General features: G+C 30.3%; 63 protein-coding genes and 1 riboswitch (2 of these 64 cut by a window edge). Of the genes, 50 read left to right on the forward strand and 13 right to left on the reverse strand.

Annotated features, from left to right (window positions below; translation table 11 throughout):
- The 10 genes from ACSYT2_RS00305 to ACSYT2_RS00350 all read left to right on the forward strand — a co-directional run.
- Positions 1-282, forward strand: the 3' end of a protein-coding gene (locus tag ACSYT2_RS00305; protein WP_430857540.1) for a cytochrome c biogenesis CcdA family protein. It extends 396 nt beyond the left edge of the window; 282 of the gene's 678 nt are visible here — the last part of the coding sequence; its start codon lies off the left edge, out of view; the stop codon is at positions 280-282.
- Between the two features lie 12 nt (positions 283-294).
- A complete protein-coding gene (locus ACSYT2_RS00310; protein ID WP_430857539.1) occupies positions 295-891 on the forward strand; it encodes a TlpA family protein disulfide reductase in 597 nt (198 codons plus the stop codon).
- A gap of 108 nt (positions 892-999) precedes the next feature.
- Positions 1,000-1,839: a helix-turn-helix domain-containing protein gene (locus ACSYT2_RS00315; protein WP_430857538.1), complete on the forward strand. Its 840-nt coding sequence runs from the start codon at positions 1,000-1,002 to the stop codon at positions 1,837-1,839.
- Between the two features lie 174 nt (positions 1,840-2,013).
- Complete coding sequence (gene pdxS, locus ACSYT2_RS00320; protein WP_430857537.1) at positions 2,014-2,883, forward strand: pyridoxal 5'-phosphate synthase lyase subunit PdxS; 870 nt, start codon at positions 2,014-2,016, stop codon at positions 2,881-2,883.
- Position 2,884: 1 nt separating this feature from the next.
- Entirely contained in the window at positions 2,885-3,460 is a 576-nt protein-coding gene (pdxT, locus tag ACSYT2_RS00325; RefSeq protein ID WP_438382743.1) for a pyridoxal 5'-phosphate synthase glutaminase subunit PdxT, read from the forward strand.
- 142 nt (positions 3,461-3,602) lie between these two features.
- Positions 3,603-3,941 (forward strand): PadR family transcriptional regulator, encoded by a 339-nt coding sequence (locus ACSYT2_RS00330; protein ID WP_438382745.1) that lies wholly within the window; start codon positions 3,603-3,605, stop codon positions 3,939-3,941.
- Positions 3,925-4,473, forward strand: coding sequence for a DUF2812 domain-containing protein (locus ACSYT2_RS00335; RefSeq protein WP_430857534.1), 549 nt, complete (start codon positions 3,925-3,927; stop codon positions 4,471-4,473). Before ACSYT2_RS00330 ends, ACSYT2_RS00335 begins: the two co-directional genes overlap by 17 nt.
- Before the next feature lie 28 nt (positions 4,474-4,501).
- Positions 4,502-4,744 (forward strand): hypothetical protein, encoded by a 243-nt coding sequence (locus ACSYT2_RS00340; RefSeq protein WP_430857533.1) that lies wholly within the window; start codon positions 4,502-4,504, stop codon positions 4,742-4,744.
- A 157-nt stretch (positions 4,745-4,901) separates the two neighbouring features.
- The gene (locus ACSYT2_RS00345) at positions 4,902-5,594 is read left to right on the forward strand and encodes a response regulator transcription factor (protein ID WP_430857532.1); all 693 of its coding nucleotides are present in this window, start codon (positions 4,902-4,904) and stop codon (positions 5,592-5,594) included.
- Complete coding sequence (locus ACSYT2_RS00350; RefSeq protein ID WP_438382747.1) at positions 5,569-7,851, forward strand: histidine kinase dimerization/phospho-acceptor domain-containing protein; 2,283 nt, start codon at positions 5,569-5,571, stop codon at positions 7,849-7,851. Before ACSYT2_RS00345 ends, ACSYT2_RS00350 begins: the two co-directional genes overlap by 26 nt.
- A gap of 113 nt (positions 7,852-7,964) precedes the next feature.
- On the opposite strand, the gene ACSYT2_RS00355 is transcribed toward ACSYT2_RS00350, so the two are convergent.
- Entirely contained in the window at positions 7,965-8,471 is a 507-nt protein-coding gene (locus ACSYT2_RS00355; RefSeq protein ID WP_438382749.1) for a hypothetical protein, read from the reverse strand.
- Positions 8,472-8,573: 102 nt separating this feature from the next.
- On the opposite strand from ACSYT2_RS00355, the gene ACSYT2_RS00360 reads away from it, so the two are divergent.
- From ACSYT2_RS00360 to ACSYT2_RS00410, 11 genes are all read left to right on the forward strand, one after another.
- The gene (locus tag ACSYT2_RS00360) at positions 8,574-9,317 is read left to right on the forward strand and encodes an SDR family NAD(P)-dependent oxidoreductase (RefSeq protein ID WP_430857529.1); all 744 of its coding nucleotides are present in this window, start codon (positions 8,574-8,576) and stop codon (positions 9,315-9,317) included.
- A gap of 82 nt (positions 9,318-9,399) precedes the next feature.
- A complete protein-coding gene (locus tag ACSYT2_RS00365) occupies positions 9,400-10,734 on the forward strand; it encodes an MATE family efflux transporter (RefSeq protein WP_430857528.1) in 1,335 nt (444 codons plus the stop codon).
- 29 nt (positions 10,735-10,763) lie between these two features.
- Positions 10,764-11,039, forward strand: a complete 276-nt coding sequence (locus ACSYT2_RS00370) for a DUF503 domain-containing protein (protein WP_430857599.1) — start codon at positions 10,764-10,766, stop codon at positions 11,037-11,039.
- Positions 11,040-11,048: 9 nt separating this feature from the next.
- On the forward strand, positions 11,049-11,543 hold the full coding sequence (locus ACSYT2_RS00375) for a GNAT family N-acetyltransferase (RefSeq protein ID WP_438382751.1): 495 nt from the start codon (positions 11,049-11,051) through the stop codon (positions 11,541-11,543).
- Positions 11,544-11,633: 90 nt separating this feature from the next.
- A riboswitch (SAM riboswitch) is annotated at positions 11,634-11,761 on the forward strand.
- Positions 11,762-11,873: 112 nt separating this feature from the next.
- Entirely contained in the window at positions 11,874-12,836 is a 963-nt protein-coding gene (locus ACSYT2_RS00380) for a methionine ABC transporter ATP-binding protein (protein ID WP_430857526.1), read from the forward strand.
- Between the two features lies 1 nt (position 12,837).
- Complete coding sequence (locus ACSYT2_RS00385) at positions 12,838-13,476, forward strand: methionine ABC transporter permease (protein WP_430857525.1); 639 nt, start codon at positions 12,838-12,840, stop codon at positions 13,474-13,476.
- A 19-nt stretch (positions 13,477-13,495) separates the two neighbouring features.
- Positions 13,496-14,302 (forward strand): MetQ/NlpA family ABC transporter substrate-binding protein, encoded by an 807-nt coding sequence (locus ACSYT2_RS00390; protein WP_430857524.1) that lies wholly within the window; start codon positions 13,496-13,498, stop codon positions 14,300-14,302.
- Between the two features lie 205 nt (positions 14,303-14,507).
- Positions 14,508-15,611, forward strand: a complete 1,104-nt coding sequence (locus ACSYT2_RS00395; protein ID WP_430857523.1) for an HD-GYP domain-containing protein — start codon at positions 14,508-14,510, stop codon at positions 15,609-15,611.
- Between the two features lie 148 nt (positions 15,612-15,759).
- Positions 15,760-16,863, forward strand: coding sequence for an HD-GYP domain-containing protein (locus ACSYT2_RS00400; RefSeq protein ID WP_430857522.1), 1,104 nt, complete (start codon positions 15,760-15,762; stop codon positions 16,861-16,863).
- Between the two features lie 282 nt (positions 16,864-17,145).
- Positions 17,146-17,634, forward strand: a complete 489-nt coding sequence (locus tag ACSYT2_RS00405) for an RNA polymerase sigma factor (protein ID WP_430857521.1) — start codon at positions 17,146-17,148, stop codon at positions 17,632-17,634.
- A gap of 2 nt (positions 17,635-17,636) precedes the next feature.
- On the forward strand, positions 17,637-18,923 hold the full coding sequence (locus tag ACSYT2_RS00410; RefSeq protein WP_430857520.1) for a DUF4179 domain-containing protein: 1,287 nt from the start codon (positions 17,637-17,639) through the stop codon (positions 18,921-18,923).
- A 58-nt stretch (positions 18,924-18,981) separates the two neighbouring features.
- Here the strand turns inward: ACSYT2_RS00410 and ACSYT2_RS00415 are convergent, their stop codons facing one another.
- The 6 genes from ACSYT2_RS00415 to ACSYT2_RS00440 form a co-directional block, all read right to left on the reverse strand.
- Positions 18,982-19,686: an ABC transporter ATP-binding protein gene (locus ACSYT2_RS00415; RefSeq protein WP_430857519.1), complete on the reverse strand. Its 705-nt coding sequence runs from the start codon at positions 19,684-19,686 to the stop codon at positions 18,982-18,984.
- A gap of 1 nt (position 19,687) precedes the next feature.
- Entirely contained in the window at positions 19,688-20,446 is a 759-nt protein-coding gene (locus ACSYT2_RS00420) for an ABC transporter ATP-binding protein (RefSeq protein ID WP_438382752.1), read from the reverse strand.
- Positions 20,447-20,450: 4 nt separating this feature from the next.
- Positions 20,451-21,428: a branched-chain amino acid ABC transporter permease gene (locus ACSYT2_RS00425; protein WP_438382754.1), complete on the reverse strand. Its 978-nt coding sequence runs from the start codon at positions 21,426-21,428 to the stop codon at positions 20,451-20,453.
- A 9-nt stretch (positions 21,429-21,437) separates the two neighbouring features.
- Positions 21,438-22,313 carry a branched-chain amino acid ABC transporter permease gene (locus ACSYT2_RS00430; protein WP_430857516.1) on the reverse strand — a complete coding sequence of 292 codons (876 nt, stop codon included), beginning with the start codon at positions 22,311-22,313 and terminating at the stop codon, positions 21,438-21,440.
- A gap of 19 nt (positions 22,314-22,332) precedes the next feature.
- On the reverse strand, positions 22,333-23,478 hold the full coding sequence (locus tag ACSYT2_RS00435) for an ABC transporter substrate-binding protein (protein ID WP_430857515.1): 1,146 nt from the start codon (positions 23,476-23,478) through the stop codon (positions 22,333-22,335).
- A 325-nt stretch (positions 23,479-23,803) separates the two neighbouring features.
- Positions 23,804-25,558, reverse strand: coding sequence for an ATP-dependent metallopeptidase FtsH/Yme1/Tma family protein (locus ACSYT2_RS00440; RefSeq protein WP_438382756.1), 1,755 nt, complete (start codon positions 25,556-25,558; stop codon positions 23,804-23,806).
- A 245-nt stretch (positions 25,559-25,803) separates the two neighbouring features.
- Between ACSYT2_RS00440 and ACSYT2_RS00445 the strand changes: the two genes are divergently transcribed.
- The 5 genes from ACSYT2_RS00445 (at position 25,804) to ACSYT2_RS00465 (ending at position 30,489) form a co-directional block, all read left to right on the forward strand.
- Entirely contained in the window at positions 25,804-26,760 is a 957-nt protein-coding gene (locus ACSYT2_RS00445) for a YkvA family protein (protein ID WP_438382758.1), read from the forward strand.
- A 14-nt stretch (positions 26,761-26,774) separates the two neighbouring features.
- Positions 26,775-27,425 carry a ribonuclease H1 domain-containing protein gene (locus ACSYT2_RS00450; protein WP_430857512.1) on the forward strand — a complete coding sequence of 217 codons (651 nt, stop codon included), beginning with the start codon at positions 26,775-26,777 and terminating at the stop codon, positions 27,423-27,425.
- A gap of 72 nt (positions 27,426-27,497) precedes the next feature.
- Positions 27,498-27,671, forward strand: a complete 174-nt coding sequence (locus ACSYT2_RS00455) for a YtxH domain-containing protein (protein WP_430857511.1) — start codon at positions 27,498-27,500, stop codon at positions 27,669-27,671.
- 234 nt (positions 27,672-27,905) lie between these two features.
- Positions 27,906-29,207, forward strand: coding sequence for a helix-turn-helix domain-containing protein (locus tag ACSYT2_RS00460; RefSeq protein WP_430857510.1), 1,302 nt, complete (start codon positions 27,906-27,908; stop codon positions 29,205-29,207).
- Positions 29,208-29,226: 19 nt separating this feature from the next.
- Positions 29,227-30,489, forward strand: a complete 1,263-nt coding sequence (locus ACSYT2_RS00465; protein ID WP_430857509.1) for a transcriptional regulator — start codon at positions 29,227-29,229, stop codon at positions 30,487-30,489.
- 60 nt (positions 30,490-30,549) lie between these two features.
- Here the strand turns inward: ACSYT2_RS00465 and ACSYT2_RS00470 are convergent, their stop codons facing one another.
- On the reverse strand, positions 30,550-32,625 hold the full coding sequence (locus ACSYT2_RS00470) for a helix-turn-helix domain-containing protein (protein WP_430857508.1): 2,076 nt from the start codon (positions 32,623-32,625) through the stop codon (positions 30,550-30,552).
- Positions 32,626-32,797: 172 nt separating this feature from the next.
- Here ACSYT2_RS00470 and clpB point away from each other — a divergent pair, with 172 nt between their 5' ends.
- Together clpB and ACSYT2_RS00480 are read left to right on the forward strand one after the other, a co-directional pair.
- Positions 32,798-35,395 (forward strand): ATP-dependent chaperone ClpB, encoded by a 2,598-nt coding sequence (gene clpB / locus ACSYT2_RS00475; protein WP_438382759.1) that lies wholly within the window; start codon positions 32,798-32,800, stop codon positions 35,393-35,395.
- Positions 35,396-35,509: 114 nt separating this feature from the next.
- Positions 35,510-35,902 (forward strand): hypothetical protein, encoded by a 393-nt coding sequence (locus ACSYT2_RS00480; RefSeq protein WP_430857506.1) that lies wholly within the window; start codon positions 35,510-35,512, stop codon positions 35,900-35,902.
- A gap of 61 nt (positions 35,903-35,963) precedes the next feature.
- Here the strand turns inward: ACSYT2_RS00480 and ACSYT2_RS00485 are convergent, their stop codons facing one another.
- The 4 genes from ACSYT2_RS00485 to ACSYT2_RS00500 all read right to left on the reverse strand — a co-directional run bounded on the left by ACSYT2_RS00485 (position 35,964) and on the right by ACSYT2_RS00500 (position 37,878).
- Positions 35,964-36,146, reverse strand: coding sequence for an alpha/beta-type small acid-soluble spore protein (locus tag ACSYT2_RS00485; protein ID WP_430857505.1), 183 nt, complete (start codon positions 36,144-36,146; stop codon positions 35,964-35,966).
- Positions 36,147-36,395: 249 nt separating this feature from the next.
- Complete coding sequence (locus tag ACSYT2_RS00490) at positions 36,396-36,578, reverse strand: alpha/beta-type small acid-soluble spore protein (protein WP_430857504.1); 183 nt, start codon at positions 36,576-36,578, stop codon at positions 36,396-36,398.
- A gap of 194 nt (positions 36,579-36,772) precedes the next feature.
- Entirely contained in the window at positions 36,773-37,372 is a 600-nt protein-coding gene (locus ACSYT2_RS00495; RefSeq protein ID WP_438382762.1) for an ECF transporter S component, read from the reverse strand.
- Between the two features lie 299 nt (positions 37,373-37,671).
- Positions 37,672-37,878, reverse strand: a complete 207-nt coding sequence (locus tag ACSYT2_RS00500) for a PspC domain-containing protein (protein ID WP_438382763.1) — start codon at positions 37,876-37,878, stop codon at positions 37,672-37,674.
- Between the two features lie 199 nt (positions 37,879-38,077).
- On the opposite strand from ACSYT2_RS00500, the gene ACSYT2_RS00505 reads away from it, so the two are divergent.
- From ACSYT2_RS00505 to ACSYT2_RS00610, 22 genes are all read left to right on the forward strand, one after another.
- Positions 38,078-38,473 (forward strand): GntR family transcriptional regulator, encoded by a 396-nt coding sequence (locus tag ACSYT2_RS00505; RefSeq protein ID WP_430857501.1) that lies wholly within the window; start codon positions 38,078-38,080, stop codon positions 38,471-38,473.
- 1 nt (position 38,474) lies between these two features.
- Positions 38,475-39,620 (forward strand): DUF1648 domain-containing protein, encoded by a 1,146-nt coding sequence (locus tag ACSYT2_RS00510; protein ID WP_438382765.1) that lies wholly within the window; start codon positions 38,475-38,477, stop codon positions 39,618-39,620.
- A 128-nt stretch (positions 39,621-39,748) separates the two neighbouring features.
- Complete coding sequence (locus ACSYT2_RS00515; RefSeq protein ID WP_438382767.1) at positions 39,749-40,696, forward strand: PD-(D/E)XK nuclease family protein; 948 nt, start codon at positions 39,749-39,751, stop codon at positions 40,694-40,696.
- Positions 40,693-41,250: an NUDIX hydrolase gene (locus ACSYT2_RS00520; protein WP_430857498.1), complete on the forward strand. Its 558-nt coding sequence runs from the start codon at positions 40,693-40,695 to the stop codon at positions 41,248-41,250. Before ACSYT2_RS00515 ends, ACSYT2_RS00520 begins: the two co-directional genes overlap by 4 nt.
- Before the next feature lie 228 nt (positions 41,251-41,478).
- Positions 41,479-42,933 carry a threonine synthase gene (gene thrC, locus ACSYT2_RS00525; protein WP_438382769.1) on the forward strand — a complete coding sequence of 485 codons (1,455 nt, stop codon included), beginning with the start codon at positions 41,479-41,481 and terminating at the stop codon, positions 42,931-42,933.
- Between the two features lie 10 nt (positions 42,934-42,943).
- On the forward strand, positions 42,944-43,840 hold the full coding sequence (gene thrB / locus ACSYT2_RS00530; protein WP_430857496.1) for a homoserine kinase: 897 nt from the start codon (positions 42,944-42,946) through the stop codon (positions 43,838-43,840).
- Positions 43,840-44,283: an ACT domain-containing protein gene (locus tag ACSYT2_RS00535; protein ID WP_430857495.1), complete on the forward strand. Its 444-nt coding sequence runs from the start codon at positions 43,840-43,842 to the stop codon at positions 44,281-44,283. The genes thrB and ACSYT2_RS00535 overlap by 1 nt, the downstream gene beginning before the upstream one ends.
- Before the next feature lie 407 nt (positions 44,284-44,690).
- Positions 44,691-45,839: a cysteine desulfurase family protein gene (locus ACSYT2_RS00540; RefSeq protein ID WP_430857598.1), complete on the forward strand. Its 1,149-nt coding sequence runs from the start codon at positions 44,691-44,693 to the stop codon at positions 45,837-45,839.
- On the forward strand, positions 45,836-46,993 hold the full coding sequence (gene thiI, locus ACSYT2_RS00545) for a tRNA uracil 4-sulfurtransferase ThiI (RefSeq protein WP_430857494.1): 1,158 nt from the start codon (positions 45,836-45,838) through the stop codon (positions 46,991-46,993). The genes ACSYT2_RS00540 and thiI overlap by 4 nt, the downstream gene beginning before the upstream one ends.
- Positions 46,994-47,267: 274 nt before the next feature.
- Positions 47,268-47,918, forward strand: a complete 651-nt coding sequence (locus ACSYT2_RS00550; RefSeq protein WP_438382771.1) for a DNA alkylation repair protein — start codon at positions 47,268-47,270, stop codon at positions 47,916-47,918.
- A 69-nt stretch (positions 47,919-47,987) separates the two neighbouring features.
- Complete coding sequence (locus ACSYT2_RS00555; RefSeq protein ID WP_438382773.1) at positions 47,988-48,488, forward strand: GNAT family N-acetyltransferase; 501 nt, start codon at positions 47,988-47,990, stop codon at positions 48,486-48,488.
- Between the two features lie 209 nt (positions 48,489-48,697).
- On the forward strand, positions 48,698-49,840 hold the full coding sequence (gene hisZ, locus ACSYT2_RS00560; protein ID WP_438382775.1) for an ATP phosphoribosyltransferase regulatory subunit: 1,143 nt from the start codon (positions 48,698-48,700) through the stop codon (positions 49,838-49,840).
- Positions 49,837-50,460 (forward strand): ATP phosphoribosyltransferase, encoded by a 624-nt coding sequence (hisG, locus tag ACSYT2_RS00565; RefSeq protein WP_430857487.1) that lies wholly within the window; start codon positions 49,837-49,839, stop codon positions 50,458-50,460. Before hisZ ends, hisG begins: the two co-directional genes overlap by 4 nt.
- Before the next feature lie 41 nt (positions 50,461-50,501).
- On the forward strand, positions 50,502-51,788 hold the full coding sequence (hisD, locus tag ACSYT2_RS00570; protein ID WP_438382776.1) for a histidinol dehydrogenase: 1,287 nt from the start codon (positions 50,502-50,504) through the stop codon (positions 51,786-51,788).
- On the forward strand, positions 51,788-52,861 hold the full coding sequence (gene hisC / locus ACSYT2_RS00575) for a histidinol-phosphate transaminase (protein ID WP_438382778.1): 1,074 nt from the start codon (positions 51,788-51,790) through the stop codon (positions 52,859-52,861). The genes hisD and hisC overlap by 1 nt, the downstream gene beginning before the upstream one ends.
- Complete coding sequence (gene hisB / locus ACSYT2_RS00580) at positions 52,837-53,427, forward strand: imidazoleglycerol-phosphate dehydratase HisB (protein WP_438382779.1); 591 nt, start codon at positions 52,837-52,839, stop codon at positions 53,425-53,427. The genes hisC and hisB overlap by 25 nt, the downstream gene beginning before the upstream one ends.
- 10 nt (positions 53,428-53,437) lie before the next feature.
- Positions 53,438-54,049 (forward strand): imidazole glycerol phosphate synthase subunit HisH, encoded by a 612-nt coding sequence (hisH, locus tag ACSYT2_RS00585; protein ID WP_438382781.1) that lies wholly within the window; start codon positions 53,438-53,440, stop codon positions 54,047-54,049.
- A complete protein-coding gene (hisA, locus tag ACSYT2_RS00590) occupies positions 54,046-54,768 on the forward strand; it encodes a 1-(5-phosphoribosyl)-5-[(5-phosphoribosylamino)methylideneamino]imidazole-4-carboxamide isomerase (RefSeq protein ID WP_430857482.1) in 723 nt (240 codons plus the stop codon). Before hisH ends, hisA begins: the two co-directional genes overlap by 4 nt.
- The gene (gene hisF / locus ACSYT2_RS00595) at positions 54,769-55,530 is read left to right on the forward strand and encodes an imidazole glycerol phosphate synthase subunit HisF (protein ID WP_438382782.1); all 762 of its coding nucleotides are present in this window, start codon (positions 54,769-54,771) and stop codon (positions 55,528-55,530) included.
- Between the two features lie 11 nt (positions 55,531-55,541).
- Positions 55,542-55,877, forward strand: a complete 336-nt coding sequence (gene hisI / locus ACSYT2_RS00600; RefSeq protein ID WP_430857480.1) for a phosphoribosyl-AMP cyclohydrolase — start codon at positions 55,542-55,544, stop codon at positions 55,875-55,877.
- Positions 55,878-55,891: 14 nt separating this feature from the next.
- A complete protein-coding gene (gene hisE / locus ACSYT2_RS00605) occupies positions 55,892-56,218 on the forward strand; it encodes a phosphoribosyl-ATP diphosphatase (RefSeq protein ID WP_430857479.1) in 327 nt (108 codons plus the stop codon).
- 172 nt (positions 56,219-56,390) lie between these two features.
- Positions 56,391-57,113: a hypothetical protein gene (locus ACSYT2_RS00610; protein ID WP_430857478.1), complete on the forward strand. Its 723-nt coding sequence runs from the start codon at positions 56,391-56,393 to the stop codon at positions 57,111-57,113.
- Between the two features lie 19 nt (positions 57,114-57,132).
- Here ACSYT2_RS00610 and ACSYT2_RS00615 read toward each other — a convergent pair whose 3' ends face one another.
- A protein-coding gene (locus ACSYT2_RS00615) for a histidinol phosphate phosphatase (RefSeq protein WP_438382784.1) crosses the window boundary here: on the reverse strand, positions 57,133-57,671 show its 3' portion. The gene runs 232 nt beyond the window's last position; the window shows 539 of its 771 coding nt (coding positions 233-771); its start codon lies off the right edge, out of view — the gene reads right to left on this strand; it ends in the stop codon at positions 57,133-57,135.

Here is a 57,671-nt window from a genome sequence, read left to right on the forward strand (position 1 = left end):
TGGACGCCTTGTGTAGGAACTTTCTTAGGATCTGCACTAATGCTAGCAGCAAATTCAATGCATTGGATGGAGGGAGTATCCATGCTACTAGTTTATAGCTTAGGTCTTGGAATTCCTTTTATTTTATCAGCATTATTAATAGATTCTTTAAAAGATGCTTTTACTTTTATAAAGAAAAATTATAAGATAATTAACACAATATCAGGAGTATTGTTAATAATAATTGGGTTACTTATGATAACTGGGTATTTAAATAAATTGTTATCATTATTAACTTTTTAATTGGAGGGTAATATGAATAGTAAAAAGAGGGCTACCTATATAGGAATAGCTTTAGTTATATTATTAGTTGTTGTGGGAGTAGGATATAAATACCTATCTACAAAATATAATAAAATCTCATCGAATAAATTTGAATCACAGGATAACTTTGTTGATGATAGACCAATTGGTATAACTAAAAAAGAAGCTATAGATTTCACTGTATATAATGAATCAGGAGAAGAAGTAAAACTTTCAGATTATAAAGGTAAAAAGCCTATAGTGGTAAACTTTTGGGCAAGTTGGTGTCCACCATGTAAATATGAAATGCCATTTTTTCAAAATGCAACTGATAAATATAGCAAAGATGATATAGAGATATTAATGGTGAATTTAACAGATGGTCAAAGAGAGACAAAAGAAAAGGCAATGGGGTATATGAGTGAAAATAAGTTCACTATGAATACTGTATTTGATGAAGATCTTAACGCAGCAATGGCATATAGAATAAAAGGAGTACCAAGAACATTATTTATTGACAGAGAAGGTTTTATTATAAATGATCATATGGGGATTGTTGATGAGGAAACTTTAAATACTATAATAGATAATCTTATTAATAATTTGTAGCTATAAATACCATAAAGACTAAGATGCAACCTATAGTTGACATAAAGAAACTATAGGTTGGTTGTTTAATTCCACATATTTCTATATGATTAATCATGAGGTGGTTAAATGAATATAGGTGAAAAACTACAAATCCTACGTAAGAGTAATGGATTCTCCCAAGAAGATTTAGCAGAGAAGCTTGGTGTATCTAGACAAGCAGTTTCTAAGTGGGAATCTGGGCAAACATCTCCAGATATTAATAAAATTATAATGATAAGTGGATTATATAATATTACAATTGATAGTTTGCTTAAGGATGAGTTAGATATAAATTTGAATTTAGATAGTAGGATTGAAAAAGGTATGAACAGTAATGTAAATAATTTAGCTAAAGAGGTTAATATTAAATTACGTTTTGAATCAGGAGCTTTTACCTATGAATATAGAAGTAAGAGGACACTTTTTGGACTACCGCTTGTGCATATTAATATTGGAAGAGGATTAAAAAAAGCAAATGGAATAATTGCAGTAGGTAATTGTGCAGTGGGAGTTATATCTTTTGGAATCTTTTCATTAGGTTTAATAAGTGTTGGAGCTATATCAGCAGGATTAGTAGCTATGGCAGGAATAGCATTAGGATTACTACTAGCTGTTGGCTGCGTGGCAATAGGTACTTTCGCTATAGGTGCAGTAGCAATTGGAATATATTCTTTAGGAGCCTTAGCTATAGGTAAGTATTCAGTAGGTGCAGCTGCTATAGCATCAAATGTGGCAGTAGGAGATTATGCAAATGGAAATGTTGCTATAGGTAGAAATACAGTTGGTAATATTAATATGGTAACCTATGACTTCAATACTAGGGAGCTGTGTGGGGTAAAAGCAATGGAAGTAAAAGAGACAATAAGAAGTGTATATTCAAATATTGGTGATATAGCTTTAAGGTGGCTTACCTTTTTCTTTAAATAATAAAAAATTAATTAAGATAAGATAACTTTAAGTAGTTATCTTATTTTTTATTTTGCCTCCATATACAATCAAAAACTATGTTATCCATATAAAAATAAATGTACCCATACATTTGCAAAGTAGGATTTTAATATATAAAATACATATTATTACAATAAAAAAGGGGGCAAGAAAATGGAAAGAAAAGTAGTAAATAAAAACCTTGCACAAATGTTAAAGGGTGGAGTAATTATGGATGTTACTAATAAGGAGGAAGCAATTATTGCAGAAAAAGCTGGGGCATGTGCAGTAATGGCTCTTGAAAGGGTACCTTCAGATATTAGAAAAGAAGGTGGAGTTGCTAGGATGTCTGATCCAAAAATGATTAAGGAAATTCAAGAAGCTGTATCTATTCCAGTTATGGCTAAAGTAAGGATAGGACATTTTGTTGAGGCACAAATATTAGAAAGTCTAAATATTGACTTTATTGATGAAAGTGAAGTATTAACACCAGCAGATGATAAATATCATATTGATAAAGAAAGTTTTAAGGTTCCTTTTGTCTGTGGTGCAACAAACATAGGTGAAGCATTAAGAAGAATTGCTGAGGGAGCATCTATGATAAGAACTAAGGGTGAGGCTGGAACAGGAGATGTAGTTCAAGCTGTAACCCATATGAGAACTATGAGGGATGAGATAAGGAAAATTCAAAATGCTCCAAAAGAAGAATTAATGACTATAGCAAAGGAACATAATGCACCATATGATTTAGTATTTTATCTTTGGGAAAATGGTAAGTTACCAGTAGTTAATTTTGCTGCTGGGGGAATAGCAACCCCTGCAGATGCAGCATTAATGATGCAATTAGGAAGTGAAGGAGTATTTGTAGGTTCAGGTATCTTTAAATCTGGAGATCCAGAAAAAAGAGCTAGGGCAATAGTTCTTGCTACAACATACTATAACAATCCAGAGAAACTTGCAGAAATATCAACGGATTTAGGGGAAGCCATGAGTGGAGATTCTGCTAAAGATGTGAAAGTAAAATACGCTGAAAGAGGATGGTAGGATGAAAATTGGAGTCCTATCTCTTCAGGGTGGAGTAATAGAACATCTAAAACATATTGAAAAATTAGGTTATGAAGGAGTTCAGGTTAAGGAAGTAAAAGATTTAGATAGAATTAATGGAATTATACTACCAGGAGGGGAGAGTACTACGGTAGGAAAGTTATTAAATATAACTGGACTTATGAATCCATTAAGGAGAAGAATTCAAAATGGGTTACCCACCTGGGGAACTTGTGCAGGAATGATACTTTTAGCAAAAGAATTAAATAATGATAAGAGAAGGCACCTATCCTTAATGAATATAAAAGTTAAGAGAAATGCCTTTGGAAAACAGATAGATAGTTTCAAAACAAATAAGATTATAGAAAAGGTAGGAAGTAAACCACTAGAACTTGTATTTATTAGAGCACCATATATTACTGAAGTTGGAGAGAGTGTAGAAATTCTTTGCAAGGTTAAAGATAAGATTGTTGCAGTAAGAGAAGGAAATTTATTAGCCACATCATTTCATCCAGAACTAACTAATGATACAAGTTTATTAGAGTATTTTATTAGGGAATTTATAGAAAGTAAATAGAAGTATGCTCATAGCTTAATCATTTAAGATTATCTGTGAGCATATTTTTATTTGGGATATATTGACTTATATATCGTAGGGCGATATAATGATATTAAGATATATCAGCTAACGATATAACGTTAGACGTAAGGAGGAAAATATGTCAGAAAGCAATGAAAAGGGAGCGTTAACAGAGGCAGTTTATTATATTTTATTAGCATTAAGTGAGCCATTACATGGTTATGGAATAATGCAATTAGTTAAGGATATGAGCTTTAATAGAGTAGATCTTGGACCGGGAACACTGTATGGAGCATTAAATACAATGGTGAAAAAAGAGTGGATAGAGGTAGTTTCTCAGGGGGGAGATAAAGGTAAGAAAGAATATTTAATTACGGATTTAGGACGATCAGTTGTAAAAAGAGAAATATTAAGGTTACAAGAACTTTTTGAAAATGGAAAAAGGATTTATGGAGGAGATAATGATGGAAATAAGTAAATGGAGGTACTTTGTAAACTGTGAAAATGAAGAAAAGTGGCTAAATGAAATGTCAGCTAAAGGTTATATATTTACTAATTTTGATCATTGTCAATATACATTTAAAAGGGGAGAGCTAGGAAAGTATATTTATAGAATTCAATTTTTAGATGGTAATGAAACAGAAGAAGAGTATGCAGAGGTATTAAAAGATTCTGGAATTGATATAGTCAGTAGAGTTGGGAAATGGGTATATCTTAGACGAGATTCAAAAGAGGGAGAGTTTGAGATATTTACTGATATAGATTCAAAGGTTGCGAACTATCAAAAGATGACGTCATTTACTACTAGATTGGCATATGGCGCATTTATTACCCTTTTATTAAGTATTTTTATTGCTATAAAGTGTGCAAATATTAATAGTTTTTTTAGCGGCTTTGGTACTGGAATGGCATTTGTATTATTACCTATGAATTTATTTTTAGATAGTGCTGCCTTTAAATATAGAAATCATATGAATGAGCTAATTAAAGAGAAAACATTATACGAATAAAATTTTAAATATATAGGGGGAAATAACTATGAATTCTGATATAGAATATTATGATAAAATTATAAAATCCACATGTCTTATTACTGGGGTTAATGTAGTTATACTGAATGTATTAATATTTTTAATGATATTTGTTTTAAAAAGTGGATCGGCATTAAATTTAGTACTTATTGTATTAATATCTATTGAGGCAACAGTAGTAATAATGTTATCCACCAAGATAATTCAATATGTTAAAAAAAGAAAAGAATTACTAGAAAAGAGTGAATAAAAATTTAAGGACTTTAATTCTTTCGAATTTCGTAAGAATTAAAGTCCTTTGTTTGTAATTATTAACCTTTATTATATACACAAAGGATTTATTACTATCAAGGATAAAAGCTATTATGTTAAGATTAAAGAGAATTTTAAAGATTTTGGAGGATAAGATGAAGGGGTACAACGTTTTAGTAGTAGATGACGATAAAGCTATAGTAGAAGCAATTGAGATATATTTAACTACAGAAGGATATAAGGTCTACAAGGCATTTGATGGCTTAGAAGCATTAAAAATAATTAAAGATGAAGAAATACATTTAGTAATAATGGATATAATGATGCCTAACATGGATGGAACAAGGGCAACAATGAAAATAAGAGAAGAAAAAGAAATACCAATAATAATGCTTTCTGCTAAGTCTGAGGATATTGATAAGATACTTGGATTAAATGTAGGGGCAGATGATTATGTAACAAAACCTTTTAATCCTTTAGAACTAATAGCTAGAGTAAACTCGCAGATAAGAAGGTATACAAGATTTTCTCCACTAAAAAAGGAAAAATCAATAATTACTATTGGAGGGTTAGAGATAAATAAAGATAGTAAAGAAGTCACAGTAGATGGAATTCTAGCAAGGCTAACTCCACTAGAATTTAAGATTTTAACTTTACTTATGGAGAATCCAGGGAGAGTATTTTCAATTGAAGAAATATACGAAAGGGTATGGAATGAGGTAGCTTATAATGTTGATACAGTTACTGTGCATATTAGGAGAATAAGAGAGAAGATAGAAATAAATCCAAAAGAACCAAGATATTTAAAGGTGGTGTGGGGTATTGGATACAAAATTGAAAAGCAATAAAAAATATATAAATAATAGACTTTGGATGTTGTCACTTATCATTGTTATATTGCCACTTATACTAGTAATAACATATGCAAACAGTAATAAGCATGATACTAGTAATTCAGTAAAATCCAATTATGTAAATGAAATATATAGCACATTAAATGATTTGACAATGTATGCAGAAGATTTAAAAGGTACTTTAAGGGAAGATTCAATAATCTCTCAAGTTGAGGAAGAAAAGAGATTACTCAAGGAAAATATTGAAAGTACAGAATCAAATATAGAGATAAGGGAAAATAAGATAAAGGATGACTATAATAACAATTATTATGATAAGAATATACCATTAGAACAGCATATTAATAATGATTATGAGTTAATAAATTTAAAAAAAATATTAGATGAAGCAAAAAAAAATTTAGGTAAGTCTGATGAACAAATAAGAAGAATGGTTGTTAATAATTTTAGGGTACAGGTTGATCAAGATATACAAAGATTAAGTAATAACGTTAATGTAGAGTATTTTTTGGGGAATGTTAACCCAGATAAGGCTATAACAAATGTAAATGTAGAGTCTGCAGAAGAGTTTATTGAAGAAACCAAGGATAAATATAAATATTATGTTATGAATTGGGTTGATAATGAAAAAAATCTAAGAAGTGATACTTCTAAAACTATGATGGGAGTATTAAGATACAATGGGAATGAATATAATGAATATGCTAAATTAATAAGGATAAAGGAACCATTAGTTCCAGGAGATACTATTTATGATGTAGTATCTAATAAGGAATTTTCTGATAAGGTTTATAAAATAGGTAGTATAATATTAGCTATATGCTTCGTCCTTGCTACAGCTTTAATCATAAGTATATACAAGAATAGAAAGCTAGATGTGAAAGAGAATGTATTTATTAAACTATATAGTAAACTTTATTTGGAATTTAAAATGGCAGTAATACTTTTAATGGCGGTATCCTTCTATGTGATACTTAATGAATTTAGGTGGATTATAGATAAAAATACAGATAATGATATGTTTGTAATTATATCTATTTTAGGAGCAGTTATTATATTAGTGATAGCAAGTTACTTAGTTCTATCTGATATTTACAAGTTGCTTAAGGGAATAAACAAGAAAAAGGTAATTAATGAAGTAGTTAATAAGACTGTATTATATAAATTCACTAAGTATATATTAAAATTTAAAAATAATTTAAAAGGTGTATTAAAAGATATATGGAAAGTTAGATCAACAGCAGAAAAAACAATCATTACAGTTGGATTATTATTTATTTATGTAATGGTGATTGTAGGAGAAATAGTAGCAATATTATTAGGTTTAATTCAAATAGTTATTATATTATTCATTGTTTCAGTAATACTAACTATCGCAATATTTAAATTTATATTAGGATTAGCACAGAATATAAACTTGATTAAGGATATTACAGGAAGTATAGTACAGGGGAATTACAATAATAAGGTTGATATAAATGGAATAGGCATAATTAAAGATATAGCGGATGATTTATCTAATATTGAAACAGGATTAAATAAAGCTGTAAATAAAGCTGTAAGTAGTGAAAGAACCAAGGGGGAATTAATAACAAATGTTTCTCATGATTTAAAAACACCACTTACCTCAATAATTAATTATGTTGACCTTCTGAGTAAAGATAATGTATCAGAAGAAGATAGAGAAAAGTATATATCTGTACTTAAAGAAAAGTCATTAAGGTTAAAGGGATTAATAGAAGATTTGTTTGAAGTATCCAAGGCGTCTTCAGGATCTATGGAGCTTAATATGGAAAATATTGATCCAGTAGCTTTACTTAGGCAAACAATAGGAGAATTTGAGGATAAGATTGAAGGGTCAGGATTAGAATTTATTAAAAGATTACCAGAGGAAAAGCTATTTGTTTACGCAGATGGAAGAAAGGCCTTTAGGGTATTCCAAAATTTAATTTCTAATATATTAAAGTATTCTCTTAAGGGATCAAGAGTTTATATTGAAGTTGTAGATAGGAAAGAAAGTGTGGAGATAACTTTCAAAAATATTTCACAGCATGAATTAAATTTTAATGAAGAGGAAATCTTAGAAAGGTTTAAAAGAGGGGATGAAGCAAGATCTACAGAAGGATATGGACTTGGTCTTGCAATAGCTAAAAGTTTAGTAGAGCTTCAAGGTGGAGAGTTTGAAATTGTTATTGATGGAGATTTATTTAAGGCAATAGTTATGTTAAAGAAGAAAGTAGATATGAATTAAAGAGATATTAAGGAGAGATAATTTTCAAATAAAAAATTATCTCTCCTTATTGCATATTCTTATATTCTTGAGAATATAAGAATATGCAGGTATAATGCGGGTTTAAATGTAATCTAGGCTGTATAATAAAAAAGATTGGAATAGAACTTCATATCTTCATCATTTTCAAAGAAACAAGGAAATTTCATATTGTAGTTTCCCCATATGGTTATAGGTTTTTTAGTGAAATAAAAAGTAACAAAGAAAATCTCTCTAGTGTTTAGGCGAGTAAGTAATGGAATTAAGTCTTTGGAAAGTAGTTTATAATAAACCCCAGTATGAGTATTATTTTCTATTATGGATTTAAGGAGTTCTTTATCCTTATCACCTGCTAGGTTTATAATATTGTTTTTATCTTCTTGAGAAAGCTTGCTTATATAAAAATCTATAAAGCATTCTCCATCATTTTCATCATAAATATTCTTTATTAGGTCGATAATTTTATCTTCATTAAAATTTAGAGCCTTGAAATCTAAAGTGATATTAGGAAAAGAATTAAAGCCATCAACAATATTTTTAAATGCAACAGAAACGTTGTCATTAAATTCAAAATCTGTCAAATAATTTAAAGAATTTAACATATTTATACACCTCATTATGATATTATAGATATATAGTAATAAAAACTATCAATATTGTCTATTACTAAATATAAAGAGAATTGATGAGAAGGAGAGAAACTTATGAGACTTAAAGACAAGATCATAATAGTGACTGGAGCATCAAGGGGGATAGGCAATGCTGTTGCAGATGCCTTACTATCTGAAGGGGGTAAGGTTATTGTATGTGCATCTAATCAAAAGAATGCAGATAAGGCAGCAGCAGGTTTAAAGGAAAAACATAAGAATAGTGAGATATTGGCAATAGGTGTTGACAATCATAGTACTAAAGAAATAGAAGGAGCAGTTGTAAAAGTAAGAGAAGCCTTTGGAAGGGTAGATGTACTTATTAATAATGCAGGTATTTCTAGTGGGACAAATTTCTTGGAAATGACAGAAGAAGAATTTGGTAATATTATGGAAGTAAACCTAATGGGAGTTTTTAGATGGTGTAAAGCTGTAGTGCCGTTAATGAAAGACAATGGAGGCAGTATAATAAATACTTCATCTATGGTTGGTACTTATGGAACAAAGAGTGGTTGTAGTTATGCTACATCAAAGTTCGCAGTAAATGGATTAAGTAAGTCCCTTGCAAAAGAACTTGGTAAATATAAAATAAGAGTTAATTGTGTAGCCCCTGGAGTTACTGCTACTGATATGGTTGAGGCTTTACCTGATTCAGTTGTAGATAGTCTATCTGCAATGACACCTTTATCAAGGGTAGGAAAACCAGAGGAGTTAGCAGGTGCATATGTATACCTAGCTTCTGATGAATCATCCTTTGTAACAGGTAGTATAATAGCTGTTGATGGGGGCCTTGTTATGTAATATAATATTAAATATGTTATATTGGGTGTTTTAATACGCCCAATATTTTTTTGTGGATAGAAAAAGTAAAGGAAGTGAACAAATGAAAAAATTGGATTTAGGAAAAGAAAAAATATCAAAGTTATTTTTAAAATATGCTATACCAAGTGTTATAAGTAGTATTATTTTCTCGATTTATATTGTAATTGACGGAATATTTGTAGGTCAGGTAGTAGGATCTCAAGGCCTTGCAGCAATAAATATAGCTATGCCCATTTTTAGTACAGCATTAGCTTTAGGAATAATGGTATCTGTTGGTGGTAACACTGTAACAAGTATTGAGCTTGGTGCTGGGAAACAGGAGGAGGCAAGAAAGAGCTTTAGTCTTGGATTTTATTCTTTAATGACCGTTAGTAGTATTATGGGAATTATAATTTTTATCTTCAGAATGCCAATATCCATAGCATTAGGAGCATCAGGAGAGTTGATAAAACCTGTAATTGAATACTTAGTTATATTATGTGTATGTGTTCCTGCATTTACAGGTGGAAGTTATCTTGCAGCAGGAATTAGGACAATGGGAAGACCAAGTTTTTCAATGTTTTGTACAGTTTTGGGATCAGTATTAAATATAATTTTAGATTATGTATTTGTGGTAATGTGGGGATTAGGTGTTGCAGGAGCAGCATTAGCTTCAGGAATAGCCTTCTTTATATCCTTTTTATTAGCTTTATATGGAATAGAAGCTAAGGATTCAATATTGAGGCTTACTAAATGTAAAGTAGATTTTATGAAGATCGGTAGATTCTTTTATAATGGTTCCTCAGAAGCTTTAACAGAAATAGCTTTTGCATTTACAACCTTTATATTTAATATAGTACTTATGAATAGAATTGGTGAGATGGGTGTTTCAGCATTTTCAATTATTCAATATATAGCGGCATTGGTTGTAGCAGTATTTTTAGGTATTGCAAATGGAATAACACCTATTATAAGCTATAACTATGGAGCTAAAAATGGAGATAGAATAAAAAATCTTATTAAACTAGCTTTTAAGGTTATGATTTTTCTTGGTATTATTTGTACAGCAGGATTATTCTTTGGAGGAGAGTCTCTTATATCACTATTTGTAAGTAATGATCCAGATTTACTAGAAACTACAGCTTGGGCATGTAAGATATACTCTTTAGCCTTTTTAGTAAGTGGATTAAATATTTTAGCATCCTCTTATTTTACTGCTTTAGAAGATGCGAAAACTTCTGCAATAGTATCCTTGTTAAGAGGAATAGTCTTTATATCATTAGGTATAATATTATTACCTAGATTTATAGGGGATACAGGTGTATGGGCTACAATGATATTTAGTGAAGTTTTAACATTAGTTGTTGCATTAACTCTGATGAAGAAATCATATATAGGATTAGGAGAGTTATTATAAGGAGTGATTTAATAGTGAAGGTATTGGTAATGGAAATTAGCATACGTGTTAGCTTTGTACATTCATTAAAGGAAAAGAGAATGATTGTAAGAAGTATCACTCAAAGACTTAAGAATAAATTTAATTTATCAGTTGGAGAAACCTCTGAGCAGGATAATCATAAGATTATAGGAATAGGAATAACAGGAGTTTGTGGAAGTGATGCTATAGCAGATTCCACAAAGGAAAAGATAATTGATTTTATTGAAAATAATTGTGATGGAGAGATTATAGATATTTTTGATGAGGTTTTGGATTACAATTAGGAGGGAATAATGGGGCTAAGGCAAGGTAGATTAGAAGATTTAGATTATATAGTTGCAATAAAAAATAAAGCTATAGAATTTTATAAAGATAGTGGGATTAATTGGACAGAAGACTATCCAAATAAAGAAGTATTTAAAAAAGATATAGAAAAATCTGAGCTATTTATCCTAGGTAAGGAAGATATTATAGGAATAGTAGTATTAAATGATGAAGAAGATATTAACTATAAAAAGGTTAAATGGGAAAAGCGAGAAAGAAACTTAGTAATACATAGACTTTTTATTAATCCTGAATATGCTAGAAAAGGTATGGGGAAAAAATTATTAGAGGAAGTTGAATTCTATGCTAGATCAAATAATATTATGTCAATTAAGTTAGATACTAATACAGGAAATAAGGGGGCTCAAAGCCTTTACAGAAGTATGGGATATAAGTTTATTGACGAAATTTGTCTTGAAGGTAAAGAGGGAAAGTTTTATGCTATACAAAAAATATTAGAATAATTTTGAAAAAGTATTGACAAATCCAATAGAAGGTAATATATTATTAAACAAGAAGCAATTGCTTAATAAAAAACAAAATAAAAGATTAATATCTTATCCAGAGTGGTGGAGGGACTGGCCCTATGAAACCCAGCAACCGATATGATGGTTCATTTACCAATTCATAATAACGGTGCTAATTCCTGCAGTGATTTTTTAGAATTGCTGGTAGATAAGAGAATAGATTAGATTAGTGATTTCATGCACTAGAGATTTATTCTCTAGTGCATTTATTTTTATTCAAAATTAGAAAAGACATTATTAAAACTAACAGAAGGAGGGGGACGTAAAATGATAGAAATCAAAGGTTTAAGTAAAAGTTTTGGGGGAACAGAAGTTTTAAAGGACATAGCAATAAGCATAAATGAAGGGGAAATTTACGGTATAATCGGACACAGTGGGGCTGGAAAGTCTACATTGTTAAGATGCATAAATGGATTAGAATCTTATGACGAGGGGCAATTAAAAGTCATGGGAAAGGAAGTCTCAGAGCTAGGGGCTAAAGAGCTTAGAGAATTCAGAAAAGATTTAGGTATGATATTCCAAAACTTTAATTTACTTAAAAGAAAGACAGTATATCAAAATGTTGCTCTTCCACTGGAAGTTTGGGGATATTCTAGAATAGAAATAGATAAAAAGGTGAAAGAACTTTTAAAGTTAGTTGGGTTAGAAGATAAAGTAAATAGCAAGCCGTCATCTCTAAGCGGGGGGCAAAAGCAAAGAGTGGCAATTGCTAGGGCTTTAGCATTAGAGCCAAAGGTACTTTTGTGTGATGAAGCTACATCAGCTTTAGATCCTAAGATAACAAAAGATATCTTAGCTTTAATATCTAAAATTAATAAAGAGTTAGGAATAACAGTAGTTATGGTAACTCACCAAATGGAAGTTATAAAAGATGTATGTGAAAAAGTTGCTTTAATTGATGGGGGCATAATTAAAGCAGAAGGAAGGGCTGAAGAGCTATTCCTAAAACCAGGAGCACCACTTAAGAAGTTCTTAGGGGAAGAGGAAGATACTACACTACCTGTTGATGGAATTAATATAAGAATATTCTTCCCTGCAGATTGTTCAGAGAATGCACTGATTACAAGAATGGCTAGAGAGGCAAATGTTGACTTCTCAATAGTTTGGGGGAAACTTGAGAAGTTCAGAGATAATGTTCTTGGAAGCTTAGTTATTAATGTAGAAGAAAAGGACAAGGATATAGTATTTAGTTATCTAGAAAGTAAAAATATAGAATGGGAGGTAATCTAGTATGTGGGAATTATTAGCACCAGCTATAAAAGAAACAATGATTATGGTTATACCATCAACAATATTTGCTGTAATAATAGGATTTATTTTAGCAATAATTCTTACAGTAACAGATGAAAATGGATTAAAACCAAATAAAGGAATTTATAAAGTCTTAGATTTTATAGTAAATACACTTAGAAGCTTTCCATTTCTAATCCTAATGGTTGCAATAATACCATTTACAAGATTAATAGTAGGTACATCAATAGGAGAAATAGCTACAATAGTACCACTTACAATAGCAGCTGCACCATTTGTAGCTAGGGTTATAGAATCTGCTTTAAAAGAAGTAGATCCAGGAGTTATAGAAGCAGCTAAATCATTTGGGGCATCAGATAGTCAAATAATATTTAAAGTAATGCTGAAAGAAGCAGTACCATCAATATTAGCAGGAATTATACTTACAATTATTAGTTTGATTGGATATTCAGCTATGGCAGGTACAATGGGGGGCGGGGGTCTAGGATCTCTAGCAATAAGATATGGATATCAAAGATTCCAAACAGATGTTATGGTTGCAACAGTTATAGTATTAATTATTATTGTTCAAGGACTACAAAGTTTAGGAAATTATTTTTATAAAAAACTATCAAAGTAAATAAAAGGGGGAATTTAAAATGAAAAAAACAAAATTATTAACAATAGCATTAGCAGGAGTATTAGCTTTAGGTTTAGTAGGGTGTGGTGGATCTAAAGATGACAAAACAATAAAAATTGGGGTATCAGCAGTGCCTCATGAAGAAATAGTAAAAGCAATTCAACCATTAGTTGAAGCAGAAGGATATACTTTAGATATTAAAGTATATGATGAGTATTTAATACAAGATACAGCAGTTAATGATGGAGAGTTAGATGCAAACTACTTCCAACATATTGCATTTTTAAATCAAGCTAATGAATCAAAAGGATATGATCTTGTAAATGCAGCAGAGATTCATATAGAACCAATGGCTTTATACTCTAAGTCTATAAAGAGTTTAGAAGATTTAAAAGATGGAGCTACAATAGCTATTCCAAATGATCCATCTAATGAAGCTAGAGCTTTACAATTACTTCAAAGTGCAGGATTAATTAAAGTTAAGGATGGAGATACAATAACTCCTATAGATATAACTGAAAACAAGAAGAATTTAAAGTTTAAAGAATTAGATGCAGCGCAACTTCCTAGAACATTAGAAGAGGTTGATGGAGCAGTTATAAATGGTAACTATGCATTACAAGCTGATTTAGATGCAACAAAAGATGGGATTTATGTTGAAGATAAGAATGATGAGAAGTTAAAGCAAGCAAGAAATATCTTAGCTGTTAAGAAAGAAAACTTAGATTCTGAAAAGACTAAGGTTCTTAAGAAGGCACTAACTTCAGACGAAGCTAAGAAGTTTATTGAAGAAAAATATCATGGTACTGTAATAGCGGTATTCTAATAAAACAATATAATAATTAATGAAACTTATATGGATTATTTCCTAGGAAATAATCCATATAAGTTTTTTTATTACTATATAAACCTATAAAAAGACAATATATTTGTTGTTTGATTAAAAGTTTTTATATAAATATTGGGAAAATCATATTGTTATGGTAAAATTAAGATTATATAGTGAAAGTTAGCAGAAGAGGAGAGGTAATATGAGATTAATACCTATAGAATGCGTTCGTGAAGAATCCTGTTTAGGAAAGACTATAAATGATAATAGTGGTAGAGTGTTATTAAAAGAGGGTACAAGATTAACTGAATCTATTATTAAGAAAATTCAACTTTTAGGTATAGAATCTATTTATATTGATGATGAGTATAGTAATGAAGAAATTAGTGAAGTTATAAGGCCAGAACTTAGAGAAAAGTCTATATCGGCAGTTAAGGAAACTTTTAAAAGTATTGATAGAATAGCAAAAGAGCAGGAAAAAGGGCCAAGATCTGCAATAGATAAACGAAACAAGGAGTATTTTGGTTCAATATACGGTGTTGCAGAGGAAATTTTAAATAATGTATTTGCAAATAATAATATGTTATTTGGATTAGTTGATATGAAGGGTATGGACAACTTTACTTATGGTCATTCAGTAAATGTTGCTGTAATTTCATTAATTATGGGAATAAGTTTAAAGATGCATAAAGATGACTTAACAGAGTTATGTTTAGGGGCATTATCTCATGATATTGGAAAGATATTTATACCAAAGGAGATAACAAGCAAGACAAGTAATCTTACTGAAGATGAAAGTAATCTATTTAAGGAACACACTGAAAAAGGTTATGAGTATTTAAAAGAAAATTTTAAATTTAAAACTAGGAGTATGCTAGTAGCATTACAACATCATGAGCAGGTTGATGGTAGGGGTTACCCCTATGGAATTACTGGAGAGAGTATTCATATATATTCAAAGATAGTATCAATTGCAAACTGCTTTGATTTACTTACTTCGAAAATAGGAAATAGAAAAGCTCTATCAGTTGCTGATGCATTAGAATACATAATGGCACAAGCTGGTAGAATCTTTGATTTCGAACTTGTAGAGTTATTTTCTAGAATAATTGTTATATATCCAGTTGGGACAGTTGTAGAACTAAGCAATGGTGATACAGCAATGGTACAAGGTACACCAGCTAACTACCCATTAAGACCTACAGTTAGGATTCTTAGAAGTGGTGATAGAAGTAGAAATGGGATGATTATTAATTTGTTAAATGAACTTTCATTAGTTATTAAAGAAGTTAAGTATATAGTGTAGGTAAAAGGTAAGTAGCATAAGTTATTCTATTTTTATTAAACTAAATGAAGCTTAAAGCTATTATTAATTCATTAAACTTAGTATTATAAGAAGTATATATATGATATGGTAGAATTAACTTAACAATATGTAAGAAGAGGTGGGGTTTATGAGACTTATTCCAATAGAATGTGTACGTGAATCTTCTTGCTTAGGAAGAACTATATATGATGATAATGGTAGAATATTGCTTAAAACAGGCACAAAGTTAACAAAAGCTGTTATTAAAAAGATTCAAGAGATGAAAATATATTCCATATATATAGTAGATGAATATAGCAAAGAAGAAGTAGAGGATGTTATACGACCAGAGCTAAGGCAGAAGTCCATAGCAGTAGTAAAGGAGACATTTAATAATATTGAGAGAATTGCTAAAGAAAAAGAACCAGGACCAAAGGCAGCTCTAATAAAAAAGAATAATGAATATTTTAGATCAATATATAGTGTTGCTGAAGAAATGATTAGTAATATTTTATCAAATAATAATATTCTAGTTAGTTTAGTAGACATAAAAAGTATGGATAACTATACATATCAGCATTCAGTAAATGTTGCTGTAATTTCATTAGTTATGGGTATAAGCTTAAAAATGCATAAGAGAGATTTATTAGAATTGTGTTTAGGGGCATTAACTCATGATATAGGTAAGGCTTTCATTCCAAAAGATATTACAACTAAGAATACTGACTTTACAATTGAAGAGAATAGCAAATATAAGGAACATACCCAAAAGGGATATGATTATCTAAGAAGTAATTTCTCTCTTAAGGCAGGAAGTAGGATGGCATCATTACAGCATCATGAGAGAATTGATGGATTAGGCTATCCAGAAGGGATAACTGGGGATAAGATCCATGAATATGCTAAGATAGTATCAATTGCAAATTGTTATGATGTACTTACTTCAGATTGTGCTTATAGAAGATCAATACCTGCAAGTGATGCCTTGGAATATATAATGGCACATGTAAACACATTATTTGATTTTGATTTAGTTAATCTATTCTCTAGGATAATAGTTACCTATCCAGCAGGGACTATTGTAAAACTTAGTAATGGGGATATTGCGTCAGTGCAAAGTACTCCACCTAATTTTCCTTTAAGGCCTACAGTTAAGATTATTAAAAGTATAGATAAAGGTAGAGAAGGACAAGTTATTGACCTACTAAATGAATTATCATTAGTAGTGATAAATGTAGAATATAATATATAGCATATTTAAATAGTAAAAGAACCTAGTAATTATGATATGCTCTCTTTATAGTAGACAGTTAAAATAATAAAACTGTTACTATAGAGGGGCAGTTCATTAAAGTGCTAGGTTCTTATTTTTTTATTTAATTTTAAATTAATACAGATATTTATCAACTTTATCAGAACAATACTTTATATTAAAAAAGTTTTCTATATATTTAAACAAAAAGGGCTTTTCACACGTCTTAATAGTATAGAGAGGAGTAGAGGAGAGATTAGCTTAAGGAGGAAGGGAAATTAGATGACAATTTTTAAAGATAAGAATAAATATTCTATATTAGAAGAATATGTAACATTAAATCAAGAAAAGTTATATAGATTAGCCTATATATATGTTAAGAATCAAGAAGATGCAATGGATATATTGCAAGAGAGTATATTAAAGGCATATAGGAATCTAGAAAAACTAAATGAGATAAAGACTTTAGAAAGGTGGATGAATAAAATCATTATTAATACTTCTCTAGATTTTATAAGGAAGAATTCTAAAATAACCTTAACTAATGATGAAGAATTAAAAAATATAGAAGAAGTAACAGATGGACATGAAGATGTTACTAATTCTGTGGATAACTTAGATACAGAATTAAAAACTGTGATTATTTTAAAATATTTCCATGGATATACAATAAATGAGATTGGAGAAATTTTAGGGTTGCCTATATCAACAGTGAAAAACAGAATACATAAGTCTTTGAATATTTTAAGGAAAGAGTTTAAGGGGGTATAAAGATGGATAAAGATATATTTGAAAAAGAAAAGTTAGAATATGAAAAAATGGAGATACCAGAGAATCTAGATTTTGCAGTTAGAAGCACATTAAAGAGAGCTAAATGGGAAAGAAATAAAATGAGAATTCTAAAGGGAATTGGTGGGTTTGCAGTAGCATGTATATTGTTTGTAGCAATTGTAAATCTATCACCAACAATTGCACAAGCTCTAAGTTCTATACCAGGATTAGATAAATTAGTAAGAATAGCTACTGCTGATTTCGAAGATAAAGGTTTAAGGAATGCTGCAGATAGTGGAATGGCAAAGGAAATTAATTATTATGAATCTAAAGATGGAGTAAACCTAAAAGTATTAACAGTAGCAGGAGACTATAAAAATTTATGGATTAACTATGAAATAAATGATATAAAAAAATATAATATAAAGCCTGAAATTATAGGAGATAATGGAGAAAATATTATGGGGGGGATGTTATTTGATCGTCCTATTACAGAAAAAGATAGTGATGCAATTAATGTTAATTTCAGAGAATTTATTCCTAAATTTAATTTGAAGTTAGAAATTTATGATAAAACTACTTCGGAGGAATATCCTTATGGAAGACTAGTAACTACATTTACAGTTCCTATAGAATTGGATAAAGAAATATTTGATGTACCTATGAAAGAGATAGAATTATCTAATACAAATATAAAAACAGAGGTTGGTAATATAAAAATACATTCATTAGAAAGCTCAAAAACGAGAACAGTAATGAAGTTTAATTTTGAAAGCGAAGATTATAAGTTTATGGATTTTAAAAATCCAAGGTTAATTGATGAAGAGGGAAATGAATATGTTTTACCATCTTGGTGGCATAATGGAGGTAATGATGAATTCAATCAGTTAGAGCTTCAAGGAGAAATTAAAGGCGATGTTAAAAAAATAAGATTTGTATGTGACGGTATATACTATGGACCTAAGGAAGTAGGAAAAATAACACTAGATATTAAGAATAAAAAAGTTGAAGATAATTATTATGGTTTTGAAGTTAAATCATGGGATGAAAATAATAAAGTTGTATTAGAGGCAAAGAATATAGTATCTGCAGAATTTGATTCACTATATGATGAAGATTTTAATCCACTTATCAAGAGTCCGGGGAGTTCATGGTATTTAGATGAAAATGAAGTTAATTCTGTAGCTGTAAATATTGAAATTCTTAATTATAGAGAAGAAAAGGCAGAACTAGAGATATATAGAATTATAAAAGATAAGACAAAACCAATAAATATAGAATTAAAATAAATAATGTATGAATAAAAATAGAGCTAGGGATTAACCCCTAGCTCTATTTTTACTTAAGTTATTCACCTAGGTAAGCACTCTTAATACTATCATCATTCAAAAGATCCTTAGCATTTCCGCTAGTTACAATTCTACCAGTTTCTAATACATAAGCCCTATTTGCAATAGATAAAGCCATATTAGCATTTTGCTCAACTAGAAGTATTGTGGTACCAGCTTTATTTATTTCAACTATAGTATCGAAAATATCCTTAACTACAAGGGGAGCCAAACCCATTGATGGTTCATCAAGAATAAGCATTTCAGGTCTATTCATTAAAGCTCTACCAATAGCTAGCATCTGTTGTTCACCACCAGAAAGAGTACCAGCTTGTTGTTTTTCTCTTTCCTTTAATCTTGGAAATTTAGAGAATACCATTTCCATATCTTTAGATATTTCTTTTTTATCATTTCTTAAATAAGCTCCAAGTTCAAGATTTTCCTTAACTGTTAGATTAGCAAAAATCTTTCTTCCTTCTGGCACATGGGATAGACCAAGTGATACTATCTTATGTGCAGGAACTTTACTAAGTGAAGAGCCTTTATAAGTAATAGTACCAGTTTTAATAGGTTGTAGAGCAGATATAGCTCTTAGGGTAGAAGTTTTACCAGCACCATTAGCACCTATTAATGTTACAATTTCACCTTTTTTGATTTCTATAGAGAGATCTTTTAAGGCATGTATTCCGCCATAATATAAATTAATGTTATCTATTTTAAGCATTTTATGCCTCCTCTCCAAGGTAAGCTTTAATTACCTTAGGGTTATTTTTAATTTCTTCTGGAGTACCTTCTGCAATTTTCTTACCGTAATCAAGTACAGCAATCTTATCACATATTCCCATTACAAGTTTCATATCATGTTCTATTAAAAGAACAGAAATATGAAATTCATCCTTAATCCACCCTATAAGATTAGTAAGCTCAGCTGTTTCTTGAGGATTCATACCAGCAGCAGGCTCATCCAGTAATAACAAGGATGGCTTTGCAGCAAGGGCTCTAACTATTTCAAGCTTTCTTTGTTCACCATAGGAAAGGTTTTTAGCTAGGTCATCCTTTTTATCATAAAGAGAGAAGGCTTTTAATAAATCACAACTTTTCTTTGTGATTTCATCTTCTTCTTTTTTAAATCTAGGAGTTCTAAAAATAGAATCAAATAGATTATAATTAACTCCAAAATTAAAGCTTATTTTTACATTATCAAGAACTGAAAGGCTAGAAAATAGTCTTATATTTTGAAATGTTCTAGCAATCTTTTTCTTTGTAATAGTATAAGGCTTAAGACCTTGAATATCTTCACCAAGGTAGTTTATTGAACCACTTGTTGGATTATAAACTCCTGTTAACATATTAAAAACTGTAGTTTTACCAGCACCATTAGGTCCAATAAGACCAACAACTTGCTTATTATCAATATGAAGGTTAAGCTCTGTAACAGCCTTAAGTCCACCAAATTCAATAGATAAATCTTTAACATCTAACATTTAATCAAGCCTCCTTACCTTTCTCAGAATCTTTTATGGCTATATTAGATTTCTTAAATTTATTAAAAATATTAAAAGATATTTCTTTGTCACCTAATAAGCCTTGTGGTCTAAAGATCATAAGTATGATAAGTGCTAATGGGTATATTATCATTCTATAGTCTTGTAGTCCTCTTAATAATTCTGGTAAGAATGTCAATATTGTAGTAGCAAGAATAGAACCAGAAATAGATCCCATACCACCAAATACAACGAATGTTAAGTAATCAATAGATTTAACAAAATCAAAGGAAGCTGGTTGTATATATCCCATATAGTGGGCATAAAGTCCTCCAGCAAGTCCTGCAAAGAAAGCTCCAACTATAAAGGCCATCATTTTATATTTAAAGGCATTAACCCCCATTGCTTCTGCAGCTATTTCATTTTCACGAATAGATATCATAGATCTTCCTTGTGATGAGTGTATTATATTATAAATTACAACGACAGTTATTATCATAAATAAAAATGCAACAGAGAATGTTGTCTTATTTGGAATACCTGTTAATCCACGAGCACCACCTATTGAGTTTATGTTCATAAGAACAACTCTAATAATTTCGCAAAAAGCTAGTGTAGTTATTGCAAAGTAGTCACCCTTAAGTTTTAAAGTAGGGTATCCAATTAGTGCAGCAAAGAAACATGCAACTATTGCACCAATAAAAATTGATATGACAAAAGGCATATTGGCTTTAATTGTAATTAAAGCTGAAATGTAAGCACCAATTGCCATAAAACCTGCATGTCCTAAACAAAGTTGACCAGTAAATCCAACTATTAGATTAAGGGATACAGCCAAAATAATATTTATCAATGTTAAAATAATAATTCCACCATAATAAGAACTTATAATTCCGGTTTCAAGTAATCCAAATAAAATTAAGTATGATAATAGGATTATACCTAAGGTTAAAAGTGTTTTTTTATTGAAAAATTTATTCATATATATCACCTACACTTTCTCATTGGTCTTTTTACCTAATAGACCAGCTGGTTTTATTAAAAGTATTATTATTAGCACTGCAAAAACAATAGCATCTGAAAAGTTAGTTGATATATAAGCTTTTGATAAAGTTTCTAATACTCCAATTGAAATACCACCAAGAAGTGCTCCAGGGATACTTCCTATTCCTCCAAGTACTGCAGCAATAAAGGCTTTAAGTCCAGGCATAACACCCATATAAGGAGTGATACTAGGATAAGAAATAGCTATTAATACACCTGCAATACCTGCTAAAGCTGAACCAATAGCAAAAGTTATTGAAATAGTATTATTAACATTGATACCCATTAATGAAGCAGCTTCAATATCAAAAGAAGCTGCTCTCATTGCCTTACCAACCTTTGTTTTGTATACAATAAATTGAAGGAGAATAACAAGGAGTGCTGAAACTATAAGCATAAATATAGTTTTAGATTCTATTTGAAGTCCACCTAAGTTAATAGCACCTGCTTTTATTAGATCAGGGAATGGTTTAGGGTCTGGACCAGCTAAAATTCTCATTGCATTTTGTAAAAATAACGAAACCCCAATAGCTGTGATTAGTAGTGTTATTCTTGGAGAATTTCTTAAAGGTTTATATGCTACTTTTTCAATTATGATACCAGCTAATGCTGATGTAGCCATTGCTACTAGCAATGTTGGAACTAATGGTAAATTTAAAGTAGTAGCAGTATAGAAGCCTGCAAAGGCTCCTATCATATAGATTTCTCCATGTGCAAAGTTTATAAGCTGAATTATTCCATATACCATTGTATATCCAAGTGCTAGGAGGGCATATACGCTACCTAAAGCTAAGCCATTAACAAGTTGTTGTAGAAATTCCATGAATACTCCTCCTTTTTATCTAAGGATTAACTTTATCAGCTAAAACCTTTTTATCTCCCTCTATTTTGATAATAGCTGCACTCTTAATGGCAGTTCTCTTATCATTGAAACTAATTTTACCAGTTACACTTTCAAGTTCCATTCCAGCAAGAGATTCTTTAATTTTATCTCCATCAGTGCTATTAGCTTTTTCTATAGCTTTTACTAAAATTTTAGCGGTATCATAAGAAAGAGCAGCAAAAGCATCTGGTTCTGAGTTAAATTCTTTTTTGTAGGATTCAACAAAACTTGAAACTACTTCAGATGTATCAGCTGAATAATAGTGATTGATATATAAAGAACCATCTATTGAAGAGCCACCAATTTCAAAAAGTTTTTCAGATTCCCAACCATCTCCACCTAAGAATTGAGATTTTATATCCATACCTCTAGCTTGTTTAGCTATAAGACCAACCACATTATAGTAATCAGGTAATAAAAGAATGTCAGGATTATCACCTTTAATTTTAGTTAATTGAGCCTTGAAGTCTGTATCTCCATCGTTATATGAAAGGAATTGAGTTACAGTACCGCCTTGTGCTTCAAAGTCTTTCTTGAAAGCATCCGCAATTCCCTTTGAATAATCTGTTCCAGCATTATAAAGTACTGCTGCTGTCTTCTTGCTTAAGCTTTCTTTAGCATATTTTGCAAGGATTTCTCCTTGGAATGAATCTACGAAGCATCCTCTAAACATGTAGTCTCCGCCAACATCTGTAATTGTTGGTTCTGTTCCTGTTGGAGTAATCATTGGAATTTTCTTTGAAGTAGCATCTGGTGCTATTGCAAGAGTTGGTCCAGATGTAACACCTCCAAGAATAGCAACAACCTTATCCTTGTCCACTAATTTATTAAAGGCTTGTTTTGCTGAGTTTGAATCATTTTGATCATCTTCGAAAACAAATTGAATTTTCTTTCCGTTTATACCACCAGCATCATTTACTTCTTTCTCTAATAGTTTTGCCCCATTTTGTACTGAGATACCGTAGGTAGCCGCTTCTCCTGATAAAGGTCCGATAGCCCCAATCTTAATAGTATCCCCTTGATCAGAAGATCCTGAACTACAACCAGCTAATAACGTTATAGCCATTGTTGAAGCAAGGATTCCAGATAATAGCTTTTTTTTCATAATAAGTCCCCCTTTTAATATAAATATTAATATTTCAAATAATAATCAAATTACTTGATAAATTACTACAAAGCAATCAAATTTGATATCAATATAATATCATTTTGAGGTAAAATTTACAATGACAATATTTGATATTTTATTATAAAAATAATAAATATTACTAAAATGTAAAAAATAAACCATATTAGGTGAGGAAAATATACACTATTTTAAAAACAATATGTAAATTTAGAGAAACTGGCATATATGAGATATAAAAATTTATAGGGAAAGGAATAGGACTAGCAATAAACTGCTAGTCCTATTTATAAATATAAGTCATTTAAATACTACTAAGTTTTGATTTCCAAATATCAATATCTTCTTTTTTTAGAGATTCTTTAGAAAGTAACTCATTAGCAAAAATTTCCAAGAAGTTTTTATGTTCCTTAAGAAGTACAACAGTTTCTTCATAAAGAGAATTAATGAGTTCCTTACATTCTTCAATTACAGGATTACCATAAGTTGAAGCTAGAGATCCTAAACTTGATAACTTTAATAAACCTAAAGTTTCACCCATACCGTAATCAGTAATCATAGTCATAGCTATATTAGTAGCCTGGGATATATCACTAGATGCTCCAGTAGAAATTTTTTCCTTACCGAATATTATTTCTTCAGCTGCACGTCCACCTAAAAGAACCATTATTTTCTTCTTTAGGTAATCTACTCTTTGATAATTACTATCTTCTGGAATAGTTAAAGTATATCCACCAGCACCCTTTGTAGTTGGTATTATAGAAATTTTTGAAACCTCATCTTCAGGTATTAGAAGTAAGGAAGAGAGAGCATGTCCAACTTCATGATAAGAAGTTAATTTTAAATCTTCTTCCTTTAAATGAGATCTCTCTGATTTCTCATGTCCAGCTAAAACAACAGAATAAGCTTTGTCTATATCTTTTGTTGTTATATATTCAGAATTGTTTTTAGCAGCAAGTATTGCAGCCTCGTTAACTAAACTCTCTAGCTTAGCACCTGAGAAGTAAGAAGTTTTCTTTGCAATTTCTTGTATATCTAATCCTTCATGGGGTTTATTCTTTAAATGTAGCTTTAGAATTTTTTCTCTAGCTAAAACATCAGGTAATGAAACTTCAATATGTCTATCAAATCTACCTGGTCTAAGTAATGCAGAATCTAAAATATCAAGTCTATTAGTAGCTGCCATAACAATTATTCCATCACTTTCACCAAAGCCAGACATCTCAGTAAGTAAAGCATTAAGAGTTTGATCTCTTTCATCATTTCCACTAGGATTTTTGCCACCATCACGGCTTTTACCAATAGCATCAATCTCATCAATAAATATTACAGCTTTTCCATGGCTTTTTGCTTTTTTAAATAGAGTTCTAACCCTAGAGGCACCAACTCCAACATACATCTGAACAAAGTCAGATCCACTTAATGCATAGAATGGAACACCAGCTTCACCAGCTACTGCTTTGGCAAGCAAGGTTTTGCCTGTACCTGGATCACCGTATAAAATAACTCCTTTAGGCATTCTAGCACCATAGGAGGTATATTTTTCAGGATTAGAAATGAAATCAACAATTTCCCTTAAGCTTTCTTTAGCTTCTTCATTACCAGCAACACTATTAAAATCTAAAGCCTTATCTTTATTTTTACTAAAATCAGTCATTTCAATTGAACCAGTAGAGTTAATATCTTTAGATTTATTGGCTGTCATGAATACAATTGAAAGAATAGACCCTAGTAATAATAGACCAGAGAAAGTTTTAGTAATAGGTTCACTTTGTTTATAAGATAAGTCCACATCCTGTAGTAATAAATTTTCCTTGAGATTTGGACTGTCAGAGTTAAATGTTTTATATTTAGAGCCATCTTTTAAGTAAACAGTCATATAAGGAGTCGTGTTCATTTCTACCTTCAAAATAGATTTATTATTTAAATCATTTTGAAAATCATTATAACTTTTAGTTACTTTATGACCAATATTTATGGATGAAAATATTAAAATTAATAAGGATAATATTGCAGTTGTTATAGGAATAAAAATGTACTTTTTTCTTTCTTTATTCATTATATTCCTCCTAAGATGAATTTAATATGTGAAATTACTATATATAAGGAAAGACAAATCAATATGTTTAGTTTTTTTTAGTTTATATTCCTAATTATAAGGATTATAAAAATTTAGTCTAATCAAAATCATAAGATTTGCCAATGTAAGTTATGGAATAAGAGATAGGATGGGGAAAGGTTTTACAATAGGAGGAATAAGGGGTAAAATAGAGTATAATTGCAAAATGGATGGAGGAAAGCTTAATGAAGATATCAGGTGTACAAGCTCAATTAACAGGAGAAGACATACTTAGCATAATAAATGAATTTGTAGATGTTGAAGGATTAGAATTAAAGGAAGTAACTATAGATAATGAGATAAGTGTTAAAGGTACATTTAAAAAGGGAGTATCTATTGATTTTGAAGGAAATATAGCATTAGATGGGGTACAAGAAGGAAAGGTTTACGGAAAGTTTTCTAAGTTAAAGGTTATGAAGCTTGGATTTTTTAGGCCTATTAGAAGTTTTGCTTTAAAGATGGGATTAAAGCAATTAACTATAAAAGGAATAGAAGCAGATAAAGATAAAATTATTATAGAACTAGATAAAATAATTAATCCAATTCCGTTTGTTGATTTAAAAATAAAGGAAGCATACATAAAAGGACAAGCATTACAAGTAGAGGTAGAAGAAGTTAATATATCTATAAAGGGTGGCTTAATGAAAGAAGAGCCAGAAGTAGAAGAGATAACAGAAGAAGAAGAAATCTTAATGCTTCCTACTAAGAAGGTAGAAGATGGGTATACTATAGGTAGAAAAGCTGTAGAAAATAAAATGTCACCAGGAGTAAAGAAGGTTTCAGATTATTTATTTGTAGTTCCAGATGTAGTTGCTTTAATATATAGGTTACTTAAGGATAGTAGAGTACCATTAAAGACAAAACTATCTATATCAGCCTCATTAGCTTATATATTGTTCCCTACAGATATAATACCTAACAATATTCCATTTATAGGAAGAATTGATGACTTAGCAGTAGTTTTCTTTGCATTAAATAGAATTGCAAGTGACGTATCTACCACTGTTATTCTTGAAAATTGGGCAGGTAAAAATGAAATTATATTGGTATTACAGAGTGGGTTAGATTATATAACAAACTTTACTGGTGCAAAGAATGTAGAAAAGCTTTATAATATCGTTGAAGAATTAAGTACATTGTAGAAAGGAATAATAGAATGGCTAAATACTATTCAGTATATAGAGGTAAATCAGGAACACCAAAAATCCTTAGAAGTTGGGATGAATGTAAGGAAGAGGTTATAGGATGTAAGGGTGCTATTTATAAGAGTTTTAAAACAGAAAAAGAAGCAATAGAATTTTTAGCTTTAAATGCAGGAGGTAAAGTAGAGATAAAGAAAAAGTCTACAGATAAAAAAGATGAGACAGCTTTAGATCTAGATAGCCTTGGACTTGTTGTATATGTGGATGGTAGTTTTTCATTAGAGAAAAGAAATTACTCATATGGACTTGTAGCAATCAATAATGGAGAAGAGGTTCATGAGGATTGTGGTGCAGGGGAGGATGAGGATGCAGTATCTTTAAGAAACGTTGCAGGAGAGGTTTTAGGTTCTTTAAAAGCAGTTGAATATGCAATTAAAAATGGCTATGAGGAAGTTACCATAGTTTATGATTATCAAGGTGTCGAATCTTGGGCTATTGGAACTTGGAAAAGGAACAAAACATTAACACAAAATTATTATGAAGTAATGCAAGAAAAAATGAAGCAAATAAAAATAAACTTTGTTAAAGTAAAAGGTCACAGTGGTGATAAGTATAATGATATAGCAGATAAGCTTGCTAAGAAGGCATTGGGAATTATTACTTAGATTAAAAAAAATTAAAGTACACAACCTATTTATAGAATCTTTAATGATTAATATAAAAAGAGGTGTATTAATATGGGAAAGTGTATTAATGGTATGGCGGCAGGAATGTTAATTGGTGCAGCAGTTGGTATGATGTTACTACCACAGTTAGATAGAAGAAAACAAAGGGCAATAAGAAAGGCAGGTCAGAAGTTATTTGACTTTGCAGGAGATTCCTATGATGATATTATGGGAATGATACATTAATATTTTCAAGGGAGAGTTCTACTAAAGAACTCTCTTTTTTTTATGAAAAAGTTAATAAAAGGTCAATTTAAAAGTCCTATTATAGAAATATTATTATTTTAAAAATAAAATAGCTAAATTTTTCAAGTATTATTACATTTTGTTGTTTTCTTTTACAAATTTATGTTATAATTTATTTAAAAATGAGGTTTTTTATTTCAATTATAAATATTATTTAAAAAGGAAGAGAGCAAAATGGAAATTCTATCATTAGGAGAGAAAATCAAAAGAAGAAGAAAAGAAATGAATATGACACTAAAAGATTTAGCCAAGGATAGAATTACTCCTGGACAAATAAGTCTAGTTGAGTCAGGAAGATCAAATCCATCCATGGACCTTTTAGAGTATTTAGCAGAAAGCTTAAATACATCAGTGGAATATTTGATGGAATCGGAAGAAAGCCAAGCTGAGAAGATCTGTACTTACTATGAACAGGTGGCAGAGTCATACATTATAAGCGGAGATTATATAACTGGAGAAAGATATATCGAAAATGCTCTTTATTATGCTGAAAAATATAATTTAGAATATAGAAAAGCAAGAATTCTATTTCTAAGAGCAGAGATTCATATTTCAAAAGGCGAGTTAGCACTTGCACAGCAATTCTTCTTATCTTCAAATGTAATCTTTATCAAAAATAATGAATATGAGGAAATAGTAAAGACCTTCTTAAACCTTGGGAAAATAACTTTAGAGTTAAAAGCTTATCATTCAGCAAGTAGTTATTTAAAGCAAGCTGAAAAGGTGTATTTAGATAATAGTATAGGTAATGATTTTTTACTTGGAGAAATTTACTATAACATGTCAAAAGCATATTTTACTATTGAGAACATAAGTAAATCTATGGATTATGCATATTTAGCAAAAGAAAAGTTTGAACAAATTCATAATCAAGAAGAATATGCAAAGACACTTTTATTATTATCAGAAGAATATAATAGAAAAGGTGACCTAGTAAATGCAATTAAGTACTCTACAAAAACATTAGAAGTATATAATGAAATAAATGACCTGAAGAATATATCAAATATTGAAAATAACTTGGGGAAACTATTCTATAACTTTGAAAATATAGAAGAGTCATTTAGGCATTATGAATTAGCAAGAGAGATTAGAGCTAGAAATAATGAACCTAATCTTATAGAAACCCTTATTAATATGTGTAAAAATCACATAAAGCTAAAGAATATTAATGAATGTGATAAGCTTTTAGATGAAATATATAACAAATTAGAAGATAACGATATAGAAGGAAGAGTAGAATGTAACTTGGTAAGATATAGAACTTATATAATCAGGGATCAAATTAGAGAAGCAGAAAATATATTAGTTGATACCTATAACTTAGCCAAGAATACAGACATGCTTAAGCGTGCAGGAGAACTAGCTGTTATGGTTGGTAAATTCTACATTGATAATAAAAATGATAACTTAGCAGCTAAATATTTAGATGAAGGAGTTAGCATATTTAGAGAATTAGGGATATTAGAAAACTAAATTTAGATGGGTGATAAAGATGGAAATACTGTCAACAGGGGAAAAAATCAAAAGATCCAGAATATACAAGGGTATAACTTTAAAAGAGCTTTGTGGTGATAAGATTTCTATCTCTAAGATGAGTTGTATTGAAAATGGAAAGGTGAAAGCTGATAAAGAGATTATTGAGTATATTGCTGATAAGATAGGGGTAGATTTTAATTACTTAGTTCAAGATGTTTATGAACAAGTGATAAATAATCTTACCCTAATAAAAAAATGTACTAGTAGGGATAAAGAGTTTGAAGAAAATATCAGACATAACTTAGCTTATGCCATAGATTATAAGTATTATGATGTTGCTTTCGAACTTATACATATAATGTTCTCATATTATTTAGAGGAACATAAGTATGAAAATATACAATTAATAATTTCTCAATATTATGACTTATATCAGAGAACAAACACAGAAGAGAATACAATAATTTATTTTAGAGATATGGCTAAATACTTATTCCAAAATGGAGAATATACTGAATCTATAGCATACTATAGTAGACTTAGGGAAAACATACTTGAAAATAAGATTAAAAATGAGGCTTTATATGCATCATTAGCTTATAATGAAGGGATATGTTATTGCAGGCTACATAAGGAAGAAAGGGCATATGAGCTACTTTCAGAATCAGTTAAATATTCTGATAGCATAAAAGATAATTTTAGTAAAGGTATGATATTTCAAGCATATGCATTAGTTTGTATTAGACTAAGACATAAGGATGCAGAAGAATATATTGCAAAAGCATACGAATATCAGAAGGATAATCCTATTCAAGTTGCAATGGCTAAAGGTGAATATGGAGAAGCATACTTTGAGGCAGGAGAAAATGATAGGGCAATAGGAGAGATAATGGAGGGAATAAAAATATTTCCACCACATAATAAACAAAAGTACGTTCAGTTTTTAAATGAGTGTATAGAGGTGCTTTATAATAATAAACAATACGAGAAAGCATACGAATTAAGTGATGAAGCTTTAGATTTATCAATAGAAACAGATGATATAAAACTTATTGAAAGAGCATACTACTTCAAAGGTAGCATACTTCAAAAAGAAGGTAAGCATCAAGAAGCAGAAATGTATATGAATATTTCATTAGATTCGTTATTTAAATTCGGATCAAAAGAAGAAAGATATAATAGGTATTTAGATATGGCGAATATGTATTATAATCTTGGGGATTATAAAGAGTCAATAAAATATTTTACATTAGCAATGAGCATGGAAGAACAAATATAAATGGGGGGCATTCTGATAAAGAATGCCTTTTTGTTATATTAATAATAAATATATATTAAATTACCCCTTTTTTTTCATTGGTTTTATAAGTATAAGGGTAGCACCATAGCCTTTAAGATTAGTGATAATATTAAGGACTGAACTTTTTTTAGAATATTTAAATTCAATTTTAGGGAATGAGGCCTTTGATAGAATTTCCATTTCTTCTTGATTTAATCTATCTGGTTTCCCCATAGCTACCCAGTAGTTATAGGAGGATCCTATCTTTTCGTTAATTTCATAGAAAGTTATCCTTGAATCAGTATTAACATTAGTTAAGTTTAGAGAAATCTTTTTCTCAGTAGCTTTATATATACCATTCTTAACTATAGGATAATCCTTATCTAGGAGGTTATCTAGTATTTCATTATGAGTATAAAGAAGTATACTAAAGCCATCATCATTTTTTGTAATGATGTATCCCTCATCCTTTGATATTATTTCGCCATCTAATTTACTTAAAAGATAGTAAGCATAGTAGGACGGTTTTCTTATTTCTAGATCATTAATTAATCCAGGAGATCCGATAAATACTTCATTATTTAGATGAGGCTCCCTTTCTAATACATCAAAGGCCCTTAAAAAGCTTAAATCTTCATCAGTAAATAGTTCTTTATGTATTATATATGGAAGCATATAAGCAGTATCATAAAGCATGTTTAGATCTCTTTTTTGAGTGAATTCATCATTTAGCAAAATGAAATTTAAATTTTCAGTAATAAAAGTTCTTAATTTATTCTTCAAGTCAGAATCTAATTCAGAAGAAAATTGGAACTTTATTATTGATATATCAATTGATTCAATTTCAGAGAAATACGTATAGAAGCTGTTTAAAGCATTCTCATAATCTTTGAAATCAAAAGTAAGGTTATCTAGTACTATTAAAGGATATAAATTTATATAATCTAGATATTCTAAAACAGTTTTAGCTCTATTCCAGTTAAAAAATTCACTTCCTTTAAATACACCCATATCATCATTAAAGAATTTTTCTATTCTTCCATAATTAAAACTAATTTCATTTTGCAAGGATTCTAGGATATCTTTATTATCTTCAATAAGTAAATCAAAGGTATCACCTAAGCTAAGAATATCTTTATAGTCTTCTGTAAATTTTCCAATACTATTATTCATATCAACATGGATATTCCATAGTTTATTTTCATAATTAAATCTTTCGTAATCCTCTAAAGAAGAGGACAAAAGTTCAATAGCATCCTCTAAAGGATAGTAAGTTATATTTTTTAATTTCTCTAAAGTATTTTCATCTACTTTATTTTTTCTCCTAAATTGTAAAGGAGTTAAATTATAGTAGGATTTAAAATGTTTATTAAAGTACCTTGTATGAGAAAAGCCAACTTCTTCAGAAATCTCCGAAATACTCATATCTGTGTCTAGTAATAATTTAACTGATTCTTCAACCCTTGTTAAGTTAATTAAATCTGTAAAGCTATATCCAGTAGCATATTTAATTTCATGAGAGAGATAGTGTGGACTCAAAAACTCCTTCTTAGCTATTTCTTGCAATGTAATATTATTATTATAATTATTAAATATATACTTTGATATTCTATGGTATCTTTCAAGTTGATCTTTATTATCCTTTAACTCCTCTTGCTCATAAAGTAAGTAGTGAAAGTTGTTTATAAGATGAAATAATAAATCAATTAAGATAGATTCAATTTCTTTATCAAAGTTTTCTTGTCTTTGGACTACTTCACATAACATTTGAGCTAAAAATATACGAAGGGTATCATATTCTTCATCATCTTGTGCACCTTCATCAGAAGTATTAGTGTAGAAATTTATATTCTTAATATCTTTATAATACTTTTCAAAGAAGCTAGGGTCCATATGAAATATAAGTATTTTATTATCTTCATCAGAATGAATTCTATGGGCTTCATCCATATTAATTATTTCCACTTCATTTTCGTAAAGTTCAAAATTATCTGTGTCTATAGAAATCTTAATTTTTCCCTTTAGTACGTAAATTACTTCAATTGAATTATGCCAATGTAATGGATAGTCTTTCACAGAGGCATAGGATATATTTATTGGTAGATCCGAGGCATAAGTTACATATTCTTTCCTCATTAATTATTTTCACCTCGTTATTTTAAATTTAGATAATCAAATTATAACAATTAATAGTATTTTATACAAAGTTAAAAAATAAAAAAATACACTTTGACTTTCTTTGACTTTTGTATTAATATAAAAATATAGAAAAGACTATTAAAGATTTAATAAATTAGGAGGAGTAGTTATGAACGTAGATAAGATGACAATTAGAGTACAACAAGCCTTAAATGACGCAAATTTAACCGCTGTAAAATATAATCATCAACAAATTGAAGTAATTCATCTTTTTGCTGCTCTTGTAGAACAGGAAGATGGACTAATTCCTAATATTTTCACTAAAATGGGCGTAGATGTTAAAGGGCTAAAGGGAAGTGTTAAGAGAAGTTTAGATTCAATGCCTAAGGTTTTAGGTGAAGGAGCAAATAACTCAGGGGTATATATAACTAGAAAAGTTGAAGAAGTTTTAGTTAAGGCTGAGGAGATAGCTAAAAAGTTTGAAGATTCTTATATTAGTGTTGAGCATTTAATGTTATCAATATTAGATAAGGAAAGAAAAGGTACAGTTGGAGACATTCTTAAACAATATAATATAAATGAAGGAAACTTTATGAAAGTTCTTGGAGAAGTTAGAGGTAGTCAACGTGTAGAGACTAATGATCCAGAAGGAACTTATGATGCTCTTTCAAAGTATGGAACCAATTTAGTTGAATTAGCTAAAAAGCATAAATTAGATCCAGTTATAGGAAGAGATGAAGAAATTAGAAGAACAGTTAGAATTCTATCAAGAAGAACCAAGAATAATCCAGTATTAATTGGTGAGCCTGGTGTGGGTAAAACAGCAATTATTGAGGGACTTGCAGAAAGAATAGTAAGAGGAGATGTTCCAGAAGGGTTAAAGGATAAAATAATATTCTCACTTGATATGGGTTCATTAATTGCAGGTGCTAAATATAGAGGTGAATTTGAAGAAAGATTAAAAGCTGTACTTAAAGAAGTACAATCAAGTGAAGGTAGAATAATTCTATTTATAGATGAAATTCATACTATAGTTGGTGCTGGTAAGACAGATGGTGCTATGGATGCTGGTAACTTAATTAAACCTTTATTAGCTAGAGGAGAATTACATTGTATAGGAGCAACAACTTTTGATGAGTACAGACAATATATTGAGAAGGATAAGGCTCTAGAAAGAAGGTTCCAACCAGTAATAGTAGATGAACCAACAGTAGAGGATACTATTTCAATATTAAGAGGCTTAAAAGAAAAATTTGAAATTCATCATGGAATAAGAATTCATGATTCAGCTATAGTTGCAGCAGCTAAATTATCTAATAGATATATTCAAGATAGATATCTACCAGATAAAGCAATTGACTTAATTGATGAAGCTGGAGCTATGATTAGATCAGAAATAGATTCTCTTCCAACAGAACTTGATGTTATAAGAAGAAAGGTATTCCAATTAGAAATTGAGAAGGAAGCCTTAGAGAAAGAAAAGGATGATGGTTCTAAGAAGAGGTTAGCAGATTTAACTAAGGAACTTGCAGAGCTTAAAGAAAAAAATGATGAAATGACTGCAAAATATGAAAAAGAAAAAGAGCATATTACTTCATTAAGAGATTTAAAAACTAAGCTTGATGATGCTAGAGGAGATTTAGAAAAGTATGAGAGAGCTTACGACTATAATAAGGTAGCTGAAATAAGATATTCTACAATTCCAGTTCTTGAAGAGGAAATAGAAAAGAAAGAGAAGGAAGTAAAAGAAAATTATGAAGGAGCTATGCTAAAAGAAGAAGTAACAGAAGAAGAAGTTTCTCAAATACTATCTAAGTGGACTGGAATTCCTGTAACAAATCTTCTTGAAGGAGAAAGAGAAAAGTTACTTAGATTAGAAGAAGAGTTGCAAAGAAGAGTTATAGGTCAAGATGCAGCAGTTGAATCTGTTTCAAGTGCAATACTTAGAGCTAGAGCAGGACTAAAGGATGAAAATAAACCAATAGGTTCATTTATATTCCTTGGACCAACAGGAGTAGGTAAAACTGAACTTGCAAAGACATTGGCGAGAACTTTATTTGATAGCGAAGATGCAATGATTAGAATAGATATGTCTGAATATATGGAAAAGCACTCAGTATCTAGATTAGTTGGAGCGCCTCCAGGATATGTAGGTTATGAACAAGGTGGTCAATTAACAGAAGCTGTTAGAAGAAAGCCTTATAGTGTTATTTTATTTGATGAAATAGAAAAAGCTCATGAAGATGTATTTAATATATTCCTTCAAATTTTAGATGATGGTAGACTTACTGATAATAAAGGGAAAACTGTAGACTTTAAGAATACTATTATAATTATGACATCTAATATTGGTTCTCAATATTTATTAGAGAATAGGGAAGATGAAATAAGTGAAGATAGTAAAGAGCTTGTTATGGGTACTTTAAGAAGTAAATTTAAGCCTGAATTCTTAAATAGAGTAGATGACATAATCATGTTTAAACCATTATCTGAAAATGGAATTAAGAAGATTATTGATATATTCTTAGATGAGGTAAGAAATAGATTAAAGGATAAAAATATTAAACTTGAAATAACAGATGGAGCAAAGGATATTTTAGCTAAAGAAGGTTATGATCCTATATATGGAGCTAGACCACTTAAGAGATATATCCAAAATACCCTTGAAAATAGCTTAGCTAGAAAAATCATAAAAGGCGATGTTTATTATGGTTCAACAGTAGTGGTTGACGGAGAAAACGAAGAATTGACACTTTCTACAAGGTAAAAATAGCTTGTATATGAAAGCTCAAAAAGGCAGAAAATATAATATAATCAAAGAGGGATTGATTAAAGTTAATCCCTCTTTTTTTATAAGAAAACTGCTTAGGAGGATTGAACTATGGAGTACATTACACCAGTTAATAATTATATTGTTGTAGAGCCAACAGGAAATGTAGTAGGATTCGTAGAGCTATCAGATGCAAGGAGTTTTATAAGTACACTGTATTTAAATAGAATATTAGCGGGAGCACATGAAGGACGATATTCTTACTTTGATATGTACCAAGAGCAAGATCAGAAGGATTATGGAACAATGATGGGCGTATATGAAGGTGAATGTCATATATATGATTTAGATGATTTTATTGAAAAGATAAGAGATAGTGGGATGTTTCAAGATGAAAAGGATGAGCTTATTTCAAAGCTATTAAAGGAAAATATAAATATGAATGTTAATAGTTATGGCCTTGAAGATATGCTTACAGATGTGGAAGAAAAGTGGACAGTTTAATGAAGGAGTAAAATAAAAGAATCACGGTTTGCACCGTGATTCTTTCATTTGTTTTGGTTAATTATTTGATTCCATTTTCGTATTGTTGAACCATTCTCTTAACCATTTCTCCACCAACGCTACCGCATTGTTTTGAAGATAAGTTACCGTTGTAATCAGTGAAAGGAACGCCCATTTCACCAGCAACTTCATTCTTGAATTTTGATAAACCATTCTTTGCTTCTGGTACTAATGATTGTGACATAATAAATTCCTCCTCTAACGGTTGTATTTTGCGAAGCTTTGTTTGCTTTGCACTATTATTGTGTGTAAAGAGAAATTATATAAACTATGATATGAAAGGAAAAATAGGAATAATGTACAAGACATTTTATGGAATGATAATTATAAAATTTCATAGGAAAATTGTTAACTATATCACCTGAAAAAGCATGTTACAAGTTATGTAACATGCTTTTCTCTATTTAGTTTTATGAAATTTAAGTTTGGTTAATTATTTGATTCCACTTTCGTATTGTTGAACCATTCTCTTAACCATTTCTCCACCAACGCTACCGCATTGTTTTGAAGATAAGTTACCGTTGTAATCAGTGAAAGGAACGCCCATTTCACCAGCAACTTCGTTCTTGAATTTTGATAAACCATTCTTTGCTTCTGGTACTAATGATTGTGACATAATAAATTCCTCCTCTAACGGTTGTATTTTGCGAAGCTTTGTTTGCTTTGCACTATTATTGTGTGTAAAGAGAAATAATATAAACTATGATATAAGAGGTAAAATAGGAAAAATGTACAAACTTAGATGGTAAAATAAAAAATGCTGTTGGAATGAGGTTTAACCTCATTCCAACAGCTATTTATAATCATAATTTATTTTTTTCTCTTATAAATTTTAAATAATCCAGTAACTACTGGTACAACAATTAGTACAGATACTAGAACTTCTGGGATACCATTTGTAGTTCCAATTGCAGTAAGAGCATAAGCTACTGCTGAATTACTGATATCTTTTAATGCTGCAAATTTATCTAAGGCAAGAATATATGTTAATCCAAGCACACCTATTGTATTAGTAGCAGTTCCAGCAATGGCAGCTAATGTTAAGCCTAGTTTTTCCTTATGGAAAGTATTTTTTACAAATTTAAATACATAATAAGATACAATTCCAATTAATACTCTAGGAACTATAGCTATAATTGGATTCATGAATATTGGTGATAGTAGTGCAGGAGTAGTTATATTTTGATAGATTGAAAATAATCCAAATACTAATCCAACTGCGGCACCTACTATTGGTCCTTCTAATACTGCACCTATTATAACTGGTACATGCATAATTGATGCTTTCATCCAAGGTAGTGGAATAAATCCTATACCTGTTAGGCCCATGAAAATTGAAATACCTGAAAGCATTCCTATTAGAACAAGTTGTCTTGTTCCAAATTTTTGTTTTGTTGATGTTGTTTCCATAAAATTTTCCCCCGTTCTTATTCCAAATTGGATATAATTCGGCAAATCTTCATATTAGATTTACAGTTCAGTTTCTAAAATAGAATACCGACGATTTTTATTTTATCACGATTTCTAAAATTATCAATATATTTTGTTAATATATTTTCAATATGTAAAAAATAGAGAATATTAGGAATTATTATTATGTTAAGAAAGGTATTGTTAGTTCAAGAAAGTTTAAGGCAAATATATAAGGAAAGCTAAGTATAAATTTAAAATAGTTAGCTTTCCTTATATTTAAATATTTTAATAATAATTTAGTCTATAATTTTACTCTTATCTGGCATAACTATAGCACAAGCAATATATCCAACAAAACCTAATCCGAAGGACATAAGAGTTACGAGAATCCAGAAGACTCTAACTAAAGTAACATCAGCATCGAAGTATTCTGTAAAGCCTGCACAAACACCTTCAAGTTTGCCAAGAGCTTTATTTTTATATAGTTTCTTTGACGAATTCATAGTTTCTACCCCCTATAAGCAAGTATCTTATTATTATTATAATCCATATGAAGAGAAAGTATAGTAATTCATCAATATAATAATAAAAAATAAGAAGTTTTTAAGATATTAATATTATAATTACCAAATATTATTGAAAGAAAAAAACAACTGTTATATACTAAGTATAACAATAAGATGAAATTAAGGTGGTGAAAGGATGCTACTTAGAATTGATTTAGATTCAGAAGAACCAATATATCAACAAATAAAAAATGAGGTTATTAAGGGTATAGCAAAAGGTGAGATTGTAGAAGGGGATGAATTACCATCTGTAAGATCCTTAGCAGAAGAAATTGGTGTAAATATGCATACTGTAAATAAAAGCTATACACTGCTTAAAGATGATGGTTATATAAGAATGGATAGAAGAAAAGGAGCAGTTATTTCTTTTTCTTTAGAGGATAGTAAGAAGAAATTTGAAAATAAAATGATAAAAGAGATGGAAATAATGGTGGCTGAGTGCATTAATAGAGGAGTTCCATGCGATGACATAAAAAATGGTATAGATAGTTTATATAAGGAATTCTTATCTGGTAAAGAAGGAGGACTGTAAAATGGAGGCTATAATGGGAATAGGAACATTTCTTATAGTTTATGGGGTATTGATGTATCAAGGTTATAATCTTGATAAAATAGCTAATACAGGAATCATTTATGGTGTTAGAGTACCAGAAGATCATAAGAATGATAATGAGATAATTCAGGCAATAAAAAGATACAAAAAAAGATATATATTAATTATTCCAATTACTATTTTAATTACCTTAGGGATATCATTGATAGTAGATAGTGTTGCTATGTTGGTATTTTCATTATTTATTATATTAATACTAAGTCAAATTGTATATTTATTTTCTTGGAAAGAGATGAAGGAAATAAAGAGAAGAAATAAATGGAGAACTATTGGTAGTAATGTAGTTGTAGTAGATATGAGAGTAAAGAAAAAGAACGGGGAAGGGATAGAAAAGCAGCCATTATCAAGTAAAATATACTTATGGATAATTCCTATAATAGCAATAACAATTATTATGACTATAGTTCTCTATGGAAGATTACCAGAGGTTTTCCCAATTCATTTTAATGGAAATGGGATTGCAGATAGGTATAGTGTTAAGGGAACATTTGATGGGTATTTTTCTCTTGCAATACTACCATTAACTCAAATAGGAATACTACTTATGTTATGGGGAACCCATATATATACTCTTAGAGCAAAGAAAATATTAAATAGTGGTACTGTAAAGGCAACATTAAAGCAACAAAATACCTATAGAAGATATATGGTAATATATTTATTTGCAATTGCATTAGAAATGGAAATAATGTTTGCGATAATTCAAGTTACATTATTCTATCCTAGATATGCAGGAGCTTTAGCAATTGTATCAACTATAATAATACTAGCAACTTGTATAGGTGGTATAATACCTATTTATAGAATTGGCCAGGGTGGTAGAAATATTAAAGTTGAAGATGATGGCGAAATGATTTATAGAGATGATGATGATTTATATAAATTAGGATCTTTCTATTATAATAAAGAAGATCCAGCTATTATGGTTCAAAAAAGAATAGGAATAGGAATGGACTTCAATTATGCAAAGCCAATTGCTTGGGTATTTGTTGCTATTACCATTATTATTGTACTTGGAGTTTTAATAGTAACAATTATGAATGATCAGAGCATATTAAATATATAAATGATAATACAAAACTTCCCTTATATTAGGGAGGTTTTTCTATTTTAATTTAGAAGGAAGATAGTTTCATCATAATTTTTGAAAAATAGAGTATAATAAAATTAATTGTTTTAAGGAGTGATATAAAAGTGGAGGGCGGTTTTAAAGTAAAGGAGTATCCAGAGAAATCTTGGAGTATATCTAAGATGAAGGTAATAGAGAATTGTTTAAGAGAGTATTATTATACATACTACGGCTCACATAATGGTTGGATATGGACAGCAACTGAGGAGCAAAAAGTAGCATGGAGATTAAAAAAGCTAACAAATATATGGCTTATGTTTGGAGATAAGCTTCATGGGATAATAAAGGAAACAATAAAAGAGGGCAAATCACATACAGACAATACTTTCATGAAGGAGTGTATGAGAACTAAGCTTAATGAAGGAGTTAAAGAGAGTATAATTAAGTTTAGAAATGGTTCATGGGATGAGTATCCAAAGGGAGAAATGCTACAAGAATACTATTATGGTAATAAGCTTGAGGATAAGAATATTACAGAAATAAAAGAGAGAATTGACTGTTGTAGCGAAAACTTTTTTAAATCAAAAACTTATCTTGATATTTTAAAGTCATCAGCTAAGGTTTTGGAAGTAGATGAAGGTAATTTTGATTATATTTATGTCCAAGGAGTTAAAATATTTGCATTAATAGATGCACTATATATTGATGAAGAGGGAAACTATATAATAGTAGATTGGAAGACTGGAAAGTTTAGTGAACATGATAGAGATCAGTTATTAGTATATGCCCTATACGTTATTGAAAAGTATGGAGCACCCTTAGAAAAAATAAGGGGTAGAGTTGAATATTTGCTTTTAGGAGAGAATGCAGAATATACATTTACTCATGAAGATATAGATTATATAAATAATAGAATACATATGGATCTAAATGTTATAGATGCATTTTTAGATGATGAAAATCTAAATAAGCCAAGAGTTAAAGAGGATTTTTTAATGTGTGACAACTTAAATAAGTGTAAAAAGTGTAAATTTAGAAAGTTATGCTTAAAGAAGATGGAGGAAGTTATATGAAGTTAATAGATATAGTACAACTATCAAGCAGTAAGTATTTAAATATGTATAAACTAAAACTTATTAACAGAAAAGGTAAACCTAAAGATTATTTTGTGGCTAGTAGAAGAAAGAAGGAAGATTTATCTTGTGTTACAAAAAATCATGATAGATGTGATGGTGTTATGATAATTCCAGTAACTGAAAATGATGAAGTAGTTTTACTTAAACAATATAGACCAGCAATAGGGGATTATTTATATGAGTTGCCTGCAGGAATAGTAGATCCAGGAGAAAATATAGAAGAAGCAGCAAAAAGAGAATTATTTGAGGAAACTGGATTAAAAGCTAAAAGTTATGAATTAGTGTTAAAGCCAAGTTATACTTCAGTTGGAATGAGTGATGAAACTACTGCTGTAGTTAAGATGGTTGTTGAGGGTGATATAACTAATGAAAATATGGAAGATAATGAAGATATAGAAGTCTTTAAGATTAAAAAAAGTGAAGCAAAGGAATTTGTAAAGAATAATAATGTTTCTATTAAAGGTGCTTTGATACTTTTAGGGATGGTTTAATAATAAAGTAAATAAGTTAGTAATTTTTGAACAGCCCCCTGTCTACCTGACGGGGGGCTGTTCATTTACAAAATTACTAATTTTTTTATTTGATACTACTTTCAAATAGAGAAAGAGACTCAAAAATTATGTTTCCCACCAAAAAACAGTTGTTTTTGGAATATGAACATGATATTATACTAACAAAGGCGAAAAATGGATAAATTTATTAATACTTGGGGTGATTAAATGAAATTTCAAAGTACAAGAGGGATGGAAAAGGGAGTAGATTCCGCAGAGGCTATTGTTAGAGGAATTGCTAAGGATGGGGGCTTATTTGTTCCAGAATCTTTTCCTAATCTATATGATACTTTAAAAAAAGAACAGGGTTTATCTTATGAGGGGCTAGCTTTTAAGATTATAAAAGAATACTTTACAGATATTAATGAAGAGGATCTAATGAGTGCAATAAATGATGCTTATAATGATCGTTTTGATGTAAAAGTAAAGAATAACTTCTTAGAGCTTTATCATGGGCCAACCTGTGCATTTAAGGATGCAGCATTATTATTCTTACCACAAATAATGAAGAGAGCTAAGAAAGCTTTAGGAGTAAATGAAGAGGTAGTAATTCTTACTGCAACCTCAGGAGATACAGGAAAAGCTGCATTAGAAGGTTTCGCAGATGTAGATGGTTTTAAGGTAGTAGTTTACTATCCTAAAAATGGAGTAAGTGCTATTCAAGAAAGACAAATGGCAACTCAAGAAGGTAAGAATGTTAAAGTTTTTGGAATTACAGGAAACTTTGATAATGCACAAACAGGGGTTAAGGAAATTTTTGGAGATGAGGGCTTTAAAGCAGAGTTAAAGAAAGAGGGCTATCTATTATCTTCTGCAAATTCAATAAATATAGGAAGACTAGTACCTCAAATAGTGTACTATTTCTATGGATACTTCAAGTTAATTGAAGAAGGAAAGATTAAAGAGGGAGAAGAAATAAATGTAGTTGTACCTACAGGAAACTTTGGTAATATTTTAGCATCTTACTACGCTAAAAGAATGGGGCTACCAATAAACAAGTTCATTTGTGCATCAAATGAAAATAAGGTATTAACTGATTTCTTCAAGAGTGGAAAATATGATAAGAGAAGGGAACTTGTCTTAACAGAATCTCCATCCATGGATATATTAGTATCTTCTAATTTAGAAAGATTATTATTTGAAGGTAGCGGAAGAGATGGACAAGAAATAGAAAATCTTATGAATTCATTAATGAACCAAGGAGTTTATGAGATACCTGAAAAGATAAAGAATTTCCTAGAGGATTTCTATGGAGACTATGCAACTCAAGAAGAGATTTACCAAGCAATATGCAATATGTATGAAAAAGAGGGCTACTTAATGGATACACATACTGCAGTTGCTGAAGTTGTATATGAAAAGTATACAAAAGAAACTGGAGACGAAAGAAAGGTATTAATAGCATCAACAGCAAGTCCATACAAATTCCCAAGAAGTATTTGTAATGCACTGAATATTGATGTTGATAATATTGATGATTTCGAAGTTCTAAATAGATTATTTGAAAAGACTAAGGTAGAAATACCAAAGAACTTAAATGGACTAGATAAGAAAGAAGTTCTACACAATGAAATCTGGGATAAGGATGAGATGAGAAAAGCTCTTTTATCCTATTTAAAGTAGAGGTATTAATATGATTAGAGTAAGAGTACCAGCTACTTCAGCAAACATGGGGCCAGGCTTTGATTCATTAGGAATAGCTATACAGCTATATAACGAATTTGGCTTTAGAGAGACTGAAAGTGGTTTGAGTTTTAAAGGTGTTCCTGAAGAGTTTTGTAATGAAGATAATGTAATATATGAAGCAATGATGAAGTGTTTTAAGAAAGCTAATTATGAGCCAAAGGGTTTAGAAATTAGTACATTAAAACAAGATATTCCAATTGCTAGAGGTCTTGGAAGTAGTTCTAGCTGTATAGTTGGGGGACTAGTTGGAGCTAATGAGATAATGGGTAATCCATTTTCTAAAGATGAAATATTTCAAATGGCAGTAGAGATGGAAGGACATCCTGATAATGTAGCACCAGCAGTTTTGGGCGGAATGGTTGTTGCTATAATGGAAGAAGATAAGGTATACTATGATATGGTGAAAGTTCAAGAGCACATTAGATTTGTGCCAATTATACCAGATTTTAGACTTGCCACTAAGGATGCAAGAGATGTACTTCCAGAGAAGATATCAATGAAGGATGGAGTATATAATGTTGCAAGAGCAGCATTAATGGTTACTGCAATGTCAAATGGTAATCATGAACTACTTAAATTTGCTTGTAAGGATGCCTTTCATGAGAATTACAGAAGTAAGCTTATAAAGGGTTTTGATGAAGTAAAAAATGAAGCATATAGAGTTGGGGCTTTAGCTTCCTATTTAAGTGGTGCAGGACCTACTATTATGGCCTTAATTTCGGATAAAGAGGTTGGCTTTAGCAATAAGATGCAAGAATTCTTGGAGGCAAATTCCTTGAATTGGGATATATATGAACTTTCTATAGATACAGTAGGGGCAAAAGTAATAGAAGGTGAAGAATAGTGGATGGAAATTATTTTGTAATTGATAAAAGAGTTTTGCCAGATGTATATGAAAAAGTTGTAAATGCGAAGAAATTACTTAAAGAAGGCAAAGTAAAAGAAGTTACAGAAGCTACTAGGATAGCTGGAATTAGTAGAAGCGTGTATTATAAATACAAAGATTTTATTTTTGAATTCTCAGAAAGTCCAGAAGGTAGAAAGGCTACATTTAATATAAAGATAATAGATGAAAAGGGTGTTTTATCTAATATCTTAAATTGTATATCTAGTCAAGGTGGAAGCGTTATTACAATAAATCAAGGGATTCCACTTAATGGCTATGCTTATGTAAGTTTAACTATTGATATGAGTACACTAGAGGGGGATATTAAAGTGTTACTTCATAGGTTAGAGGCTTTAGATAAGATTGAAGAAGTTGAATTTATAGCAATGGAATATAGATAATATATATAGTACTGATATTTATTTTATAACTGTATTTACATGGGGTTATGGTTATAGTAATAAAAATCAGTACTATTTTTATGCTTATTTATAATAGGGAATATCTATATAAAACTTATAAATTTACTTGGTGATTTGAAAAAGTTGTTAATAACCTTTATAATGAAAAAAGATATTTATCCGATTGCTATCATTGCTAACACTCCCACTTTCTATAAGTGGGAGCTAAGCACTGCTGAGCGCCTGGATTGGTTCTTCTAAGCTTCAGATGGAGTAGTGTATTCCTATTAAGAAAACTTCACCTAAAACTAAGAATCACTTTATTCAGGTATAAAATTGCTAGGGATTATGATGGTATTAGTTATATGATTATAGACAATAATAGAAGTATTAAAAGAGGTGAAATGATGTATATATATTTAGATAATGCAGCAACTACAAAGCCAACAAAGAATGTTATTAATGAAGTATGTAATGGCATGGAAGAATTCTTTGGTAATCCATCTTCACTTCATAAGCTTGGAATGGAGGCGGAGAAAAAACTTAATATATGTAGGGAAGAACTTGCAAAAACAATAAACTGTTCAGGTGAAGAAATTTACTTTACATCTGGTGGTAGCGAGGGAAATAACTTTATATTTAAAGGTTTATTAAAAGAAGGATCACATCTTATAACAACTCCATTTGAACATAGCTCAATCAAAAATACAGCAGAAGCATTAGAGAAGATGGGTGTTAAAGTTACATATCTTTCTGTGGATTCTAAAGGTAGGATTGATATAGAGGAACTTAGAGAAGCTATAAGAAAAGACACTGTATTAGTTTCAATAATGTATGTAAATAATGAAGTTGGTACAATACAAAATCTTACTGAAATAGGTGAGCTGATTAAAAGTGTAAGCTCTAGAGCAAAGTTCCATGTAGATGCTGTTCAAGGTTATGGTAAGTTACCTATAGATATTAAGAAAATGAAAATAGACTCATTAACAGTTAGTGGACATAAGTTTAATGGCCCTAAGGGTGTAGGTTTCTTTTATTTAGCAAAAGGTATTCATCCAATGCCACATATACATGGAGGAGCACAAGAAAGAGGTTTAAGAGCAGGTACTCAAAATCTACCAGGAATAATGGGACTTACAGTAGCTGCTATAGAAGTAATGAAAAATAGAGAAGAAAATTATAAAAAAGTAGAAGATATTAAAAAGTATATGATTGAAAAACTTAGTGAAATTAAGGATATTAAAATAAATAGTCCTATAGAAGAAGATTTTTCACCATATATTTTAAATGTATCTTTTAGAGGTGTAAGAGGAGAGGTATTATTACATCTACTAGAAGCAGAAGAGATATATGTATCTACTGGATCAGCTTGTACTTCACAAAGTAAGGGAGGAGTAGTTGGAAGTCATGTACTTGAGGCTATGAAGCTTACCAATAGTGAAGTAGAGGGAGCAATAAGATTCTCATTTTCACCAGATAATACAAAAGAAGAAATTGATAAGACAGTTGAAACAATTAAAAAGGGCCTAGTGTTCTTAAGGAGGATAAAAAGATGAATAAATTAATATTAGTAAAGTATGCATCAGAGATTTTTTTAAAGGGTTTAAATAGAAATAGATTTGAAAAGAAGTTAAGAGATAATATATCAATAAAGCTTAAAGGACTAAACTTTGAAATAGTAGCAGATCAAGGTAGATACTTTATAAAAGTAGATGAATTAGATGAAGCTATTGAAAGAATAAAGAGAGTATTTGGTGTAGCAGAAGTTTGTGTTGTTACAAAGGTTCCAAGAGATTTAGAAACAATAAAGAAAGAAGCTCTTAAGAAGATAGAAGAAAGTGACTGCAAAACATTTAAGGTAGAAACTAATAGAGCTAATAAAAAGTTCCCGATGAATTCAATGGAATGTTCTAGAGATATAGGTGGATATATACTACATAATTGTGAAAGAGAACTTAATGTAGATGTTAAGACACCAGAATGTAGAGTTAATATTGAAATAAGAGAAGAAGCATATGTATGGACTAGCAAGGATAAAATTAAAGGTGCTGGTGGACTTCCATATGGAATTAATGGTAGCACAATGCTAATGCTATCAGGTGGAATAGACTCTCCAGTAGCTGGTTATTTAATGGCTAGAAGAGGAGTCGCATTAAACTGTGTATACTATCATAGTCATCCATATACATCAGAAAGAGCTAAGGATAAGGTTAAGGAATTAGCTAAGATTCTTGCAAGATATACTGAAGAAGTTAATTTATATATTGTTCCATTTACAGATGTTCAAATGGAAATAATAGATAAGTGTAGAGAAGACGAATTAACAATAATCATGAGAAGATTCATGATGAGAATAGCTTGTAAGCTTGCAGACAAAATGCATATAGATTCTGTTGCAACAGGAGAAAGTATAGGGCAAGTAGCAAGTCAAACTATGGAAGGTTTAATAGTAAGTACAGACTGTGCGGATAGACCAGTATTTAGACCACTTATAGCGATGGACAAAGAAGATATTATGGATATTGCAAGAAAGATAGATACTTATGAAACTTCAATATTACCATATGAAGATTGCTGTACAATATTTGTACCAAAGCATCCTAAGACAAGACCACAAGTGGAAGGTATGAGAAAGAGTGAAGAAGCTTTAGATATAGATAAGCTTGTTAATGATGCTATAGATAACTTAGAATTTGTAAAGTTAAGATAGTTTCCTGTTGGGGATACCATATAAATAAATTAATAATTTGTATCACATATGAAGTTGTAATAAATTTCATATGTGATTTTTTATATAGAGAATTATAAATAAAAAGCTAAAAGTTTAAGCTAAATAATAAATGAAGAAATTAGTATAAGAAGGTACTGATAAAGTGTGAGATAGGGAGGAGTTACATAGTTAATACTAATATAGAAAAGAGGACAATAAGTATATAATTAAAGATATGTTATGATAAATACCTTATGAAAGTGAGATAAGATTAATGGAGATGGTAAATAAATTTAAAGAAAATAGAGACGAAGAAAATTCAAAATCGATGAAAAAGTATATGAAAGATAAATTTGAGTTTTTAGGAATAAAATCCCCTTTGAGAAAGGAACTACAAAAAGAATTTCTAAAAGGTATAGATAAGAATTCCACCATAGATAAAGAGCTAGTAAAATACTTATGGGATCAGGAGTATAGAGAGTTTCAATATTTAGCACTAGATTATTTAGTAAAGGAAAAGAAGAAATTACAAAAAGAAGATATAACATTTATTAAGGAATTAATAACAACTAAATCTTGGTGGGACACGGTAGATTTGATAGATAGTCATGTAGTTGGCCAAATATGTGAGAAATATCCGGAGCTGGTTGATGAATATATTTTGAGATGGAGTCAAGCTGAAAGTATGTGGCTAAGAAGAACAGCTATATTATATCAGTTAAAGTATAAAGAAAAGACAAATAAAGAGGTTTTGGAGAGAGTAATAAAAGATAATATAGAAGATAAGAGATTTTTCATACAGAAAGCAATTGGATGGTCACTTAGGGAATATTCAAAAGTTAATAAAGAATGGGTTAGGGATTTTATATCAAATAATAACTTAAGTAGTTTAAGTATTAGGGAAGGAAGCAAATATCTAGATTAAATCCTTCTAATTTATTGAAGGATAGTATAAAATATAATTGTATTATTTTAACATAAGAGGGGGCAAATCATGAGATACATAAGTACAAAATATGATGAGTTTAAATTAAGAGAGACTACAGCCCAGGATACTTCATTAATTCTTTCTTTTATAAAGGGGATTGCTGAGTATGAAAAGATGGGTGATGAGGTTGTTGCTACTGAGGAAACTTTAAGAAGAAGTATTTTTGAGGATAATAGAGCTAAGGTTTTAATTGCTGAGGTTTATGGAAAACCAATTGGATTTGCTTTATATTTCTTTAACTTTTCTACTTTCATAGGCAAGGCTGGTTTATATTTAGAGGATATATTTATTCAACCTGAATATAGGGGGAAGGGATATGGAAAAGAAATATTTATAGTCTTAGCAAAGATAGCAGAAGAGAATTCTTGTGAGAGAATGGAATGGGTATGTTTAGATTGGAATAAGCCTTCAATTAAATTCTATAAGAGTTTTGGATCTATTCCTATGGATGAGTGGACAACTTATAGATTAGTTGGGGATAAGATAAAGAATCTAGCTAATAGTTAAAAATATAATATGATAGTTATAAGAAGATTAAGGTAACTAAGAATTACCTTAGTCTTTTTTCTATTTATAAAATATTCTTTTCTAAAATAAACCTTAAGTTTTTCATGTAATCCTTATATACCCTTGACATCAATAAATTGGTATATTATCATTAATTTAAAGTTTTATCACTTTAGCACGTTAAATTAAGTTAGTGTAGGAGGGGGATCATGAAAAATAAATATGTTATACCAGAAGGAACAAGGGATCTAGTATTAGGAGAATGCCTAATCAAGAAACAAGTACAAATGGATATAGAAAATATATTAGATAAATGGGGTTATAAAGAAGTTGTTACACCAACAATAGAATTTTATCAGACCTTTAATGCAGGCTTTGAAAATTTAAGAGAAGAAGATATGTACAAGTTCTTTGATGGAAAGGGAAGAATTCTTGTACTAAGACCAGATATGACTATTCCAATAGCAAGAATAGTAGCAACAAAGTTTAAAGATGTAAACCCACCATTAAGATTTAGATATAGTGCAGATGTATTTAGAGTTCATGAAAGTCTTGGGGGCAAGAAAAATGAATATACAGATTGCGGTGTAGAGCTAATTGGACTAGAGGATAAAAAATCAGATTTAGAGATACTTGTAACAGCACTAGATGCTTTAAAAGTAGTTAAAAATACAGGGTTTAAACTAGAAATAGGTAATATTAATTTCTTTAATTCTGCTATAAAGGATTTAAATTTAAAAGAAGAAGAAAGATATAAGTTAGCTCAGCTTATTGATAGAAAAAGCTTAAAGGAATTAGAGGATTATTTAGGTGAATTAAATGTTTCTGATGATTACAAAGAATTCTTTAAAAAGTTACCATGGTTATTTGGTGGGAAGGAAGTTTTAGAGAAAGGTAAGTTGTCTGCATTTAATGATGAACTTAAGAATAGTGTGGAATATTTAGAAAGACTTTATAAGGATTTAGAAGAGCTTGGCTATGGAGATAGAATAACCTTCGATTTAGGAATGGTTCCAAGATTAAATTACTACACAGGAATAATTTTTAGAGGTTATGTAGATGGTGTTGGAGTTACAGTGTTAAGTGGTGGTAGATATGATAGGTTAATTTCAACCTTTGGTAAGGACATGCCAGCAGTAGGATTTTCTATAAATTTAGATTCATTATTAGATATTATTAATGAGGAAAAATCAAGTGGGCAACAAAGATACAAGGTTTACTATGGTAATGGAAATGAAGTATCTGCAATTAAACAATGTGAGATACTTAGAAATTCTGGTTATATAGTTGAGTTAATTCCAGAGGAGGGACTAGTAGGGGTAGATGTAAAGTTAGAGGGGGCTGAAGCATGAGTATAAGTATTGCATTAACTAAGGGTAGATTAGAAACTGAAACAGTAAAGCTATTAGATAAAGCTAATTTTGGTACAGAAGAGCTAAAGGATAAAGGTAGAAAACTTGTTTTTAAAGATAGTAAAGAGGATATAAAATACTTTCTAGTAAAGGCTGCAGATTCTATAACTTATGTAGAGCATGGGGTTGCTGACATTGGAGTTGTAGGTAAGGATACATTACTAGAGGGTGACAATAATTATTATGAGGTTTTGGACTTAGGTTTAGGTAAATGTAAGTTTATAGTTGCATCATTACCAGAAAAGGACATCTTTAAGAAGATAGGTCATATAAAAATTGGAACAAAGTATCCTAGAGTTGCTAGAGAGTATTTTAAGAAAAAAGGAATGGATGTTGAAATTATTAAAATTGAGGGCTCAGTTGAGCTAGCACCTATACTTGGATTATGTGATGGAATTGTAGATATTATGGAGACAGGAACTACTCTAAAAGAAAATGGACTTATAGTTTTTGATACTATCTGTCATATTAGTGCAAGAGTAATTGTTAATAAAGCAAGTTTTAAATTAAAGAGAAAAGAAATTGGGGATTTTATAGAGAGGATAAAAGCAGTAATATGAACAATTTATGAGCAATAAATAAAGAGGGGGCGGCAATATAGATGTTAAAGAGATTTGATTTAGGGAAGAACAATTGGGCTGTTCTTATAAAGGAATTAAAAGAAAGAGAAGAAGAAGTTAGTGGAGACATTACTAAAAGTGTTACAGATATTCTTAATGAAGTAAGGATAAATGGGGATAAGGCATTAAGAGAATATACTGAGAAGTTTGATAATGTTTCATTAAAAGAGTTAAGAGTAAGTGAAGATGAACTTAAAGATTGCTTTAAAAAGGTTGATGATGAATTCATTGAAAATCTAAAGGAAGCAAAGGAAAATATAGAGTATTATCATAAGGCTCAAAAAGGACAAGGTTTTATTTTGAATAAAGAGAGAGGGGTATTCCTTGGACAAAGAGTAATGGCTTTAGATAGAGTTGGAGTATATGTGCCTGGGGGAACGGCTGCATACCCATCATCAGTGCTTATGAATGTTATACCAGCAAAGGTAGCTGGTGTATCTGAAACAATTATGGTTACACCACCTAGTAAAGATGGTGGCATTAATCCATACATTGGTGTTGCAGCAGTAATTGCAGGAGTAGATAAGATTTATAAGGTTGGTGGAGCACAAGGAATCGGTGCATTGGCTTATGGAACAGAGACTATTCCAAAGGTAGATAAGATTGTGGGTCCAGGAAATATATTTGTTGCAGTGGCTAAGAAATTAGTATTTGGCATAGTAGATATAGACATGATTGCAGGACCTAGTGAAATTTTAATAGTTGCAGATGAAGGTGCAGATCCAAGTTATGTGGCAGCTGATTTAATGTCTCAGGCAGAACATGATAAGCTTGCATCATCTATTTTAGTAACAACATCTGAAGAGTTATATAAAGAAGTTGAAAAGGAATTAGAGATTCAAATGGAGACTTTAGAGAGAAAAGAGATAATTGAGGAATCCCTAAGAAATCACGGAAAGGTAATTATCTGTGAAAGTATAGATAAGTGTATTGAAATATCAAATATAGTAGCACCAGAGCATTTAGAACTTATGGTAGCAAACTCTATGGAGTTACTTGGAAAGGTAAAACATGCTGGGTCAGTATTCTTAGGATACAATTCACCAGAACCTGTAGGGGATTATTTTGGTGGTACAAACCATGTATTGCCTACAAATGGAACAGCAAGATTCTTTTCAGCCCTTTCTGTTGATAGCTTTATTAAGAAGTCATCCTTCTTATATTATTCAAAAGAAGCAATAAAAGCAGATGGAGAAAAGATAATTAATATAGCTAACAAGGAAGGACTTACAGCACATGCAAATTCAGTGAAAGTGAGGTTGAAGTAATGAAGGGTGTTAATTCTTACATTAATATAGAACAAAATTCGGAAATAGCTTTAAATGCAAATGAAAGTTATGTAGGTATGGGAAATGATGTCCTAATGAAGATTAAAAGCGCTTTAGATGAAGTTGACCTTAACAGATATCCAGAAGATAGTAGTAGGGAGATTAAGAAGGCTTATGCTAAATATGCAGAGGTAAGTGAAAAGAATATTATAGTTGGACATGGATCAGATGAGATGCTTGGACTAATAATAGCATCAACAATTACTGAAGGGAAAAAGCTATTAACATTATCACCTGATTTTTCAATGTATGATTACTATGTATCTATGAATGGAGGAGAAGTAGTAAAGTACAAAACAGATACTGATGGAAGCTTTAAAGTTGAAGATTTCATTGAATTAGGCAAGAAGGAAAATGTGGATTTAGTTATGTTTTCTAATCCTAATAATCCAACTGGCTATGCTTTGAATTGTGAGGAAATGGTGAAAATACTTGAGGCATTTGAAGATAAGTATGTAGTAGTAGATGAGGCTTACTATGAATTTAATGGTGAAACTATGATGCCGTATATAAATGAGTATGAAAATCTGTTAGTAACAAGAACCCTTTCAAAGGCTTGGGGCCTTGCAGCATTAAGAGTAGGATTCTTACTTTCTAATGAAGGAGTTATAGAGAAATTTAATAAGTATAAAGTTCCATACAATGTTAATTCATTATCTCAAACAGTGGCAACAATAGTTGTAGAAAAGCCTGAGATTGTAAAGAGGAATATTGAACTAATAGTAGAAGGTAGAGAGTTTTTATATAAGGAACTTAAAAAAATAGAAGAAGAGGCATCTCTTAAGGTTGAATTTTATAAATCTAAGGCTAACTATATTTTTGGAAGAACACCATATAAGGAAGCATTATTAAAGAAGTTAAAGGCTAGTGGAATAATAATTAGAAACTTTAATGATGATAGTTTTAGAGTAAGTGTTGGATCACCTTTTGAGAATAAGAAGCTTATTGAAAACTTTAAAGAGGTTTTTATATACGGAGGTAAGGAAAAATGGCAAATAGAAGTGCTAGCATAAATAGAGAAACAAAAGAAACAGACATTAAACTTTTTATTAGCCTTGATGGTGAAGGAAAGACAAGTATAAGTACAGGAGTAGGATTCTTTGATCATATGCTAAATTTAATGGCTTTTCATGGTGGCTTTGATTTAGATATAAATGCAAAGGGGGATCTAGAAGTTTGTGACCATCATTTAGTAGAGGATGTAGGTATTGCTCTAGGACAAGGATTTCTTCAGGCATTAGGTGATAAAAGAGGTATTAAGAGGTATGGAACTTTCTTTATACCAATGGATGAAACTTTAGCACAAGTATCCCTAGATATTAGTGGGAGAAGTTTCTTGGTATTTGATTGTGATTTTAAAAGAGATACTATAGGGGTATTTTCTACTGAAATGACCAAGGAGTTCTTTAGAGCCTTTGCTTTTAATGCTGGTATAACTTTACATGGAAAGGTTCTATATGGTGAAAATGATCATCATAAGGTAGAAGCACTGTTTAAAGCATTAGGAAGAGCACTTAGGGAAGCAAAAGAAGTAGATGATAATAATATGACCTTACCATCAACTAAGGGAATGTTATAGGGGGAATTTAATGATAGTAATTATAGATTATGGCATGGGAAATTTAAAAAGTGTTTTTAATGCGTTAAAGAAAATAGAATGTGAATGTAAAATATCCTCAAGTATAGATGATATAAGGTATGCAGATGGTTTAATATTACCTGGAGTTGGGGCATTTAAGGATTGTATGGATAATTTAAAAAAGTCGGGGTTACCCTCAGTTATTAAAGAAGAAGTTAGTAAAGGGAAGCCTCTTCTTGGAATATGTCTTGGAATGCAAATGTTATTTGAAAAGGGATATGAAGTAGAAGAAAGAGAGGGCCTTGGACTTCTAAAGGGTGAGGTAGTAAAGATGGTTGATCAGAAAGTTAAGATACCTCATATTGGTTGGAATAACCTTGAAAAGAATAGAGAAGATAGTCTTTTTGATGGGCTTAATGATGATGCCTATGTTTATTATGTGCATTCATATTATGCTCAAGGATTTAGAAATGAAGATTTAGTTGGTTATTCTAATTATGGAACACTTAAAATTCCAGGATTAGTTAGGAAAGATAATGTAATTGGAGCTCAATTTCACCCTGAGAAAAGTGGTGAAATAGGACTTAATATTCTAAAGAACTTTAAGGAGTTGGTATTATGATAATTCTACCTGCTATAGATATAATTGATGGAAAACCAGTAAGGCTATATCAAGGAGATTATAGTAAAAAGGAGATAGTAGCTGAGGATATTTTAGAAACAGCAAAGTCTTTTCAGGATCTAGGAGCTGAATATGTGCACTTAGTTGATTTAGATGGGGCTAAAAAGGGTGAGTTAGTTAATGGAGAAGTAATAATTGAAGTTGCTAATACATTAGATATTCCTGTGGAAGTTGGTGGAGGAATTAGAACTTACCAAACAATAGAGTATTTAATTAACAATGGAATTTCTAGGGTTATACTGGGTACAAGTGCAATGGAAGATGAAGAACTTGTAAAGAAAGCAGTTGAGGCTTTTGGAGATAAGATAGCAGTAGGGATAGATTGTAAGGATGGATATGCCTATGGTAGAGGATGGCTTGAAAGTAGCTCCTTATATTATATAGATTTTGCAAAAAGATTAGAAAAGTTAGGAATTAAGAATGTAATAGTTACTGATATAAGTAAGGATGGAACCCTTGAAGGACCAAATGTAGAAATGCTTAAGAAATTAAAAGATGAGGTTGATATGGATATAACTGCATCAGGGGGAATAAGAGATATAAGTAATATAAAAGAATTAAATGATTTAGGCCTTTATGGAGCTATAACAGGAAAAGCTATATATGCAGATACCCTTTCTTTAGAGGAGGCAATAAAGCTAACAAAGGGGGAAAAGTAGATGCATACTAAAAGAATTATACCTTGCTTAGATGTAAAAGGTGGACGTGTAGTTAAAGGTATTAACTTTGTAGGTCTTAAGGATGTAGGAGATCCTGTAGACCTTGCAGAGTATTATTATAAGCAGGGGGCAGATGAACTTGTATTCCTTGATATTACAGCTACTCATGAAGATAGAGGAATAATGAAGAAGGTAGTGGAAAGAGTAGCAGAAAAAATATTTATTCCCTTTACAGTAGGGGGTGGACTTAGAAGTATTGATGATATAAAAACTATACTAAGGGCAGGTGCTGATAAAATTAGTTTAAACTCTGCAGCTGTCAGAGATAAATCATTAATTAAAGAAGGTGCCTTTTATTTTGGAAATCAATGTATAGTATTAGCAGTTGATGCAAAAAAGAGAGAAGATAATAGAGGGTGGAATGTTGTAATAAATGGTGGAAGAATAGATACAGGATTAGATACTCTAGAGTGGATTGAAGAGGCTACAAGACTTGGAGCAGGAGAAATATTACTAACATCCATGGATGCTGATGGAACAAAGCAGGGCTTTGATATAGAACTTACAAAAGCAGTATCAAATATAACTAATGTTCCTGTAATTGCATCAGGTGGTTGTGGTAGTTTAGAGCATTTCCATGAGGTATTTAAAAAAGATGCAGCAGATGCAGCATTAGCTGCTTCATTATTCCACTATGGAGAGTTAACTGTTAATGAAGTAAAAGAGTATTTAAGAGATAAAAATATTCCAGTTAGATTATAGGAGTAGTTTATATGAGAGAAGATATTATAAAAAAGGTAGATCAAGTAGATTTTAATAAAGGTAATGGACTTGTTCCAGCAATAGTTCAGGATATTACTACAAAGGAAGTATTGATGCTTGCATATATGTCTAAGGAAAGTTTAGCAAAGACTTTAGAGGGAGATACATCTTGGTTCTATAGCAGAAGTAGGGATGAACTGTGGAATAAAGGGGCTACCTCAGGACATTTACAGTATGTAAAGGAAATAAGAATAGATTGTGATAATGATACATTATTACTTTTAGTAGAGCAAATTGGAGCTGCCTGTCATACAGGGAATAAAAGCTGCTTTTATAAAGAATTGTAAAGGAGATATTACTAATGGGTGATGAAATAAATGAGTTATATTCTACTATTTTAGAAAGAAAAAATAGTGGTGAAGAAGGGTCATATACAGCCTACCTTTTTCAAAAGGGTTTAGAGAAGATCCTAAAGAAGGTTGGAGAAGAATCAACTGAGGTAGTTATAAGTGCCTTAGGTAATGATAAAGAAGAGCAAATCAATGAAATATGTGATTTAACCTATCATCTTTTAGTTCTTATGGCTGAATTGAATATTCCTTTAGAAATGGTAGAAGAGGAATTGAAAAAAAGAAGTAAAAAGATAAATAACTTTAAAGGTGAAAGAAAAGAAATAGATAATATTTAAGGGATTATGAGGCTTACATTATGTACTTCTACAGGAGAACTTATTGTAAGTCTATTTATTGTAAATTTCTTGTGAAAGTTAGGTCAAACTATTGCATTAATATGGTAATAGATGTAAAATATAAATAAAATAGACATAATATAAAATAAATGGGTGGATGTGAGGAATTAATATGCAAAAAAAGATAGAAACAATGGTATTAGGAATAGGTGAATTATCCTTAGATGCTATTAGTACTTGGTTTCCTAGTAAGTCTAAAGAAATAATAATGGAAGAAATTGAAAAGTCAGATGTGATTGGAGTAAGGAATAATCAGGTTATGGCTAAGGCAAGGATTAAAGCAAAAGAAAAGGCTGAAATAGTAAGCAAAAATATTAATTTAGCGGCACCAAAAGAAATTGTAAAAACCCATGATGTTGGAGTAGAAAATAATGTGGCAACAATTGTAAACGAAGACATTAGCTACGGTGAGTTATTAGAGTTGATTACAAAGTACAATAGAAGAGTTAAAGAGAAATTTGAGAAGTTAGTAGCAAGTACTTTTGAAAATAAGAGACAAGCTATAATCAAATACTATGAAAAAAGATTTGATGTTGTTAAGAATCCATTCCAACTAGGAGAAGGTGGAGAGATATATTCACTTGTTCATAAAAAAACTAGGATGGAAATGTCATATTTATATATAGGTGAATATCTTACGGAAGCAAACTTTAATAAGATAGCAGATAATTTTGTTGAAGACACTATATATTTCTGTATTACAAGAGATTCTGAGGTGTTACCTAATATAAGTAATAGGGAATATTATCTAAAGGATGTAGATACAATAGTAGAAAATTATTTAAGTCAATATAAATTAAAAGAGATAGATTATACACTTCTAAAAATCAATTAAGATACTGGGAAACCTGAGTTTATTTAATAAACTCAGATTTTCTTTCTTTGTAGTATATTCCTTTTAGACCTGTTATATCTAAGAAATTAAATGCTTCATTGAAGTTTCTTCCTATATTGTTCTGATTATGTGCATCAGAGCCTATAGTTATATATTTTCCACCTAACTCTCTATATCTTGTATAGATGGTGACAAGATTCATAAAGGATTCTTTATTATCAATTCTTGCTGTATTTATTTCCATTACCTTACCGTTATCAATAAGGCTTTTAAAAACTTCATCTAAAATATCAGCTTTTTCATTGTAAATTAATTCTTTATTATCAAATGGACAATATCTACAAGGGTAATCTATATGACCTAGTGCATCAAAATCTTTATAATCCTGAATACATTTCAACATATATTCTAGATAGGTTTTAAAATATTCATCTTTAGTAACACCTTCCTTACCATAGGTAAGATAGATGTCTTCATCATTAACAGCATGTATTGATCCAATTATGAAATCAAAAGGATTAGAATTAGCTATTATTGAGTTCTCTTTGTTAACAGAAA

This window comes from Clostridium zhoujianii (assembly GCF_051590805.1).
Taxonomy (GTDB): domain Bacteria; phylum Bacillota; class Clostridia; order Clostridiales; family Clostridiaceae; genus Clostridium.

Coding starts and splice junctions, on each gene's coding strand:
- thiI (WP_430857494.1), top strand. CDS start 45,836: ATGAATAAATTAATATTAGTAAAGTATGCATCAGAGATTTTTTTAAAG.
- ACSYT2_RS00340 (WP_430857533.1), top strand. CDS start 4,502: ATGAATTCTGATATAGAATATTATGATAAAATTATAAAATCCACATGT.
- hisB (WP_438382779.1), top strand. CDS start 52,837: ATGGCAAATAGAAGTGCTAGCATAAATAGAGAAACAAAAGAAACAGAC.
- hisD (WP_438382776.1), top strand. CDS start 50,502: ATGTTAAAGAGATTTGATTTAGGGAAGAACAATTGGGCTGTTCTTATA.
- ACSYT2_RS00610 (WP_430857478.1), top strand. CDS start 56,391: ATGCAAAAAAAGATAGAAACAATGGTATTAGGAATAGGTGAATTATCC.
- ACSYT2_RS00310 (WP_430857539.1), top strand. CDS start 295: ATGAATAGTAAAAAGAGGGCTACCTATATAGGAATAGCTTTAGTTATA.
- ACSYT2_RS00380 (WP_430857526.1), top strand. CDS start 11,874: ATGATAGAAATCAAAGGTTTAAGTAAAAGTTTTGGGGGAACAGAAGTT.
- thrB (WP_430857496.1), top strand. CDS start 42,944: ATGATTAGAGTAAGAGTACCAGCTACTTCAGCAAACATGGGGCCAGGC.
- ACSYT2_RS00405 (WP_430857521.1), top strand. CDS start 17,146: ATGACAATTTTTAAAGATAAGAATAAATATTCTATATTAGAAGAATAT.
- hisG (WP_430857487.1), top strand. CDS start 49,837: ATGAGTATAAGTATTGCATTAACTAAGGGTAGATTAGAAACTGAAACA.
- ACSYT2_RS00470 (WP_430857508.1), bottom strand. CDS start 32,625: ATGAGGAAAGAATATGTAACTTATGCCTCGGATCTACCAATAAATATA.
- ACSYT2_RS00550 (WP_438382771.1), top strand. CDS start 47,268: ATGGAGATGGTAAATAAATTTAAAGAAAATAGAGACGAAGAAAATTCA.
- pdxS (WP_430857537.1), top strand. CDS start 2,014: ATGGAAAGAAAAGTAGTAAATAAAAACCTTGCACAAATGTTAAAGGGT.
- ACSYT2_RS00465 (WP_430857509.1), top strand. CDS start 29,227: ATGGAAATACTGTCAACAGGGGAAAAAATCAAAAGATCCAGAATATAC.
- hisF (WP_438382782.1), top strand. CDS start 54,769: ATGCATACTAAAAGAATTATACCTTGCTTAGATGTAAAAGGTGGACGT.
- ACSYT2_RS00375 (WP_438382751.1), top strand. CDS start 11,049: ATGGGGCTAAGGCAAGGTAGATTAGAAGATTTAGATTATATAGTTGCA.
- ACSYT2_RS00395 (WP_430857523.1), top strand. CDS start 14,508: ATGAGATTAATACCTATAGAATGCGTTCGTGAAGAATCCTGTTTAGGA.
- ACSYT2_RS00370 (WP_430857599.1), top strand. CDS start 10,764: ATGGAAATTAGCATACGTGTTAGCTTTGTACATTCATTAAAGGAAAAG.
- ACSYT2_RS00425 (WP_438382754.1), bottom strand. CDS start 21,428: ATGAATAAATTTTTCAATAAAAAAACACTTTTAACCTTAGGTATAATC.
- ACSYT2_RS00495 (WP_438382762.1), bottom strand. CDS start 37,372: ATGGAAACAACATCAACAAAACAAAAATTTGGAACAAGACAACTTGTT.
- ACSYT2_RS00440 (WP_438382756.1), bottom strand. CDS start 25,558: ATGAATAAAGAAAGAAAAAAGTACATTTTTATTCCTATAACAACTGCA.
- ACSYT2_RS00490 (WP_430857504.1), bottom strand. CDS start 36,578: ATGTCACAATCATTAGTACCAGAAGCAAAGAATGGTTTATCAAAATTC.
- ACSYT2_RS00365 (WP_430857528.1), top strand. CDS start 9,400: ATGAAAAAATTGGATTTAGGAAAAGAAAAAATATCAAAGTTATTTTTA.
- ACSYT2_RS00435 (WP_430857515.1), bottom strand. CDS start 23,478: ATGAAAAAAAAGCTATTATCTGGAATCCTTGCTTCAACAATGGCTATA.
- ACSYT2_RS00315 (WP_430857538.1), top strand. CDS start 1,000: ATGAATATAGGTGAAAAACTACAAATCCTACGTAAGAGTAATGGATTC.
- ACSYT2_RS00430 (WP_430857516.1), bottom strand. CDS start 22,313: ATGGAATTTCTACAACAACTTGTTAATGGCTTAGCTTTAGGTAGCGTA.
- ACSYT2_RS00455 (WP_430857511.1), top strand. CDS start 27,498: ATGGGAAAGTGTATTAATGGTATGGCGGCAGGAATGTTAATTGGTGCA.
- ACSYT2_RS00400 (WP_430857522.1), top strand. CDS start 15,760: ATGAGACTTATTCCAATAGAATGTGTACGTGAATCTTCTTGCTTAGGA.
- hisZ (WP_438382775.1), top strand. CDS start 48,698: ATGAAAAATAAATATGTTATACCAGAAGGAACAAGGGATCTAGTATTA.
- hisE (WP_430857479.1), top strand. CDS start 55,892: ATGGGTGATGAAATAAATGAGTTATATTCTACTATTTTAGAAAGAAAA.
- hisC (WP_438382778.1), top strand. CDS start 51,788: ATGAAGGGTGTTAATTCTTACATTAATATAGAACAAAATTCGGAAATA.
- clpB (WP_438382759.1), top strand. CDS start 32,798: ATGAACGTAGATAAGATGACAATTAGAGTACAACAAGCCTTAAATGAC.
- ACSYT2_RS00505 (WP_430857501.1), top strand. CDS start 38,078: ATGCTACTTAGAATTGATTTAGATTCAGAAGAACCAATATATCAACAA.
- ACSYT2_RS00485 (WP_430857505.1), bottom strand. CDS start 36,146: ATGTCACAATCATTAGTACCAGAAGCAAAGAATGGTTTATCAAAATTC.
- ACSYT2_RS00335 (WP_430857534.1), top strand. CDS start 3,925: ATGATGGAAATAAGTAAATGGAGGTACTTTGTAAACTGTGAAAATGAA.
- pdxT (WP_438382743.1), top strand. CDS start 2,885: ATGAAAATTGGAGTCCTATCTCTTCAGGGTGGAGTAATAGAACATCTA.
- ACSYT2_RS00330 (WP_438382745.1), top strand. CDS start 3,603: ATGTCAGAAAGCAATGAAAAGGGAGCGTTAACAGAGGCAGTTTATTAT.
- hisI (WP_430857480.1), top strand. CDS start 55,542: ATGAGAGAAGATATTATAAAAAAGGTAGATCAAGTAGATTTTAATAAA.
- ACSYT2_RS00355 (WP_438382749.1), bottom strand. CDS start 8,471: ATGTTAAATTCTTTAAATTATTTGACAGATTTTGAATTTAATGACAAC.
- ACSYT2_RS00510 (WP_438382765.1), top strand. CDS start 38,475: ATGGAGGCTATAATGGGAATAGGAACATTTCTTATAGTTTATGGGGTA.
- ACSYT2_RS00360 (WP_430857529.1), top strand. CDS start 8,574: ATGAGACTTAAAGACAAGATCATAATAGTGACTGGAGCATCAAGGGGG.
- thrC (WP_438382769.1), top strand. CDS start 41,479: ATGAAATTTCAAAGTACAAGAGGGATGGAAAAGGGAGTAGATTCCGCA.
- ACSYT2_RS00415 (WP_430857519.1), bottom strand. CDS start 19,686: ATGCTTAAAATAGATAACATTAATTTATATTATGGCGGAATACATGCC.
- ACSYT2_RS00345 (WP_430857532.1), top strand. CDS start 4,902: ATGAAGGGGTACAACGTTTTAGTAGTAGATGACGATAAAGCTATAGTA.
- ACSYT2_RS00420 (WP_438382752.1), bottom strand. CDS start 20,446: ATGTTAGATGTTAAAGATTTATCTATTGAATTTGGTGGACTTAAGGCT.
- ACSYT2_RS00520 (WP_430857498.1), top strand. CDS start 40,693: ATGAAGTTAATAGATATAGTACAACTATCAAGCAGTAAGTATTTAAAT.
- ACSYT2_RS00450 (WP_430857512.1), top strand. CDS start 26,775: ATGGCTAAATACTATTCAGTATATAGAGGTAAATCAGGAACACCAAAA.
- ACSYT2_RS00555 (WP_438382773.1), top strand. CDS start 47,988: ATGAGATACATAAGTACAAAATATGATGAGTTTAAATTAAGAGAGACT.
- ACSYT2_RS00480 (WP_430857506.1), top strand. CDS start 35,510: ATGGAGTACATTACACCAGTTAATAATTATATTGTTGTAGAGCCAACA.
- ACSYT2_RS00390 (WP_430857524.1), top strand. CDS start 13,496: ATGAAAAAAACAAAATTATTAACAATAGCATTAGCAGGAGTATTAGCT.
- hisA (WP_430857482.1), top strand. CDS start 54,046: ATGATAATTCTACCTGCTATAGATATAATTGATGGAAAACCAGTAAGG.
- ACSYT2_RS00460 (WP_430857510.1), top strand. CDS start 27,906: ATGGAAATTCTATCATTAGGAGAGAAAATCAAAAGAAGAAGAAAAGAA.
- ACSYT2_RS00540 (WP_430857598.1), top strand. CDS start 44,691: ATGTATATATATTTAGATAATGCAGCAACTACAAAGCCAACAAAGAAT.
- ACSYT2_RS00385 (WP_430857525.1), top strand. CDS start 12,838: ATGTGGGAATTATTAGCACCAGCTATAAAAGAAACAATGATTATGGTT.
- hisH (WP_438382781.1), top strand. CDS start 53,438: ATGATAGTAATTATAGATTATGGCATGGGAAATTTAAAAAGTGTTTTT.
- ACSYT2_RS00500 (WP_438382763.1), bottom strand. CDS start 37,878: ATGAATTCGTCAAAGAAACTATATAAAAATAAAGCTCTTGGCAAACTT.
- ACSYT2_RS00410 (WP_430857520.1), top strand. CDS start 17,637: ATGGATAAAGATATATTTGAAAAAGAAAAGTTAGAATATGAAAAAATG.
- ACSYT2_RS00445 (WP_438382758.1), top strand. CDS start 25,804: ATGAAGATATCAGGTGTACAAGCTCAATTAACAGGAGAAGACATACTT.